Raw genomic sequence first — 57671 nt, forward strand, 5'->3', positions numbered from 1 at the left:
ATGGGATGAAACGAGCAATGAAAAATTTGATAAAGATGTATTCCGTCGTGATCTTGGGAATTTAACAGAAGCATATGAAGAAATTTTAAAACGTTTAGGGGGAGCTTCACATGTATAAAGTTAAGGTATATATAACGTTAAGAGAAAGTGTATTAGATCCACAAGGAACTGCGGTAAAGGGAGCACTTCATAGTCTTTCATTTACAGAAGTACAAGACGTTCGAATCGGAAAGTATATGGAATTAACAATTGATAAATCAGTATCTGATTTGGATAGCAAGGTAAAAGAAATGTGCGAAAAACTATTAGCAAACGTTGTAATGGAAGACTACCGTTATGAAGTTGAGGAGGTTGTCGCACAGTGAAATTTGCCGTAATAGTATTTCCAGGTTCGAACTGTGATGTTGATATGTTTCATGCAATTAAAGATGAGCTTGGCGAAGAAGTAGATTACGTTTGGCATGATACAGAGAACTTAGATGAGTATGATGCGATTCTCTTACCAGGTGGATTCTCTTACGGTGACTACTTACGCTGTGGTGCTATTTCTCGCTTTGCTAATGCAATGAAAGCAGTGCAAAAAGCTGCTGAGCAAGGAAAGCCGATTTTAGGTGTATGTAATGGATTCCAGATTCTTGTTGAATCAGGATTACTACCAGGAGCATTAATGAGAAACGAAAACTTAAAGTTTATGTGCCGTACTGTTCAGTTACGTGTTGAAAATAATGAAACGATGTTTACATCACAATATGAAAAAGATGAAGTAATTAACATTCCAATTGCACATGGCGAAGGAAATTACTATTGTGATGAAGCGACTCTTAAACAATTAGAAGAGAATAATCAAATCGCATTCCGTTACGTAGAAAATCCGAATGGAAGCGTTTCAGATATTGCAGGTATTGTAAATGAAAAAGGAAATGTTCTTGGTATGATGCCACACCCAGAGCGTGCTGTAGATGAATTACTTGGCGGTGCTGAAGGGTTAAAAGTCTTTCAATCTATCTTAAAACAGTGGAGGGAAACATATGTCGTTAATGCTTGAGCCAAATCCAACACAAATTAAAGAAGAGCGTATATATGCGGAAATGGGGCTAACAGACGAAGAGTTTGCCATGGTTGAAAAGATTTTAGGCCGTTTGCCGAATTATACAGAAACGGGACTATTCTCTGTTATGTGGTCTGAACATTGTAGTTATAAAAATTCAAAGCCAGTTCTTCGTAAGTTTCCAACGACAGGTGAGCGTGTCTTACAAGGACCTGGAGAAGGCGCTGGAATTGTAGATATCGGTGATAATCAAGCGGTTGTGTTTAAAATGGAAAGTCATAACCATCCTTCTGCAATTGAGCCATATCAAGGGGCGGCAACAGGTGTCGGCGGTATTATTCGCGATGTATTCTCTATGGGCGCACGTCCGGTAGCCCTATTAAACTCACTTCGTTTCGGTGAATTACAATCACCACGTGTGAAATATTTATTCGAAGAAGTAGTAGCAGGAATCGCAGGATACGGTAACTGCATCGGGATTCCTACTGTTGGTGGAGAAGTACAGTTTGATCCATGTTATGAAGGAAATCCACTTGTAAATGCAATGTGTGTAGGCTTAATTAATCATGAAGATATAAAAAAAGGGCAAGCGCATGGTGCTGGTAATACAGTAATGTACGTAGGAGCATCAACTGGTCGTGATGGTATTCACGGTGCAACATTCGCATCTGAAGAGCTATCTGAAAGCTCAGAAGCGAAGCGTCCGGCGGTTCAAGTAGGGGATCCATTTATGGAGAAACTTCTTATTGAAGCATGTTTAGAACTTATTCAGTCTGATGCACTTGTTGGAATTCAAGATATGGGAGCTGCTGGTTTAACATCATCTTCTGCAGAAATGGCAAGTAAAGCAGGTATGGGTATTGAAATGTACTTAGATGATGTACCGCAGCGTGAAACAGGAATGACTCCATATGAAATGATGTTATCTGAATCACAAGAGCGTATGTTAATCGTTGTGAAAAAAGGTAGAGAGCAAGAAATAGTAGATTTATTTGAGAAGTATGGTCTTGCAGCAGTTACGATGGGGAAAGTAACGGAAGATAAAATGCTTCGCTTATTCCATAAAGATGTAATGGTAGCTGAAGTACCGGCGGATGCTCTTGCAGAAGAAGCACCAATTTATTATAAACCGTCAAAAGAAGCAGCATACTTTGCTGAGTTCCAGCAGATGAAAATGGAAACACCGCAAGTAGAGGATTATAAAGAAACGTTATTATCTCTATTACAACAACCAACGATTGCAAGTAAAGAGTGGGTATATGATCAATATGATTATCAAGTGCGCACTAGCACAATCGTTACACCAGGTTCAGATGCAGCGGTTATACGTGTACGCGGTACAGAAAAAGGATTAGCAATGACGACAGATTGTAATTCTCGCTACATTTATCTAGATCCAGAAATGGGCGGGAAAATTGCAGTAGCAGAGGCGGCACGTAATATCGTATGTTCTGGCGGGGAGCCACTTGCAATTACAGATTGCTTAAACTTTGGTAATCCAGAAAAGCCAGAGATCTTCTGGCAAATTGAGAAATCAGTAGACGGTATGAGTGAAGCTTGTCGCAAGTTACAAACGCCAGTTATCGGTGGGAATGTATCAATGTATAACGAGCGTAGTGGTGAAGCTGTATATCCAACACCAACTGTTGGGATGGTTGGACTGGTACACGATTTAAAACACGTAACAACACAGGAATTTAAACAAGCTGGCGATTTAGTTTATGTAATTGGGGAGACGAAAGCTGAGTTTGGCGGAAGTGAATTACAGAAAATGATCTACGGAAAAATTTTCGGTCAATCACCAAGCATCGATCTAGATGTAGAATTAAAACGCCAAAAACAATTACTAGCAGCAATTCAAGCTGGACTTGTTCAATCTGCACATGATGTTGCAGAAGGTGGTTTAGCAGTTGCAATTACTGAAAGTGCAATTGGTGCTAACGGTTTAGGTGCTACTGTGAAATTAGATGGGGAAGCAACAGCAGTATTATTTGCAGAATCACAATCTCGCTTTGTTATAACTGTAAAACGTGAAAATAAAGAAGCATTTGAGAAAGCGGTTGAAGCAATTCAAGTTGGAGAAGTTACAAATACAAATGAAGTAACAATTCATAATGAAGAAAATGAAGTATTACTTACAGCAAATGTAGATGAAATGAGAAAGGCTTGGAAAGGGGCAATCCCATGCTTACTGAAATAAAGGGGTTAAATGAAGAATGTGGCGTTTTCGGAATTTGGGGGCATGAAAATGCAGCACAAGTTTCGTACTACGGATTGCACAGTTTGCAGCACCGTGGGCAAGAAGGCGCAGGCATTGTTGTAAATAATGGGGAAAAAATCATCGGTCACAAGGGGTTAGGTTTAATATCAGAAGTGTTTTCAAGAGGTGAGCTAGAGGGATTAAACGGAAAATCAGCAATTGGACACGTACGATATGCAACAGCTGGTGGAAGTGAAGTTGCTAACGTTCAACCATTATTATTCCGTTTTTCCGATCATAGCATGGCGTTAGCTCATAACGGAAATTTAATTAACGCAAAAATGCTTCGTCGTGAATTAGAGGCAGAGGGAAGTATTTTTCAAACAAGTTCAGATACAGAAGTACTTTTACACCTCATTAAACGTAGTACAAAAGATTCTTTAATTGATAGTGTAAAAGAGGCTCTAAATAAAGTGAAAGGTGCGTTTGCATATCTTTTACTAACTGGAAATGAAATGATCGTTGCGCTAGATCCAAATGGATTCCGTCCTCTTTCAATTGGAAAGATGGGGGATGCTTACGTTGTAGCATCGGAAACATGTGCTTTTGATGTAGTTGGTGCAACATACATTCGTGATGTAGAACCTGGTGAATTGCTTATTATCAATGATGAAGGAATTCACGTAGATCGTTTTACAAATGAAGTAGACCATGCGATTTGCAGTATGGAATACATTTACTTTGCACGTCCAGATTCTAATATCGCTGGTATTAATGTTCATGCAGCACGCAAAAACATGGGGAAACGTTTAGCGGCGGAAGCTCCTATTGAAGCTGATGTTGTTACTGGTGTACCAGACTCTAGTATTTCAGCAGCAATTGGTTATGCGGAGGCGACAGGAATTCCGTATGAGTTAGGATTAATTAAAAATCGTTACGTTGGACGTACGTTTATTCAACCTTCTCAAGAACTGCGTGAGCAAGGGGTTAAGATGAAGCTCTCAGCAGTAAGAGGTGTAGTTGAAGGAAAACGAGTTGTTATGATTGACGATTCTATCGTAAGAGGAACGACAAGTAAAAGAATTGTTCGCATGCTTCGCGAGGCTGGAGCGACAGAAGTCCATGTAAGAATTGCTTCACCACCTCTTAAGTATCCATGCTTCTATGGCATTGATATTCAAACGAGAAAAGAATTAATCGCGGCAAATAATTCAATAGAAGAAATCCGTCAAATCATCGGAGCAGATTCTTTAACATTTTTAAGTGAAGATGGATTAGTAGATGCAATTGGACGCCCATATGAAGGGAAATACGGTGGTCTATGTATGGCTTACTTCAATGGAGACTATCCAACAGCTCTTTATGATTATGAGCAAGAGCTTTTAGAAAGTATGAAATAAGAAGAAAAAAGCTTCTACTTCTTTTGATGTAGAAGCTAGCTTCTTTCTTAAAACGGCCGCCCTGGATGGGGAGAAATTAAAAGACGAGGTGTAAAAAACGATGGCGAATGCATATAAGCAAGCAGGAGTAGATATTGAAGCTGGATATGAAGCGGTATCTCGCATGAAAAAACACGTACAAACAACAATGAGAAAAGAAGTGCTAGGCGGTTTAGGCGGTTTTGGAGGTATGTTTGATCTATCAAAATTTGCATTAGAAGAACCTGTATTAGTATCTGGAACAGATGGCGTGGGAACGAAATTGATGCTCGCTTTTATGGCAGATAAACATGACACAATTGGTATTGATGCAGTAGCAATGTGTGTAAATGATATTGTTGTCCAAGGAGCAGAGCCGCTTTTCTTCCTTGATTATATTGCTTGTGGTAAAGCTGAACCTAGTAAAATTGAAAACATCGTCAAAGGTATATCAGAGGGCTGTCGCCAAGCTGGTTGTGCATTAATTGGTGGAGAAACAGCTGAAATGCCAGGAATGTATTCTACGGAAGAATACGATTTAGCTGGTTTTACAGTTGGAATTGTTGATAAAAAGAAAATTGTAACAGGTGAAAAAATTGAAGCTGGTCACGTATTAATTGGCTTAGCATCTAGCGGCATTCATAGTAACGGTTATTCTTTAGTAAGAAAAGTACTACTAGAAGATGGAGAACTATCTTTAGATCGTATTTACGGACGCTTAGAACTACCTCTTGGTGAAGAATTATTAAAACCAACGAAAATTTATGTCAAACCTATTTTAGAACTATTGAAAAAACATGAAGTATACGGTATGGCACATATTACAGGTGGTGGATTCATTGAAAATATTCCACGTATGTTGCCAGAAGGAATCGGTGCGGAAATTGAATTAGGATCTTGGCAAGTTCAACCGATTTTTAGTTTACTTCAAGAGGTTGGAAAACTAGAAGAGAAAGAAATGTTCAATATTTTTAACATGGGTATTGGTATGGTAGTAGCAGTAAAGGAAGAAGAGGCAAGAGATATTGTTCGTCTTCTTGAGGAACAAGGCGAGAAAGCTCATATTATTGGACACACTGTACAAGGATCTGGTGTTACCTTTATTGAGGGAACAGAAGTATGAGTAGATTAGCAGTTTTTGCTTCTGGGAGCGGCTCTAACTTTCAATCTCTTATTAATGCGGTAGAAGAAAAAAGATTGGATGCAGATATTAGTTTATTAGTATGTGATAAACCAGAGGCACGCGCTATTGGACGGGCACATTATCACCATATTCCGTGTTTCACCTTTTTAGCGAAAGCATATGAGTCAAAAGAAGCATTTGAAAGAGAGATATTAAAGAAGCTAGAAGAGTATGAAATTGATTATGTTATTTTAGCTGGATATATGCGTTTAATTGGACCGACTTTACTAGCAGCATACGGCGGGAAAATTATTAATATTCATCCATCACTATTACCGAGCTTTCCAGGTAAAGATGCTGTTGGTCAAGCGTTAGAAGCAGGTGTGAAAGTAACTGGAGTAACGATTCATTATGTAGATGCAGGTATGGATACAGGTCCAATTATTGCGCAAGAAGCAGTAGTTGTTTCTGAAGGAGATACGAGAGAAAGCTTACAAAAGAAAATTCAACAAGTTGAACATAAATTATACGTAAATACAGTGAATCAAATTGTTCAGTCTGTGAAAAAACCAACTGTTAACTAACATACAACCAGGGGTGAAGGATAAATGAAAAAGCGTGCATTAGTAAGTGTTTCAGATAAAACAGGAGTAGTAGAATTTGTTAAAGGTTTACTTGAACAAGGGATTGAAGTTATTTCAACAGGTGGTACGAAAAAATTATTAGAAGAAAACGGCTTGCAAGTAATTGGTATTTCTGAAGTAACTGGTTTCCCAGAAATTATGGATGGCCGTGTAAAAACATTACATCCAAATATTCATGGTGGTCTATTAGCAGTTCGTGATAATGAAACGCATGTAGCGCAAATGAATGAATTAGGTATTCAACCAATTGACTTTGTTGTTGTTAACTTATACCCATTTAAAGAAACAATCGCTAAGCCTGATGTAACATTTGCTGATGCAATTGAAAATATTGATATCGGTGGCCCAACAATGATTCGCTCTGCTGCGAAAAATCATAAATTTGTATCTGTAATTGTAGATCCGGTCGATTATGATGTTGTATTAGCAGAACTGAAAGAGAACGGTGAAGTAACAGAGGAAACGAAACGTAAATTAGCAGCGAAAGTATTCCGTCATACAGCAGCATATGATGCGTTAATTTCTAACTATTTAACAGAGCAAATGGGCGAAGAAAGCCCTGAAACAGTAACGGTGACATTTGAGAAAAAACAAGATTTACGCTATGGCGAAAATCCACATCAAAAAGCGACATTCTATAAAGCGCCATTCGCAGCAACTTCTTCTGTTGCATACGCAGAACAATTACACGGTAAAGAATTATCTTATAACAATATCAACGATGCGGATGCAGCACTTAGCATCGTGAAAGAATTTACAGAACCGGCAGTAGTAGCGGTAAAACATATGAATCCATGTGGCGTTGGGGTAGGCACGGATATTCATGAAGCATACACACGTGCTTATGAAGCGGATCCAGTATCAATCTTCGGCGGTATTATTGCAGCAAATCGTGAAATTGATAAAGCTACAGCAGAAAAGTTACACGAAATTTTCTTAGAAATTGTTATCGCTCCTTCGTTCTCGCAAGAAGCTTTAGAAGTGTTGCAAAGCAAGAAGAACTTACGCTTACTAACTGTAAATATTGAAAAAGCGACAAGTGCAAGTAAAAAACTAACTTCTGTACAAGGTGGTCTTCTTGTTCAAGAGGAAGATACGTTATCATTAGATGAGGACGCAATTTCAATTCCAACGAAACGTGAACCATCAGAGCAAGAATGGAAAGATTTAAAACTAGCTTGGAAAGTTGTAAAGCATGTGAAATCAAATGCAATTGTTTTAGCGAAAGATGATATGACAATTGGTGTTGGTGCTGGACAAATGAATCGTGTAGGTTCTGCGAAGATTGCAATCACACAAGCTGGCGAAAAAGCACAAGGTAGCGCACTTGCATCTGATGCTTTCTTCCCAATGCCAGATACAGTAGAAGAAGCAGCAAAAGCTGGAATTACAGCGATCATTCAACCAGGCGGATCGATTCGTGATGAAGATTCTATTAAAGTGGCAGATGCGTATGGGATTACTATGGTGTTCACTGGTGTACGTCATTTCAAACACTAATAGCGGTTGTTTAAAAAGTCCGGTCAAGATAACTGTCGCATGTCGTCGTTGCAATGTCAGTACGGTACTCATGTAGGAAAGCTACACTCCGTGTCCTCCTGGCAAATGCGCCTCGACCTGCTCGGTTCTCTCGATCCTCCCTTTTAAACTGTTATTGTTAGGGTTGTTTAAAAAGTCCGGTCAAGATAACTGTCGCATGTCGTCGTTGCAATGCCAGTGCGGTACTCATGTAGGAAAGCTACACTCCGTGTCCTCCTGACAAATGCGCCTCGACCTGCTCGGTTCTCTCAATCCTTCTTTTTAAACTTTTATTGATATGAAAACAAACTAGGAGCATAGCTTCTAGTTTGTACTTATTTAATTATTGGGGGATGAAATATGAATGTTTTAGTAATCGGCCGCGGTGGACGTGAGCATGCTTTAGCTTGGAAGTTTGCACAATCTGAAAAGGTAGAAAAAGTATATGTAGCGCCAGGTAATGAAGGTATGCGAGATGTTGCAACACCAGTTGATATTGATGAGAATGATTTTGATGCACTAGTCTTATTTGCAAAAGAGAATAATGTAGGCTTAACTTTCGTTGGACCAGAAATTCCACTTATGAATGGAATCGTTGATCGTTTTAAGGAAGAGGGACTTCGTGTATTTGGGCCTAATAAAGCGGCTGCTGTTATTGAAGGTAGTAAAGCTTTTACAAAAGAATTGATGAAAAAGTATGATATTCCAACTGCGGCATATGAAACTTTTACAGACTATGAAGAGGCAGTAAAGTACATTCAAAAAGTTGGTGCACCGATCGTAATTAAGGCAGATGGGTTAGCTGCTGGTAAAGGTGTAACGGTAGCAATGACGCTTGAAGAGGCATTGCAAGCTGTGAAAGAAATGCTACAAGATGTGAAATTCGGCGCAGCAAGCAAGAAGGTCGTTATTGAAGAGTTTTTAGATGGACAAGAATTTTCATTAATGGCATTTGTAAATGGAACAATTGTACATCCGATGGTAATTGCTCAAGATCATAAACGAGCTTTTGACGGCGATAAAGGTCCTAATACAGGCGGAATGGGCGCATATTCTCCAGTACCACAAATTCCGGAGTCAGCGGTTCAAGAAGCGATTCAAACAGTATTACATCCAACTGCTAAAGCGATGATCCAAGAAAATCGTTCGTTTACAGGAATTTTATATGCGGGGCTTATTTTAACGAATGATGGTCCAAAGGTAATTGAGTTCAATGCACGCTTTGGTGATCCTGAAACGGAAGTTGTATTACCACGCTTAGAAAATGATTTAGTTGATGTATGTAACGCTGTATTAGATGAAAGTGAATTAACGTTACAATGGTCAAAGGAAGCAGTTATTGGTGTCGTACTTGCTTCGAAAGGATATCCAGAAGCATATAAAAAAGGTGAAATTATTAACGGATTAGATGCACTGCAAGATGTGATTGTTTTCCATGCGGGTACAGCGATGAAACATGGTGACTTTGTAACAAACGGTGGCCGTGTATTATTTGTTGCTTGTAAGGCGAATAGTTTACAAGAAGCGAAAGATAAGGTCTATAAAGAAATCGGTAAAATTGAGAGTGATGGTTTATTTTACCGAAGTGATATAGGATATCGTGCAATTGGTCATGAGATGACGAGAAGCTAATGTATAAAAAATCCCGCTGATTTCTCAGCGGGATTTTTATGCATCTTTATCTTTTTTTAATTTCCCTTTTTGCTTTGCCATTTCTCGAAGTAAATACTCGATGTGTGCATTGACGCTACGAAACTCATCATTCGCCCATTTTTCGATGACTGCGTGTAATTCAGGATCAATACGTAATGGAAAGCTTTTCTTTTTGGCCATAATCACTTACAACCTTTAGTATAGGCTTCCTGTATTAATAACTGGTTGCGCACCTTTATCTGAAACGATGGCAACTAATAAATTGTTCACCATATTTGCTTTACGCTCGTCATCGAGTTCCAGTACGCCTTCTTCATCTAACATATGGATTGAATCTTTCGCCATCTTCACAGCACCTTCAACAATCTCTTTTCTAGCAGCTAAAACTGCTTTTGCTTGTTGACGTTGGAGCATTGCATGGGCAATTTCTGTTGCGTAAGCTAAATGTGTTAAACGAGTTTCTAATACTTCTACGCCAGCGATTTCAAGACGTGCTTCTAACTCACGCTTTAATTCTTCAGAGATTTCTTCAGTATTTCCTCGTAACGTGATACAAGTTTCATCTTGGAAATTATCATAAGGATATTTTGTAGCAACGTGGCGAATTGCTGTTTCACTTTGAATTTCTACGAATCGATCGTAATGCTCAACACCAAACATTGCTTTTGCAGAATCAACAACTTTATATACGATAACAGCTGCAATTTCAATTGGATTGCCCTCAACATCGTTTACTTTTAATTTCTTACTGTTAAAGTTTTCAACACGTAAAGATACAGTTTGACGAAACGCGAATGGAATTGTTAAAAATAAACCATTTTGACGAATTGTTCCTAAATAACTACCGAAGAACGTAATAACTTTCGCTTGATTCGGTTGAACGATACCGATACCTGTAGCTAAAACAGATGCTAATATGAGAGCTAAAATAGCTATTACAAACATTTCTTGTACCAGGCAAAATACACCGATAGCGGCTAAAACTAAAATTCCAATAACGCCGAGAAATCCATTAACATAAAATACTTGTTTTTCTTTCATATGATCGCCTCCTGATATAAAAATGATATCACTTTTATATCATTACATGCAAGGTTTTTATACCTAATTTTCTGAATCTTATTGATTGATTTATGTACGTTTTAGGGATAAAACTCCAAAAAGATAAGAATATACGTTCTGTTTTGTGATAAAATAAAGAAGACTTAGCCGCCCACTGCAGCAGCTAAGTCTCTTTGAGAGCATCTTGCATCGTGACAAATGATTCAAAGCGGTTTTGCCAGGATTAATTCTTCAATCGCTGACTCAATCTCTTTGTCAGAAGTGTCATAACTTCCATTTGACTTTGGTTTGTCATGACTGGAAGCTTGCTTAACTTCCTCTTTATTATGGCCTTTTTCAGTAAAGTTCATGCTAGGCATTTTAAATGCGCTCATATTCATATATTTTCCAAACTTACAGGCTTCAACAATAGGGCAGAAACGAACGATTCCCTCCGCAATTTTCATGGCACCAATCCATAGCAAAACTTTAGACCAAGTGCACCAAGGTTTACGTACGAGTTTAGCTGTACTACAACCGAAGAGGATGAGTCCGAGTGTAATTCGAATTAGAGCACTAATTGTGCCGATGTTTTGCTTCATTAGAAAAACACTCCTTTTTGATGAACTTCGAAATAGAAATACTATTTCATTTGTTAGTATTCCGTATAAGCTTTTTGATATGTAATCCAACATTTGACGTTGAAAAAGATGTTGGATTGGGCGTGTGTGTAGGTAGCTTTTTTTGTTATAATGAAAGAATGCGTAAAAGGAAGTTCAAAAAGTCCGGTAAAGATAGCTGTCGCATTTCATCGTTGCATACGCCAGTCCGGTACTCATGTAGGAAAAACTACATTCCGTTCCTCCTGGCGAATGCGCCTCGACCTGCTCGGCTCTCTATATCCTCCTTTTTGAACAAATATAGTAAGGAAGTTCAAAAAAACTGGTAAAGATAGCTGTCGCATTTCATCGTTGCATACGCCAGTCCGGTACTCATGTAGGAAAAACTACATTCCGTTCCTCCTGGCGAATGCGCCTCGACCTGCTCGGCTCTTTATATCCTCCTTTTTGAACAAATATAGTAAGGAAGTTCAAAAAAACCGGTAAAGATAGCTGTCGTATTTCATCGTTGCATGCGCCAGTCCGGTAAAGATATAGCAAGGAATTTAAAAACTCCTGATAAAAATTAACTGTTATTTTGAACAGAAATATAGATATAACTAGAGAAAAGAAAGGGTGTTTTCATGTACGATATTTCCAAATGGAAACATGTATTTAAGCTTGATCCAAATAAGGAGTTAAGTGACGAACATTTAGAAATGATTTGTGAATCTGGAACGGATGCTGTTATTGTAGGCGGAAGTGATGGAGTTACAATTGATAACGTATTACACATGCTAGTTAGCATTCGTAGATATGCAGTTCCTTGTGTGTTAGAGGTTTCTGATTTGGAAGCAATTACACCGGGATTTGATTTTTATTACATCCCAAGTGTTTTAAATAGCCGAAAAGTAGAATGGGTAACAGGTGTTCATCATGAGGCATTGAAAGAATTTGGGGATATTATGGACTGGGACGAGATTTTCATGGAAGGGTATTGTGTTTTAAATCCAGAAGCGAAAGTAGCCCAGCTTACAGATGCAAAATGTGATTTAACAGAAGATGATGTTATTGCATATGCACGTTTAGCAGACAAGTTATTACATTTGCCTATATTCTATTTAGAATATAGCGGGACGTATGGAGATATTGAACTTGTTAAAAATGTAAAAGCAGAATTGAAGCAAGCTAAGCTATATTATGGCGGTGGTATTTCTAATGCAGAACAAGCGAAAGAAATGGCACAGTATGCTGATACAGTAGTTGTTGGAAATGTTATTTATGATGATATAAAAGCTGCGTTAAAAACAGTTAAAGCAGTAAAAGGAGAGTAGGTGCAGGCGCATATGAGTACGACAGATAGGTTATTAAATGGTTTAAATCCGCAGCAACAAAAAGCAGTACAAACAACAAATGGACCACTTCTATTAATGGCAGGCGCAGGTAGTGGGAAAACACGTGTGTTAACACACCGTATTGCGTATTTACTTGGTGAAAAAGGTGTGGCGCCATGGAATGTACTAGCAATTACATTTACAAATAAAGCTGCTCGTGAAATGCGTGAGCGTATTGATAAACTTGTTGGACCAGAGGCAGAAGATATTTGGATTTCTACGTTCCACTCTATGTGTGTACGTATTTTACGACGTGATATTGACCGCATTGGGATTAATCGTAACTTCACGATTTTAGATGCAGGTGATCAGTTAACTGTAGTAAAGAAAATTATGAAGGAGCGCAATATTGACCCGAAGAAGTTTGAGCCGCGCTCTATTTTAGCGGGTATTAGTAATGCGAAAAATGAACTGTTATCTGCAGATAAATATGCAAAAAAAATTACAATGGCTGATCCATATGAAAAATTAACGAGCGATGTATATACAGAATATCAAAAACGTCTTTTGAAAAATAACTCATTAGATTTTGATGATTTAATTATGACGACGATTCAGCTATTTGAACGTGTTCCAGAAGTACTAGAGTTCTATCAGCGTAAGTTCCAATATATTCACGTTGATGAGTATCAAGATACGAACAAAGCCCAGTACCTTCTTGTTAAACATTTGGCATCACGTTTTAAAAACCTTTGTGTTGTTGGTGATTCGGATCAGTCTATTTACCGCTGGCGCGGGGCTGACATTTCTAACATTTTGTCATTCGAAAAAGACTATGAGAATGCACAAGTTATTCTGTTAGAACAAAACTATCGTTCATCACAAAATATTTTAAATGCAGCTAATGCTGTAATTGAAAAAAATTCAAACCGTAAACCGAAGAAATTATGGACAGACAATCAAATTGGAAGCAAAATCTCGTATTATCGTGCTGCAACCGAAAAGGACGAAGCGTATTTTGTTGCGAAAAAAATTCGTGACGATATTCAAATGGGGAACCGAAAATATACTGATTTTGCAGTGTTATATCGTACAAATGCCCAGTCTCGTATGATTGAGGAGATTTTCCTAAAATCTAATATCCCTTACAAAATTGTCGGCGGTACTAAGTTCTATGATCGTAAAGAGATTAAAGACATTTTGGCGTACTTACGTTTAATTGGGAATCCAGATGATGAGATTAGTTTCGCGCGTATTATTAACATGCCAAAGCGCGGGATTGGTGCGACTTCTATCGATAAAATTATTAATTATGGTGTGCAAAACGGAATCTCATTAACTGCTGTATTTGATGAGATTGAGCATGTTGGTGTAAGTGCAAAAATAACAAAAGCAGTAAAAGAATTCGCAAGTTTATTACACAACTGGGTAAATATGCAAGAGTATTTATCTGTTACAGAATTAGTAGAAGAAGTTATTGAAAAGACAGGCTATCGCGATATGCTGAAAAATGAGCGTTCTTTAGAAGCAGAAGGTCGTTTAGAAAACTTAGACGAGTTTTTATCTGTTACACAAACATTTGAATCTCAAAGCGAAGATAAGAGCCTTGTTGCATTCTTAACAGACTTAGCTCTTGTTGCTGATATTGATCGTGTAGATGAAGATCCAACTGCTGGTGAAGAAGTTATTTTAATGACGATGCACTCAGCAAAAGGGTTAGAGTTCCCAGTTGTCTTTATTGTTGGCTTAGAGGAAGGGATATTCCCGCATACTCGTTCTCTTATGGAAGAGGATGAAATGCAAGAAGAGCGTCGTCTTGCCTATGTAGGTATTACTCGTGCAGAGGAAGAATTATATTTATCCAATGCGCAAATGCGTACTTTATTTGGTAGAACAAGTATGAATGCAGCATCCCGATTTATTACAGAAATCCCGGCAGAACTAGTAGAACCATTAAATGAAACAGCACCGAAGCGTGAAACTTCGTTTGGTGCAAAAGGAAGAACGACAAGCGCAACGACAACACGTTCTCGCTCAGCTTTCGTGCGTCCGGCTGTTAAGACGACAGGTGGCGAGCAAATTGGATGGGCAGTAGGCGATAAAGCCTCCCACCAAAAATGGGGAGTCGGTACAGTTGTAAGTGTAAAAGGTGAAGGTGATGCAAAGGAATTAGATATTGCGTTCCCAAGCCCAATTGGTGTTAAACGTTTATTAGCAAAATTTGCACCTGTGACGAAACAATAGGAAAGGACTGAGGATATGTCAAAAGAGATAACAAAAAAACGTATAGAAGAACTGCGTGATTTGTTAAATACATTTAACTATCAATATCACGTATTAGACAATCCTTCTGTTTCTGATGCGGAATATGACCGTGATATGCAGGAGCTTATGAAATTAGAAGCAGAGAACCCTGAATTTGTAACGGAAGACTCCCCCTCTATTCGAGTTGGGGGAGCTGTACTTGATATATTTGAAAAGGTAACGCATAAATCACCGATGTTAAGTTTAGGTAACGCATTTAATGAAGGAGATTTGCGTGATTTTGACCGAAGAGTACGTCAAGGAATTGATGATACGAATGTAAGATATATATGCGAATTAAAAATTGACGGACTTGCTGTTTCACTTCATTATGAAAAAGGACGCTTTATTCAAGGTGCAACACGTGGTGATGGTGTAACGGGTGAAGATATTACCCAGAACTTGAAAACGATTAAAGCAATTCCACTTCGATTAAATGAAGAAGTAACGTTAGAAGCGCGAGGCGAGGCTTATATGCCGAAGCGTTCATTCGTTAAATTAAATGAGGAAAAAGAGCAAAATGGTGAAGATGTATTTGCGAATCCACGTAATGCGGCAGCAGGATCGATACGCCAACTTGATCCGAAAATTGCAGCGAAGCGTAACTTATCTATGTTTGTGTATGGTCTTGCTAATGTAGAAGAAAAAACAATTCCATCCCACAGTGAATCACTGGATTTCTTAGGTGAGCTTGGATTTAAGACGAATCCAAATCGTCGTACATGTGAAACAATTGAAGACGTAATAGCCTATGTAGCAGAGTGGCAAGAAAAACGTCCGCATCTTGATTATGAGATTGACGGAATCGTTATAAAAGTAGATGATGTTGCTATTCAAGAAAGCTTAGGAACTACAGCAAAGAGTCCAAGATGGGCAATAGCTTATAAATTCCCAGCTGAAGAAGTTGTGACGAGATTAACAGGGATTGAATTAAGTGTCGGCCGCACAGGGGTTGTAACACCAACTGCGGAGCTCGAGCCAGTTAGAGTGGCTGGTACTATCGTTCGTCGTGCTTCTTTACATAACGAAGATTTAATTCGTGAAAAGGATATTCGAATTGGTGACTACGTTGTTGTGAAAAAGGCTGGAGATATCATTCCTGAAGTTGTGAACGTTATTTTTGATAAGCGTACTGGTGAGGAAGAAGAATATCATATGCCAACGCATTGTCCAGCATGTGAGAGTGAACTTGTTCGTTTAGAAGAAGAAGTAGCACTTCGATGTATAAATCCGACTTGTCCAGCTCAAATTCGTGAAGGATTAATCCATTTCGTTTCAAGAAATGCAATGAATATTGATGGACTTGGAGAACGTGTAATTACACAACTCTTTGATGCGGATTATATTCGTACGTTTGCTGATTTATATTCATTGACGAAAGAGCAATTATTACAACTAGAACGTTTCGGTGAAAAATCAGCGACAAATCTAGTACAAGCAATTGAGAATTCGAAGGAAAACTCATTAGAGCGATTATTATTCGGTCTTGGTATTCGCCACGTCGGTGCGAAAGCCGCACGTACATTTGCTGAGCATTTTGAAACGATGGATGAGCTTGTGAAAGCAACGGAAGAAGAACTAAAAACAATTAACGAGATTGGTGAAAAAATGGCTCAATCCGTTGTAACGTATTTCGATAATGAAGACGTATTAGAGCTATTACAACAATTTAAAGAGTATGGCGTGAACATGGCATACAAAGGTATAAAAGTTGCTGATCTACAAAATGTTGAATCGTACTTTGCAGGAAAAACTGTCGTCTTAACAGGGAAATTAGAAGTTATGGGACGCAGTGAAGCAAAGAAGAAGATTGAGGCATTAGGTGGAAAAGTAACAGGAAGTGTTAGTAAAAGTACGGATTTAGTTGTTGCTGGTGAAGCTGCTGGTTCGAAATTAGCGCAAGCAGAGAAGCACAATGTTGAAGTTTGGAATGAAGAGAGGTTCTTACAAGAGCTGAATAAGTAAGAGGTGCAAACTTACGATGAAAAAAATAGCGTTAGCGGTATTAAGTCTTAGCCTACTTGTAAGTGGGTGTAGTATGGGTTCCAATAAAGATGAAAAAGCAGTTGAGAAATCAGGGAAAGCGAAAGAACAAGCAGTTGTCCCGAAATACTCCATTTCGGATGAATATTATAAGACAACGGTTCCATTTGATCCAGGTAAGGCACGTGGTTTAGTTGTACAAGGTTTAAATAGTCGTCTAGATATAGATGAATTTGAAACAGGACTAATGCGCATTGCCAAAGAATCATTTAGTACGAAAGATTATTTCTTTAGAGGCGGAAAGGTTCTAGATGCTCAAACTATACAAATGCTTGTAAAAAGAAAGCGTACAGATGCTGAACAAAAAGAGCTAGAGGATAAGTTGAAAAAAGATGCAGTTAAATTTCCGAATATCGGACTGAATCCAGCCTTAAGTGAAGGTTCGGAGTCACTAGAAGTGAAAAATAAAAAAAATCCAATGTATATCTCAAATATTTTAGAGCATGATTACTACGTACAAAAAGGTGGGAACGATGTTGAACCTGATGGCATTGTAATTGGATTAGCGATGAATTCTATTCAATATTATGAGGAAGAGCATGGGTATCCACGTGAAGCTGCAATCCCAGATGAAAAAATGTTAGCTGAAGGGAAAAGAATGGCACAAGAAATCTTGAAAGTCATGCATCAAAAAGACGCTGCGACAAAAAATGTTCCGATAACATTTGCAATTTATCGTCAAGGTCCAAAGTCTTCACTTGTGCCAGGGAATTTTGTTTCTTATGCTAAGGTAGAAAAAGGTAGTGAAACGGTTGAGGATTGGAAACCAATCAATGAGAAATATTATTTGTTCCCGTCTGAACAAGCAAAAGCGGATAATAAACGTGAAGACCTTGCAAGGGTGTCAAACTTTAAAGCGAAGTTAAGTGAGTATTTCCAAGGTGATTATACAGCTGTTATCGGTACTGGAATGTATAGAGATGATGAATTAAAAGAAATGAAGCTCGATATTCCTGTCCAATTCAATGGAAAAGCTGAAGTAATTGGATTTACACAATATGTAGCTGGACTTGTTATGGAATACTTCCCGAATTATATGAAAGTACAAGTAACGATTAAATCTGTAGAGCGGCCAGAAGCTATTATTATACGTGAAGCGAAGCAAGATGAACCGTTTGTGAAAATTTTAGATTAAAAGATGAGAGCTGTTCCGTAAAGGAACAGCTTTTTTTCTTGAAAAATTTTGTTATAATTTTAAAGGTTACAAATAAAGGGGTAAGGGGCAAAGTCATGGAAGAACTAAGCTTTCAAGTCATTATTTTATTAATTGCATTCGGGTTTTTAGCTGCTTTTATTGATTCGGTTGTTGGAGGGGGAGGGTTAATTTCGCTTCCTGCACTTATGTTTGTTGGTTTATCACCAGCTTCGGCAATCGCAACGAATAAATTGGCAGCAACGATGGGGACGCTTACGAGTACAATTTATTTTATTCGATCAGGCAAGGTGGATTTTCGGATTGTAGGAAAGTTAATCCCGTTAACTATTATTGGAGCAGTCGCAGGTGCTTTAGTAGTAAAGTTTATTCCGCCTGATATTTTGCGTCCACTAGTACTCGTAATGTTGGTTTTTATTGCTATTTTTATTATTGCAAAAAAAGATTGGGGAAGTGCATCTACCTATAAAAAGATGACAAAAGGAAAAACATTAATATTTTTCTTAGTTATTTTAATGATAGGGTTTTATGATGGTTTTTTTGGACCGGGGACAGGATCCTTTTTAATTTTTGCATTTTTATTAATTGGTTTGGATTTTATTCAAGCGGCAGCATCTGGAAAACTTTTGAACTTCGTTAGTAATATCGTATCTTTAATTACTTTTTTATTTTTAGATGTGATTCATTTTGAATACGGTATTATTATGGGGTTATCAATGATTTTAGGTGCTTATTTTGGATCGAAGTTTGCGGTTCAAAAAGGTGTTGGATATGTAAGGACTTTATTTTTATTAGTTACTATTTTATTAATCGGGAAAAATGTTTTGGAATATACTCATATTTTGTAGATTCATACGTATGTATGAATCTCTTTTTTTTATTATATTTTAAAAATTTATTAATTTTTAAAATATAAGTCTAGGAATATTTGAATAAATCTAAATTATCGTGTAGAATAATGTTGTAAAATGTAAACGTTTTTCTAAGGGGAGGCTAAAAAGATGGTAGTAGCATACAAACATGAGCCATTTACAGATTTTTCAGTAGAGGCTAACAAATTAGCGTTTGAAGAGGGTTTAAAGAAAGTAGAATCTTATCTTGGACAAGACTATCCATTAATTATCGGGGGAGAAAAAATCACTACAGAAGACAAAATTGTTTCTGTAAACCCTGCAAATAAAGAGGAACTTGTTGGTCGCGTTTCAAAAGCAAGCCGTGAATTAGCTGAAAAAGCAATGCAAGTAGCGGATGCAACATTCCAAACTTGGAGAAAGTCAAAACCAGAAATGCGTGCAGACATTTTATTCCGTGCTGCAGCAATCGTTCGTCGTAGAAAACATGAGTTCTCTGCTATTCTTGTAAAAGAAGCAGGTAAACCATGGAATGAGGCAGATGCTGATACAGCAGAAGCAATCGACTTTATGGAATATTATGCTCGTCAAATGTTGAAATTAAAAGACGGTATGCCAGTAGAAAGCCGTCCAATTGAATATAATCGTTTCTCTTACATTCCATTAGGAGTAGGTGTTATCATTTCTCCTTGGAACTTCCCATTCGCAATTATGGCAGGTATGACAACAGCTGCTTTAGTTTCTGGTAACACAGTATTACTAAAACCAGCTAGTACAACTCCTGTAGTAGCAGCGAAATTTATGGAAGTATTAGAAGAAGCTGGTTTACCAGCTGGCGTAGTAAACTTCGTTCCAGGTAATGGTTCTGAAGTTGGTGACTACTTAGTAGATCACCCTCGTACACGTTTCGTTAGCTTCACTGGATCTCGCGATGTAGGTATTCGTATTTACGAACGTGCAGCAAAAGTAAATCCAGGACAAATTTGGTTAAAACGTGTTATCGCTGAAATGGGCGGTAAAGATACAATCGTTGTTGATAAAGAGGCAGATCTTGAATTAGCAGCTAAATCTATCGTTGCATCAGCATTCGGATTCTCAGGACAAAAATGTTCTGCATGTTCTCGTGCAGTAATCCATGAAGATGTATACGATCATGTATTAAATCGTGCTGTTGAATTAACAAAAGAATTAACAGTAGGTAACCCAGATGCAAAAGATATCAACATGGGACCTGTTAATGACCAAGCTGCATTCGATAAAGTAATGAGCTATGTTGCAATTGGTAAAGAAGAAGGTAAAATCGTATCAGGTGGCGAAGGAGACGATTCTAAAGGCTGGTTCATCCAACCAACAATCGTTGCTGACGTTGCAGAAGATGCTCGTTTAATGAAAGAAGAAATCTTCGGACCAGTAGTAGCATTCTGTAAAGCAAAAGACTTTGATCATGCACTTGCAATTGCAAACAATACAGAATACGGTTTAACAGGAGCAGTTGTTACTAACAACCGTGACCATATTGAAAAAGCACGCGAAGACTTCCACGTTGGTAACTTATACTTCAACCGTGGATGTACTGGTGCAATCGTAGGTTACCAACCATTCGGTGGCTTTAACATGTCTGGTACAGACTCTAAAGCTGGTGGCCCTGACTACTTAGCACTTCACATGCAAGCAAAAACTACTTCTGAAACTTTATAAGAAATAGTAGAAGAGATCTTCACATACTGTGAAGATCTCTTCTTTTTGAGAAAATCTTTATAATAGAAGCTAGTTAATTTGAATCGAGAAATAATTACTAAATATTACCATTTATTCTTTGGAACTAGCTAAACCCTATTAATATCGGGATAAACATGAAAATAGAAACAAAACAACGAGAAAAATTGACTTATTAGTCATATTTTTTAGTATTCATTTTGAGGATTTCCTGTATAATACAATTTGAAAGAAAATCTATGGTTTGACAAGAGAACACTCCTTTCGGTTTTGCTCACTGAAAGGAGTGTTTTTTTTTAGGTCGCTAAAAACTCTTCTGTACTCATTATATTAGCGTATACTCCATTTAAACTTGCCAAAATTGTATTATGAATATAAACAGCTGGTATAGTAGCATTCTTAAATGAAAGATCTTTTGTAGCACAAGCATCGTGTATTACGGTACAGTGAAGGCCAAAATCAAAAGCAGCCCTTACCGTAGCATCAATACACATATGGGTCATCATCCCGCAGATTACGACGTGCTCAATTCCTGAACGTTGTAATCGTTCTAGAAGATCAGTTTCTCGGAAGCTATTTGGATAATGTTTAAGGATAACGGATTCCTCTCTAAGTGGACGGACATTTTCGTGAATATGGACACCTTCTGTATTGGGTAGGAAAAAAGTAGCGCTATCTTTTATAGCTACATGTTGGATATGAAAAATAGGTTCGTTTCTAATTCTAAAATGTTGTAGTAGCTGATCAGCATATTCACTTGCTTCTACTGGATTACGTAATTCCATCTTGCCATTTGGAAAATAATCATTTTGAATATCGACGAGCAAAAGAGCTGTTTTCATATATTTATCTTTCTCCGAATTCATATTGAAATACTGTTATTCAATTAGTAGAGAAGATTCTCCTCTTTAAAAGTATGAGTGAGGAGGATTTTACATAACTATAAAAATTACTATTGTATTGTGATTTTTTATTTGAAAATTTTAATAGAGGAATAATTAATTTTTTTCTGAAAAATGTATTGACTCTTATTATTCTGAGTTCTATAATGAGAATTAATTAAATGACAATTAAATCGATACACTCTTATCCAGAGAGGTGGAGGGACTGGCCCTACGATACCTCAGCAACGGGTTTTTTAATACCGTGCTAATTCCAGCAAGCTTAAAGTAGGCTTGGAAGATGAGAAGATGTGAACGAGTACATAAAAGTGCTCTCCTTCTTATCTTTTACAAGTGATAAGAAGGAGAGCACTTTTTATTTTACCTCGAAAGCTCTACTTCAAGTTTTACAGCATATAGGAGGGAAGAAAATGATTTCTTTTAATAATGTAAGTAAAGTATATGAATCAGGTGGACAATCTGTTCATGCGGTTGAGGATGTAACGCTGTCAGTTGAAAAGGGCGAAATTTTTGGCATTATCGGATTTAGTGGTGCTGGAAAGAGTACGTTATTACGCTTAGTAAATATGTTAGAAAGACCAACTGCAGGAACAATTTCAATAGATGATAAAGAAATTACATCATTATCGGCGAAAGAATTACGGAAACTAAGACAAAGTATTGGAATGATTTTCCAAAGCTTTAATCTATTTAATTCAAGAACAGTGTTTGGGAACATTGCTTATCCATTAAGGTTAGCGAAATTGCCGAAGAATGGGATCAAAGAAAGAGTGAATGAACTACTAAAATTTGTTGGTTTAGAAGATAAAGCGAACTATTATCCAGAACAGTTATCAGGTGGGCAAAAGCAACGTGTTGGGATTGCAAGAGCGCTTGCGACATCACCAGATATTCTCATATGTGATGAGGCAACATCGGCTTTAGATCCGGAAACAACAACAGAAATTTTAAATTTATTAAAGAAAGTAAATAGAGAGTACAATTTAACGATTCTACTTATTACACATGAAATGCACGTTGTGAAAGAAATTTGTCACCGTGTAGCTGTTATGGAAAAAGGAAAAGTAATTGAAGAAGGAAAACTGTTTGATGTTTTCACACAACCAAAAACAAAGACAACTCAAAATTTTGTACGCTCTGTTATTAATGATCACTTACCAGAAAGTGTTCTAGCGAAAATTCAAAACGGAGGTCAGATTTATCGCCTGACTTTTACTGGGGAAGAGACAGGGCAGCCTGTACTATCATATATTGCGAAAAACTATAACGTGGATGTAAATGTTCTTTACGGAAATATTATTGAACTCCAAAATGTGCTATTTGGAAATCTTCTTGTAGAGCTACAAGGTGAACAGAAGGAAATTCAAAAAGCATTACAACATCTAAGACTGCAAGTGCAGCTGAAGGAGGTAGAAGCTCATGCGAGTTGATTGGAGTATATTTTGGCCTCGCATATTAGATGCGACAGGGGATACCCTCTTAATGGTAATTGTAACCCTTATATTCGCTACAATTCTCGGTATACCTCTAGGTTTACTTTTATACGTAACGAGAAAAGGAAACTTTTTAGAAAATAAATGGGTCTTTTCTATTCTTAATATCGTAATTAATACAATTCGTCCAGTTCCATTCATTATCTTTTTAGTAGCTTTAAGTCCGATAACAAGAAGTGTTATCGGAACGACGATTGGAACGGCAGCAGCAATCTTCCCAATGACGTTAGTTGCATCAATTGGTATTGCTAGAATGGTTGAAACAAATCTTGTTTCTGTTCCGAAAGGGGTAATTGAAGCAGCACAAGCAATGGGCGCTTCGCCACTTAGAATTGTTTTTGAAATCCTAGTGCCAGAAGCTTTAGCACCATTAATCTTAGGTGTCACGTTTATGACAGTTGGTTTAATTGAATTTTCTGCAGTTGCTGGGCTTGTCGGTGGTGGCGGTCTTGGTGACTTAGCAATGACATATGGTTATCAACGCTTTGATACATCAGTTATGTTCGTAACGGTCGTTTTACTTATTATTCTTGTACAGGTAGCTCAAAATTTAGGAAACTACTTTGCGAAAGTCTTTTTACGCAGATCATAAAAAGGAAGAGGGGAAAAGAAAATGAAGAAAATTTTAGCATTTGCATTATCAGCGATTGTAGGAATTACAGCCTTAAGCGGCTGCTCAGGTGGAGACACAGGTGCAGGAGCGAAAGAGAAAGTAGTTCGCGTAGGTGTAACTGGAACAGATGGAGACGCTTGGGAAATCTTAAAGAAAAAAGCTGAAAAAGAAGGGATCAAAATTAAACTGGTTGAGTTCTCTGATTACACAACGCCCAACAAAGCGTTAGCTGATGGAGATATTGAACTAAACTCATTCCAGCACAATGCTTTCTTAGAGCAATTTAAAAAGGAGCATAAGTTAGATATTACAGCTGTTGGTACAACGCAAATTGCACCGATGGGTTTATACTCTGAAAAATATAAGAAAGCAAATGAAATCCCAGATGGTTCAGAAATTGCTATTCCAAATGATCCAACGAACCAAGCGCGTGCATTAAAACTTCTTGATGCAGCTGGATTATTAAAGCTTAAGAAAGATTTCGGTCTATTTGGAGATCCAAGCGGCATTGCTGAAAATCCGAAGAAGCTAAAGATTACACCGGTTATCGCACAGCAAACACCTCGTGTGTTAAAAGATGTAGCGGCTTCAGTTATTAATAACGGTGTTGCTGGTCAAGCTGGATTAGATCCAGCAAAGGATCCTATTTTCTTAGAAGATCCAAAGAATGAAAATGCAAAGGCCTATATTAATATTTTCGCAGCTCGTACGAAAGACAAAGATGATCCAACACTGAAAAAAGTAATTGAATTATACCATTCAAAAGAAGTAACAGATGCAGTTAAGAAAGAAACAAATGGTGGTTCCATTTCAGTAGATCTTTCACTAGATGAGCTTGCAAAAATCGTAAAATAATTATTGGGTTTAACGACTAACAGTAGGAACCCCTCCGCTGTTAGCTCGTTCAACATATAATCTACTTAACAAACAAAACCCTAATTCTGTACCTTCCAATTTTGTATAACATAGAATCCAATGTTTGTTAAGTAGAGTGATGGACCAGGAGTTTTCCTGGTCTTTTTTTATGATTATTCAATCATGATACTTTTTAAATTATCTTCGTGATGCTCTTGTTCTTTCGGATAAGCAGCTAGCTCCTCTTGTAAAATATTTAGTGCTTGCTTAGCTGATTGCTGAATCGGATTCGGTAACTCTTCTAATATAAGCATACCGAATTTTATTTTTGTACGAATTACCTTTCTTAGTAGTTCATCATGCATGTACTACACCTCCAAACCGAATATTTAGTACATCATCTTCAAACTTAGCTCCTTGAATAGAAAGGTGCGTTAATGTTTTTGGCAAGGTGATATTTCGCTTCGCAGAACCGGCTCGAATAATAAGTTCATCACCTTTTTGATTTAATGAAAGTTCACTTTTGTTTGAGAAGGGAATGGACAGAACGAAAATATACTCATCGCCATCTTTTTTTACATATTGTGTGCGACCGTTAAATTTCACTTCCGTAGGAGAAGAGTCAGATTTAAATAAAGCGTCTCCTACACGTTCTAACATAGACAAACCAACAACTTCTTGTTCAAACATCGGAGCTTCGTAAATAGGAAGTGGCTGAAAACTATCTTGAATTAATGTTTTATATTTCTTTTGTGTATCTTTCCATGCCTGAAAATAAGGATCGGTGACAGTGTTAGGGATGATGCGGTTAATCATAATGGCATCAACGTTATAATCGTATAAGTTTAAATACGTAAAGCTGCGCTGAGCTTCTTTAATGACCATTTTTTCAGGATTTACAACAACGCGAATGCTGGTTACCTCTCGGTTTGATAAAATATCTCTCATTTCTCCAAGCTGTTCAAGTGTATTTGTTAATTCGTCCATAATATCATCGGTTGGAAGGGGGACACCAAGGAGTGGTTGAGCTACAGGACGAACGACTTTTAAAATTTTTCTTTTAATAGGAAAGAGTTTTTCCATCCACCAGCCGAGCATGTCTGGAAAGCTGAGCATTGCTAAAGTTTCTCCAGTCGGTGCGCAATCAATAATGATGACGTCGTAAGTGTTGTGTTTATAGTAATCGAGTACTCGAAGTAAGCTAATTAAATCTTCCATACCAGGGAACATCGTTAATTCTTCTGTTGTAATATCATCGGCTGCTTTGGAAGTGAAGAGTAGTGTAATATATTTCTGCAATTTCCCCCAGCCTTTTTCCATTTCATAAATCGTATTAATCTCTTGTGCCCATAAGTTTTCGCGAATTTCTAATGGTTCAGAAGATAGCTTTATACCAAATGAATCTCCTAAACTATGAGCAGGATCTGTGCTCATTACTAATGTTTTTAATCCTTGTTTTGCACTTTGAAGTGCTGTTGCTGCTGAAATGCTAGTTTTTCCTACGCCGCCTTTACCTGTATACAAAATAATTCTCATCATTTTATCCCCTTTGTTTCGAATGTCGAATATTACGAGTATCGAAGTAAATGGTTGAATAAAAACCCAGTTAGGGCTTTATTCAATCGGAATGTTTTTCATTTTAGGTGTAGAAACCTTTTCTTCTGTTTTTTGCTGTGACGTAGCAATGTGATTCATGATCTTTTGGAAGATTTGTAGTAAGAATGCTTTTTCTTCTTCTGACAATGCTTCCGTCACTAGGCTAAAGTAATGGGCCGCATTTTGTTTCACTTCTTGAACGAGCATTACGCCGTTTTCTGTTAAACGAATTAATACAATGCGTCGATCTCTTTCATCACGGTAGCGTTCAATATAGCCCTTTTTTACAAGGCGATTTACAACGCCTGTCGTTGTACTCATCGGTATATCAAGAAGGTCAGCAATTTTTGTCATTGTAATATCTGTATTTCGCTCCATCCAAAGTAAACAAAATACTTCTGTCTTGGAAAGTGTTAAATCAAGGCTTACCCATTCTTCAGGATAGAAAAGTTTCTTGGCGTTATCTAGCAGTAAGTCTAAAAAATGTTCATATTGCAACAATTATTTCCACTCCCGTATATTTCGAGGTTCGTAATATTTGTTTTTATTTTATGTGGAATTGAAATAAATGTCAATGTTTTTGATTGTTTTTTCAGATTAGAAAGAAAATTATCTTCAAAATAGCAATTTTTTGTGATAGATTAATAAATAGAAAAAAGAAAATTTACATAAAAATCCATTGTGATAAATATATTTATCTATAATGGGTGTACAGCTAACGAGGGGGAGAACGATGAGAAGACGAAATACGCAAGCGTTCACGTTTTTAGCATGGACTTCATTTGTTTGTGCGCTGTCAGGAATGCTAATTGGGATTTACACGTTAGATGAAACGCTTAGTGTAAAAGGGTACTATTTAATAGGAACATTATTTTTAACGATGTCTTGTTTTGTATTACAAAAAACAATTCGTGATAATGAGGAAGATAATGAAAGATTTCCGAAAAATAAATCGTTAGATAAAGAGTAAATTGTAAAGAAAGGCACTTGCCTTTCTTTTTTTATGTAAAAATGCCGTAAGTGCCGTGTGTTGACTTGCTTGAAGTACTGGAAATTTGGTATCATCAATAGTATTGTAGATTGAACGATATATTATGGAGGTGGCCTAGCCGTGTCAAGAATTTCCGTTGAGAATGTAAAGCACGTAGCACATTTAGCACGTCTTGCAATTACTGATCAAGAAGCAGAAAAATTTCAAAAACAACTAGATGCAATTGTTACATTTGCAGAACAGTTAAATGAATTAGATACAACTGATGTAAAACCAACAACTCATGTATTAACTATGAAAAATGTTATGCGTGAAGATGTGCCAGAAAAAGGTTTACCAGTAGAAGAAGTATTAAAAAATGCACCGGATCACAAAGATAATCAAATCCGTGTTCCAGCAGTATTAGAATAGAGGAGGGAATTTCGATGTCATTATTTGATCATTCTGTATCAGAGTTACATAAGAAGTTAAACAACAAAGAAATTTCCGTTACGGATTTAGTAGAAGAATCTTACAAACGTATTTCGGATGTTGAAGATAACGTAAAAGCTTTTCTTACATTAGATGAAGAAAATGCACGCGCGAAAGCGAAAGAATTAGATGCAAAGATTGGTGCTGAGGATAATGGTTTATTATTCGGTATGCCAATCGGTGTAAAAGATAACATTGTAACTAACGGCCTTCGTACAACTTGTGCGAGCAAAATGTTAGCAAACTTCGATCCAATTTACGATGCGACAGTTGTACAAAAGCTAAAAGCTGCTGACACAGTTACAATCGGTAAATTAAATATGGACGAGTTCGCAATGGGTTCTTCAAATGAAAACTCAGGCTTCTACGCTACAAAAAATCCATGGAACTTAGATTACGTTCCAGGCGGATCTAGTGGTGGTTCTGCAGCAGCAGTAGCAGCAGGAGAAGTATTATTCTCTCTAGGTTCTGATACGGGTGGTTCTATCCGTCAGCCAGCTGCATATTGCGGCGTTGTAGGTTTAAAACCAACTTACGGACGCGTATCTCGTTACGGATTAGTAGCATTCGCATCTTCACTTGACCAAATCGGACCGATTACACGTACAGTAGAAGACAATGCATACTTATTACAAGCTATTTCAGGTATTGACCGTATGGATGCAACTTCTGCAAACGTTGAAGTAGGAAACTACTTAGCTGGTTTAACAGGCGATGTTAAAGGTTTACGTATTGCTGTACCGAAAGAATACTTAGGCGAAGGTGTTGGCGAAGAAGCTCGTGAGTCAGTACTAGCTGCTTTAAAAGTATTAGAAGGTATGGGCGCAACTTGGGAGGAAGTATCTCTTCCGCACTCTAAATACGCTCTAGCAACGTATTACTTATTATCTTCTTCTGAAGCATCTGCTAACCTTTCACGCTTTGATGGCGTACGTTACGGTGTTCGTTCTGATAATGTAAATAATTTATTAGATCTTTACAAAAACACACGTAGCGAAGGTTTCGGTGATGAAGTAAAACGTCGTATTATGCTTGGTACATTTGCTCTTAGCTCTGGTTACTATGATGCATATTACAAAAAAGCACAACAAGTACGTACATTAATTAAAAATGACTTTGAAAATGTATTTGCTAACTACGATGTTATTATTGGACCAACAACGCCAACTCCAGCATTTAAAGTGGGCGAAAAAGTGGACGATCCAATGACAATGTATGCAAATGACATTTTAACAATTCCAGTAAACTTAGCGGGTGTTCCAGCGATTTCTGTTCCATGTGGATTCGGTGCTAACAACATGCCACTTGGTTTACAAATCATTGGTAAACACTTCGATGAAGCGACAATTTACCGCGTTGCACATGCGTTTGAGCAAGCAACAGACTATCATACAAAAAAAGCAAGTCTGTAAGGAGGCGAGCATAGATGAATTTAGAAACAATTATTGGTTTAGAGGTTCACGTTGAGTTAAAAACAAATTCGAAAATTTTCTCTGCGAGTCCAACAGAATTCGGAGCGGAGCCAAATACACAAACAAGTGTAATTGACTTAGGATACCCAGGGGTACTTCCTACTTTAAATAAGGAAGCAGTTAACTTTGCAATGAAAGCTGCAATGGCATTAAACTGTGAAATCGCAACGGAAACGAAGTTCGACCGTAAAAACTATTTCTACCCAGATAATCCGAAAGCTTACCAAATCTCTCAATTTGATAAGCCAATTGGTGAAAATGGTTGGATTGAAATCGAAGTAGACGGTAAAAAGAAACGTATCGGTATTACACGTCTTCATTTAGAAGAAGATGCTGGTAAATCAACGCATACAGCTGAAGGTTCATTAGTAGACTACAACCGTCAAGGTATGCCTTTAATCGAGATCGTATCTGAGCCAGATATGCGTACTCCAGAAGAAGCATATGCGTACTTAGAGAAGTTAAAATCAATCATTCAATATACAGGTGTATCTGATTGTAAGATGGAAGAAGGTTCTCTTCGTTGTGATGCGAATATTTCACTTCGTCCAGTTGGACAAGAGAAGTTCGGTACAAAAGCGGAACTGAAAAACTTAAACTCTTTCACTTACGTGCAAAAAGGTCTTGAGCATGAGCAAGTGCGCCAAGAGAAAGAATTATTATCTGGCGGTATCATCCAACAAGAAACACGTCGTTATGATGAAGCAACGAAGAAAACAATCTTAATGCGTATAAAAGAAGGATCTGACGATTACCGTTACTTCCCAGAGCCAGACTTAGTTGAGCTTTACATCGACGATGAGTGGAAAGAAGAAATTCGTGCTTCTATTCCAGAACTTCCAGATGTACGTAAAGCTCGCTATGTTGAAGAAATTGGCTTACCGGTTTATGATGCACACGTATTGACATTAACGAAAGAGATGTCTGATTTCTTTGAAGCAACAATTGTAGATGGTGCTGATGCGAAATTAACATCGAACTGGTTAATGGGTGAAGTACTTGCATACTTAAACAAACAACAAAAAGAATTAAAAGACGTTGCGTTAACGCCTGCTGGTTTATCTAAAATGGTTCAATTAATTGAAAAAGGTACAATTTCTTCTAAAATCGCGAAGAAAGTATTTAACGAATTAATTGAAAAAGGTGGAGACCCAGAAGAAATCGTTAAAGCGAAAGGGCTTGTTCAAATTTCTGACGAAGGAACACTTCGTAAGGTTGTAACAGAAATTCTTGATAATAATGAGCAATCTATTGAAGACTTTAAAAACGGTAAAGACCGTGCAATTGGCTTCTTAGTTGGTCAAATTATGAAAGCTACAAAAGGACAAGCAAATCCACCGCTTGTTAATAAAATCTTACTTGAAGAGATTAATAAGCGCTAAAATAGTATAGATTCTTAAAGATTAAACAGAAAAAACACCCGTATTTGGGTGTTTTTTCTGAGTTAATCAAACGTTTGTTTAAATGGTGAAAAATAATTTAAACAAACGTTTGATTAACTGTCAAAAGTGAAAAAATGTTTCTATAGCAACTATGGTATGATAGTTGCAAAAAGGTGGGAATAATGATAAATCTAGACATAGAGGTTTTTTTTCATCTCATGAAATAATAGATAATTATTATTCATTATATGTAAATTGATGTGAGAGAATGGATAGACATAAAGTGAAACTTTAATCAGTGGGGGTTTTGTTCATCCCCCACTGATTATTAGCCTTCACCAATCGGGCATTTACGGACAGTTGATCTCCAACCTAACTTCTTTGCCCCAGCCGAATTTTGAGGTGGGAGTTTTACTGCCCGTTAATGCGGGATAAATTTCTTGGTTAAATAAAACAAAACTATCAGGAGTGAACAGTTACTTTTGATGGGCTACACGAATCGGGTTCTTACTGCCTGTTTGAGCGGGATTAAAGAAGGATAGGAAGATGAGAGGAGGTAGGCATAGGGATACTGAATAAGGGTTCGGTGTATTCGTTTTTCAATGAATAAGGAATTTCCTGTGCTAATAAATATGAAGCGAGCAAGAATTATTTATAATCCTACTTCTGGGCGCGAGCTATTTAAGAAGAGCTTACCAGAAGTATTACAAAAATTAGAACAAGCTGGATATGAAGCGTCTTGTCATGCGACAACTGGTCCTGGAGATGCGACTGTGGCAGCGAGGCAAGCTGCTGATCGTAAGTTTGATGTTGTTATCGCAGCTGGTGGTGATGGTACATTAAATGAAGTAGTGAACGGTTTAGTAGGACATGAGCATCGTCCAAAGTTTGGTATTATTCCAGTTGGAACGACAAATGATTTTGCGCGTGCGATCGGTGTACCTCGTGCTATTGAAGAGGCTGCGGATATTATTTGTGAAGGAACAACGGTACCGTTAGATCTTGGTAGAGCGAATGATACATATTTCATTAATATCGCTGGTGGCGGCCGTATTACAGAATTAACATATGAAGTACCAAGCAAGCTAAAAACGGTATTAGGCCAACTTGCTTACTATTTAAAAGGAATCGAAATGTTACCATCATTACATCCAACATATGTTGAAATTGAGTATGATGGGAAACTGCTACAAGAAGAAATTACGATGTTTTTAATTACGAATACTCGTTCAGTTGGTGGATTCGAAAAAGTAGCACCATATGCATCTATTAACGATGGATTATTTGATTTATTAGTACTGAAAAAAGGTTCTATCGCTGATTTAATTAAAGCAGCAACACAAGCGCAGCGTGGGGAACATATTAACAATCCGAAAGTGCTATATACACAAGCAAATCGTATTAAAGTTCATTCCCCTGATAAATTAATGATCAACTTAGATGGTGAATATGGCGGAGACGCACCAATGGAATTTGAAAATATATATCATTGTCTGGAACTATTTGTTCCTGAACATCAAGAGGATGCCCTGTAAAGGCATCCTTTTTTGCTTTTCCCCAGCTATTTGCGAGTAATAAGACTCCCACTTAAAATTCGGCCCAAGCAAAGAAGTTAGGCGGAAGTGGGCTAATGATCAGCGGGGATGGACAACCCCCGCTGATCAAATTCTCTCTTTATACAGCTGAATTGTAAATTGGAAGTTAGTTTGATTTTTATGGTATTTTTACAATTTGTTTATTTTATGTACATACTTTATTGATACACTGGAGGAGATAAGAAATGAGAGGTAGGGTGCTATGGAGAAGGTAAAAGCAATACTATTTGATAAAGATGGGACATTAATGGATTTTCATTCGATTTGGATAAAAGTAGCTGAAGAGCTCGTTGCAGAATGTATAAATTTATATCAATTACCAGAATCAATGCAGCAGGCTTTATTAAAAGAGATTGGCGTAGACGGAGCATTTGTTCATCCTCGTAGTGCGATCGCTGCTGGAACGAGTCTTGATGTGGCAAAGGGGCTTTGTAAGTATATTGCATCATCTAGAGAAGAAGAGATGCATCAATGGGTGAGTGAAAAGTTGTTTGCTCTTATGTACGAGCATCGTTCACATATGAGAATGACGGCAGATTTACCGAAAGTTTTACAAGCGTTAAAGGATAGAGGATTTATTCTAGGTGTCGTTACAGCTGATGATTTCGCGCCGACAGAATTATTTTTAAAGCAATATCAATTGGAAGATTTTTTTGATTGTGTTATAGCTTCAGATACATTTCCAGCACAGAAGCCAGATAAAAAAATTGTAGAATCGTTTTGTGAGAGATTTAATTTAGAGACATGTGAAGTAGCGGTCGTCGGGGATACACCGACGGATTTACATTTAGCGAAAAATGGTGGCGACTGCTATGCAATTGGCGTACTATCTGGTACGGGTGATCGTCAAACGTTAGAACCACTTGCAGATTTAGTATTACAATCTGTGGAAGATTTAATTTCTCATACAGGTGAGTTTATTTGGAAACAAGGAAAGTCTAACGTATGAATTGATAAGTCTATAAGGACTCTATACGAGTCTTTATAGACTTATTTTTTATGCCGAGATATTTAGAGAATGGGATGAATACTAGAAATGGGGAGTTGGCACACATCTTGCAATATAAAGAGAAAACATTGTATAAAAAAGGATGGGGTACACAATGAACACAAAAAAATTTGCTAAAGTAAATGAACAAATTCCAGGGCCGAAAGCAGCGTCTTTATTAGAACGCCGCCAAAATATAGTACCAAAAGGAGTAAGTAATGGTATTCCAACATTTGTACAGTCTGCAAATGGTGCACTCGTAACAGATGTGGATGGAAACCAGTATATTGATTTCGCAGGAGCAATCGGGACAATTAATGTAGGACATTGTCATCCTACTGTTAAAGAAGCGCTTCATAAACAAGTAGATCAATATATTCACACTGGTTTTAATGTGATGATGTATGAGCCATATATTGAATTGGCAGAAAAACTGGCAGCATTAGCGCCAGGTAATTTCGATAAACAAGTGCTGTTTTTAAACAGTGGGGCAGAAGCGGTTGAAAATGCAGTGAAGATTGCTCGTAAATATACGAAGAGACCTGGAATTATCGCATTTTCTAAAGGATTTCATGGGCGTACATTAATGACAATGACGATGACAAGTAAAGTAAAACCATATAAATTTGGATTTGGCCCATTTGCTCCTGAAGTATATAAAGCGCCATTCCCATATGAATACCGTCGCCCAGAAGGGTTAACAGAAGAGCAGTATGATGATTTTATCATTGAAGAGTTTAAGAACTTCTTCATATCAGAAGTAGCGCCAGAAACAATTGCAGCTGTTGTAATGGAGCCTGTTCAAGGGGAAGGCGGATTTATCGTTCCAAGTAAGAAATTTGTTCAAGAAGTACGCAGTATTTGTTCAGAGCACGGTATTTTATTTGTAGCTGATGAAATTCAAACAGGCTTTAGTCGTACCGGAAAATACTTTGCAATTGATCATTATGATGTCGTTCCAGATTTAATTACGGTATCTAAATCATTAGGTGCTGGTGTACCGATAAGCGGCGTGATTGGGCGTAAAGAAATTATGAATGAGTCTGCACCGGGGGAACTTGGCGGAACGTATGCAGGAAGCCCACTAGGATGTGCGGCTGCATTAGCTGTGCTTGATGTAATAGAAAAAGAGAAATTAAATGATAGAGCGATAGAATTAGGGAAAGTCGTAATGAACCGATTCCAAGAGATGAAAAACAAATATAATTGCATCGGTGATGTGCGCGGCTTAGGGGCAATGTGTGCATTCGAGCTCGTTCAAGATCGCAAGACGAAAGCGCCTGATAAAACATTAGCGTCTAATTTATGTGCAGAAGCAAATAAACGCGGATTACTTCTACTATCAGCAGGAACATATGGAAATGTTATTCGTGTGTTAATGCCATTAGTTATTACAGATGAGCAACTTGAGGAAGGTTTAACAATAATTGAAGAATCATTGCTAGCTTGTTATGAGCAAGCAAATATCGCTCGTGTATAAAGAATTGGGATAAGGGCATAAAGCTTTTCTTTTTAGGCGGAAGAGAGCATCTGGCCATGCATAGAATCGGCCAGGCCCTTTTCCTGCCCCATGCCAAGCTAAAACAAAGTGAGGGTGTGGTTGCGATGGCATTCTGTATTTTTCAAGGCAGCGAATTATGTCTTGAAAAATATAAATAGATTCGTATAAATAACAAATTGAAAACATTCTAGCTGACTCTATATAAAATGCAGAAAATTCATTTTATAATAAAGGTAGTAAAGTGAATCGATGGATTTGAAGTAGGGAGTGGCTAGAATGGTTGCAGAAAAGGAACGAATGTTGATGGATTTACAAGATGTATTTGAATATGCATTTGATGAAATTTTTGTTACGGATGATAAGGGAATCGTTGTACGTGTAAATAGTATGTGTGAAAGACATTACCAGCTCTCTGCTAAGGAATTAGTAGGAAAGCATGTACAAGAACTACAGAAAGAAGGAATTTTTTATCCGTCTGCAACGTTAGAAGTAATTGAAAAGAAAAGGCCAGTTGAACTTGTTCAAACAACGAAATCAGGAGAGTATTTGCATGTTCGTACAAGGCCTGTTTTTGATGATGAGGGAAATTTAAGAAGAGTGATTAGTTATTCTCGTGATCTTACTGAACTCTATCAATTACGTCAAAAGGTAGAGGAAATGGATAATCAGCTAAAGACATATAAGAAAGAATTAAGAGAAACATATGAGCATGAAGGGCTTATTTTTAAAAGCATCGCTATGCAAAAAATAATCGAAACAATAAAAAAAGTATCTGTGGTAGATAGTACTGTTCTCGTATTAGGTGAGACTGGAGTGGGGAAAAGCCGATTAGTACGCCATTTGCATGAAGTGAGTCACCGGAAGAATGAAAGTTTCTATGAAATTAATTGTGCGGCATTGCCAACGAATTTAATCGAATCTGAGCTTTTTGGATATTCAGGTGGGTCTTTTACAGGTGCAAATCGTGAAGGGAAAAAGGGGCTATTAGAATCAGCACATAAAGGGACCCTTTTCTTAGATGAAATTGGTGAAATGCCGCTTGAAATTCAAGCGAAGCTTTTGCAAGTATTGCAAGAAAAAACGTTTCGCCCTATAGGCGGAAGAGAATTAAAAAAGGTGGATGTTAGAATTGTAGCGGCAACAAATAGAGATTTAAGTATGATGGTGAAACAAGGAACATTTCGGAAAGATTTATACTATCGTCTGAATGTCATTCCAATTTCAATTCCGCCACTTCGGGATAGAACAGAAGACATTTTGCCGCTCATCTATCATTATTTACAGCATTTTAATAAAAAGTACGGACGTGATGTGAAGTTAGCTCCTAGTACGTTACAAATGTTTGTAGGGTACCCTTGGGAAGGAAATAATAGAGAGATTGAAAATGTAATTGAACGAATTGTTATCACTGCTGATGATTTTGTAACGGTAGAAGATTTGCCACTATCTATGCAAGAGACAACGGTTGAACAATCCGGACAAAGTCTTTATAGAATGTTGGAAGAGGTAGAGAGAAATATTATTCTTAAAGCGTATAAAACGTATGGATCAAGTTATAAAGTGGCTGAGTTTTTGCAAATAAGTCAATCTGCTGCCACTAGGAAGATTAAGAAGTTCATAGAGGAGGAAGAAAACATTGGATAAAAAAGCGACGTTCGTAAACTTAGAGAAAAAGGCGATGTATATAAATGGTGAGTGGATTACACTGCAAGAACAAATCGAAGTGAATAATCCAGCGACAAAGGAAGTATTTGCAACTGTACCAAAGGGCGGGATTACAGAGGCAAAGCAAGCAGTTGATGCTGCACATGAAGCTTTTAAATCATGGTCAAAATTAACGGCAGCGGATCGTGCAGTAAAGTTAAAAAAGTGGTTCACACTCATTGATGAAAATAAAGAAGAAATTGCAGCAATCATGACGAGAGAACAAGGAAAGCCGTTTGCAGAAGCGCTTGGTGAAGTGAACTATGCAAATAGTTTTGTTGAATGGTACGCAGAAGAAGGAAAGAGAATATACGGTGAAATGATTCCTGCTTCTCACCCGAATAAGCGTATTTTAGTTATGAAGCAACCAGTTGGGGTTATGGCAGCTATTACACCGTGGAACTTCCCAGCTGCTATGATTACGAGAAAGGTAGCTCCAGCACTTGCAGCAGGCTGTACAGCAGTTGTGAAACCAGCGAGTCAAACGCCATTAACTGCATTGAAGTTAGTTGAATTAGCACATGAAGCAGACATTCCAAAAGGTGTAATAAATATTGTAACAGGTAGTGCAAAAGCAATTGCTGATACGTGGATGGAAGATGAGCGCGTTCGAAAAGTTTCCTTTACAGGATCAACTGAAATTGGAAAAGAATTAATGGCTAGCGCTGCGCAAACGATGAAAAAGGTTTCGCTTGAATTAGGTGGTCACGCTCCATTTATTGTTATGAATGATGCTGATTTAGATAAGGCGGTAGAAGCGGTAATTGGTTCGAAATTCCGTAACGCAGGACAAACGTGTATATGTACAAACCGCGTCTTTGTTCAAGAAGAAGTGTACGAAGAATTTGCAGGAAAGTTCACAAAAGCTGTAGAGCAGCTTAAAGTTGGAGATGGATTCGGCGAAGGAACAACTGTAGGTCCACTTATTGATGCGAATGCAGTTTCGAAAGTACAAGAACATATTGAAGATGCAATTCAAAAGGGCGGAGAAGTTTTATACGGTGGCCATAAATTTGCAGAGTTAGATGGTTATTTCATTCAGCCAACAGTAATTGGATTGGCAAATGACACGATGCTCTGTATGAATGAAGAAACATTTGGACCGGTTGCACCAGTTGCTAAATTTAAAACAGTTGAAGAAGTAATCGAGCGAGCAAATAATACACCATATGGCTTGGCTGCTTATATTTTCACAAAAGATATTAGCCAAGCATTCCAAATTAGTGAAGCGTTAGAGTACGGTATTATCGGTTTAAATGATGGCCTTCCATCAGTTGCACAAGCACCATTTGGTGGCTTTAAAGAAAGTGGTATCGGCCGTGAAGGAGGCCATTTCGGCATCGAGGAATATTTAGAAATTAAATATATTTCGTTAGGACTATAAGTAGTATACTAGAATCTCTATAAGGTAACAGAGAAGGAGATTCTAGTATGGTATATTGGCTATTATTACTCGTAACAATTATTTTTGAAGTAGCTGGAACGATAGCGATGAAACTATCGAACGGTTTAACAAAGCTCGTTCCAAGTGTACTTATTTTTGTCTTTTACGGTATTTGTTTCAGTATATTTGCTATCGTCGTAAAGAAGATTAACTTAAGTATTGCTTATGCGATTTGGTCGGGCTTAGGGACACTTCTTATTACGATTATTAGTGTGTACTTTTTTAAAGAGCATATTAATTTATTCCAAGCATTTTGCATTTTATTTATTGTTTTAGGAGTAATTGGACTGAAAGTGTCATCGGCATCATGAAAGCTATCTTTTGTAGAAGATAGCTTTTTTCTATTTGTGCAGTTAGCAATTACTACGACAAAATATGACAAGAAAACGTAAAGAGTTTTGCTATGATAAAGTGAAACTTTAAGCAGTGGGGGTTTTGTTCATTCCCCACTGATTATCAGCCCGCACCAATCGGGCGTTTACGGGCAGTTGATCTCCCACCTAACTTCTTTGCTCCAACTGAATTTTGAGGTGGGAGTTTTACTGCCCGTTAATGCGGGATAAATATAAAAATCTTGTCTCATATGGGGGGAAGAGTATGTTAAAGAAGGTGAGCCGAATTGTTTTAATTTGTGGCATGGCTTTTAGTTTAAGTGCTTGCACAGAAACTAAAAATAGCGATGAAAGTAAACAAGAGGACGTTCAAGATAAAGTTTATAAAATAGGAGAGACGGTGGACGTGGATGGTTTGCAAGTAACTCTCGATTCAGTTCAATTAGGGTATCCAGATTACACTACAGATAAAAAGAAAGATGATATTTTAGGGATTGTTTTCACGGTGAAAAATAATAGTAAAAAGGACATACTTTTTGCATTTTACGAATTTGAGATTACAGATAAGAAAGGTGCAAAGTTTAAAGAATATCAATATGATAGCTTTACGAGTAAAAAGGTAGCGCCGGATGGGAAAATTCAAGATGTAATGCTATTTGATGTAACGAAAGAAAATACATACATCGCTACATACAGGCCTGAGTTTACGCATGAGAATAGAACGATAAAATTTGAATTGAAGCCGAATAAATAAAAACACATTGGGTAATCCAATGTGTTTTTATAATGGTTAACTTAAAACGCCCAGTTACCTTTACGGAAAATCGGCTCATGTCTTCCATCAGCTGTAATACCGTCGATATCAAGCTCAGCTGATCCAATCATGAAGTCTTCGTGTGTAATACTAGCGTTTGCACCATTTTCAGCAAGTTCTTCTTTAGACATTGTTTTCCCGCCATCTAAGTTAAATGCATAAGCATTTCCAATTGCAAGGTGGCAAGATGCATTTTCGTCAAATAGCGTATTGTAGAATAAAATATTTGTGTTTGAAATTGGTGAATCATGAGGTACTAAAGCTACTTCGCCTAAGAAGTGAGAACCTTCATCTGTTTCTACTAAATGTTTTAAAGCTTCCTCACCAGATTCAGCTTTATAGTCTACGATACGTCCGTTTTCAAATGTTAACGTAAAGTTATCGATAATGTTACCTGCAAATGCTAACGGTTTTGTACTAGACACTTGGCCGTTTACACCTGTTTTAAGTGGCATTGTAAATACTTCTTCAGTTGGAATGTTAGCCATAAATGGTACGTTCTTTTCATTTAAGCTACCAGCACCAGCCCATACATGCTTCTCTGGAAGTTCAATTGTTAAGTCTGTTCCAGGACCAGTATAATGAAGAGCTGTATAATGTTTTTCGTTTAAGTAATCAACTTTTGTATGTAGCGTTTCATCATGTTCTTTCCATGCTTCCACAGGATTTTCTAAATCAGCACGAGTAGCTTTGAAGATAGCATCCCATAGTTTTGTTTCTTGTTCTTCTGGCGCTACATCAGGGAATACTTTTGCAGCCCATTCTTTCGTAGGAACAGAAATTACGCACCAGCTTACTTTATCTGCTTGTACATAATCACGGTATACTTTCATCGCTTCTCCAGCTACTTTATGAGCTGTTGCAATTTTCTTTGGTTCTACACCTTTTAATAGATCAGGATTCTCTGCATAGATGGACATAAATGCAGCGCCTTCTTTTGCTAATTCTTCACGAGCATGTGCTTTCCAAGAAGGGAATTCAGAGAAAGCTTCTTCAGGAGCTAGATCGAATTTTAAGCGTGTTAACGTCTCATCATTCCAATCAACATATACGTGTTTTGCACCAGATTGATATGCTTTCTCTGTAACGAGGCGTACAAACTGTACAGCCTCAAGAGGTGCACTAATTGATAAAGTTTGTCCGGGCTGAATATTAACACCAACATTGACTGCAAGGGCAGCATACTTCTCTAACGTTTGTTCAAATGACATATGTATAATCTCCTTTAGTTTGAAAGATTTCTTACTATATATAATACAAGAAAATTCTAAAAATATATATAAATATAACGTAAAAAGAGAGCTCAAAATGTATTGAGCTCTCACATTTATTTAATGGAAGAGGCGAATTGCTCCACAGTAGTTGTATGGTGTATGCGAACACGCTTCATTTTTAACAACTCATCAGGTTCACCCTTCGTAATGAATTGTCCAGGCTTCGTTGTTGTTGCAAATTGATAGTATTTCTTTGTTTCTGCGACAACTTTATCGTCTACATGACCGAATGGATAAGCAATTGCGATAACAGGCTTACCTGTTATTTTCTCTAGCTTTTCTTTTGATCCTTTTAACTCTTCGTCATAGTTTGTAATTTTCGGCAAGTCTGCATGTGTCGCTGTATGAGATTGTACAGAAAAAATACCTGAATCAACCATTTCTTTTATTTCAGATGTAGAAAGGGCGCCTTCTACATCAACGTTATCAACAATCATATATTCCGTTGCCGCTGGCTTAAAAGTATCATCTTTTAGTTTTTGTAAAATGCGAAATGCATTCATATTATTTTTCATACCGTCATCAAATGTAACGAAAACCGGCTTGTTTACTTTATTAATATCGCCCCAGCGTTCAAATGTTAATAATGTATAACCATTGTCTTTTAAATACTTCATTTGTGCTTCAAAGTTAGCGGGTGATACGAATAAATCTTTAATACCTTGTCCATGATAATCATCAATTGCGTGGTACATAAGAACAGGAACTTTTTGCTCGAAAGTAATAGTAGATTTCGTAAGTGGAATAGCTTTTCCGCCCTCTGTTGTTCCTGTTGCTTCAATTTGATATTCACCGCGTTTTCCTTCAAATTCTTTTATATCAAAGGGAAGTGTAAATTGTTGATCTTTCTCTTTAGAAGAAAAAGATTTAGCACTTTCCTTTCCATCAGCAGTGCGCCAAATTTTATATTGTACTTCGGTTAAAGAATCCTTTATGTCTGTAATATGAATATTTGCGTTTGTAGATTCGTGCATAATGGGATTATAAGAAATTTTACCTTGTTCCCGCACCGTCTCTTCTTGCTTTTTGACCTCTTGTACCTTTTTCTCTTTTTTAGGTTCTTGGCTTACATTGCTAGTATTACAGCCTACTAGAATAGCAGATGTACATAAAGCAATCGCTGCGTATTTTCTCATAAAATCACCTTCTATTGTGTATTATGTTGCATACTTACATTAAAATCCCCACCGCTATAAGAGAGGTGGGGATATACCCTTGTTCATCATATCATTTTTAGATATGGGATAGGTTAGTGACTTTGAATAGCGGTAGTCTTTCGTTTCTTATTTGATTTGATAATGATATAACCTACTACAAAAATAAGAGGGATAATGAATACATAGATTGGCATTCCCCATACATAATAGCTTTTCATGCTTAAAACTAGTAAGTGTAAGAAATCGAAAAGGGCGTGGGCTTTCATAATATCCTCCAATGTATTTTTTTACAAATTATAACATTGTTCATTTGTAATTTGTATATTTTGGTAAATGATTTAAGTTAATTTTAAAGTAAGAGAAAGGTTTATTAATATGCAATTTTGCATATGTAGAGTAGTTTCTATTAAAATATAAGGGTTTTGGACTATAATAAAACCGCTATAAATTTAAGTAAGAATGATGTATGGAGTGGAGAATAGAAATGAAATATAAAAAAATAGTATATATCCTTCTCATATCGCTATTCATAGTCGGTTGTCAAAGTGAAACGAGTAAAGCGAATAGTGTGGAAGAGTATATTCCGCCGCATCTTATGAATGCGGAAGTTACAGCGGATATTATGACATTAGAGATGGATCCAGATGCTCTTAAAAAGGTAGGGAATATTGGTCAAAGAATGAGAGAGCATCTAGTGAATAATATGGAATGGTATTTAAAATACGTAGAAGAGCATGCAGAGAAAAAAAGTTTCCCATATCATCCTAATTTCGGTGTTACAAAAGAAGAGTATGAGTTTGTACTAAATGTAATTGATCAAAGTAAATTGGTTAATACAAAGGATGGAAAGCTGAAATTCAAGAAAAAAAGTGACCATGAAGTAGAGATTTTTTCAAGTGAAAGTATAAAACTTCTTAAATATATAGTTATTGATACGGAGAAGAATACAGTAAAAACATCTCTAGGCGAATGTGAATATTTTGGAGAAATACTAGCATCGCCAGAACAAAAGTTAACTGGTCCTTGGCACGGAAAACAATGGATGTTAAAAAAAGATGACTTAATATATATGTTTTCTTTAGGGAAAATGGAAACAGGAAATAAATCAATTATTGATATTTCGGTGAAAGGTGAATATAAGGGAGAAATTATTAATAAGGAAGAGGCATTAGAGTTTTCTTCAGTTTCTTAAATGATGATAATAAAAAAATCACCTTGCTGTCTAAGCGAAGGTGATTTTTTATTAAATAAACAATCCAGCGATTGTTGCAGATAAAATAGAAGCAAGTGTTGATGCAAATAGCATTTTCCAACCAAATTTAGATACGATGCTTCCTTGTTTTTCAGAAAGGGCACGGATTGTACCAACAATCGCACCAATTTGGCTAATACTTGCGAAGCTAATTAAGAATACTGTAACGATTCCAACTGTACGTGGAGATAATGTTGCAGCAGCGCCTTTTAAATCAAGGATTGCTACGAATTCATTTAAGACAATCTTCGTACCCATAATACCACCAGCTGGGATGATATCTTGAGTTGGAATACCCATTAAGAATGCGAATGGAGAAAGTATATAACCGAAGATTTGTTGTAAAGTAACAGCATATCCCATTGCACCTGAAGCGGCGCTAATTACGTAGTTTACAACTTCCATAACACCAATGAAGGCAATCATTAATGCGGCAACGATACCAGCTACTTTTAACCCATCAAGCGCACCGTTAATCATAGCGCCGATAAAGCTATCTCCGAATAAGCTTCTATCAAATTTTTGAATCACTTCGTCTTCTTTTTTCGTATCAACTGGTGTTAATAACGAACAAACGATTAAGCTTGAGAATAAGTTTAGCGGAAGAGCTGCTAATACATATTTCGCATCTAACATCATAACGTATGATGCTGTAACAGAAGCAGAAACGGAGCTCATTGCTGAACAACAAATGATAAACATACGGTTTTTATTAAAATGCTGTAAATCGTTTTTAATAACGATTAACGCTTCACTTGAACCGAAGAATACAGAATTTACTGCGTGGAATGATTCAACGCGTGGTAAACCAGTAATTTTTGAAAGTGCACCGCCGACAATACGAACGATGAATGGTAAAACACCTAAATAACTAAAGATAGAAAGTAGTGCTGAGAAAAATACGATAATTAGTAATACGTTTAAGAAAAAGACAAAATCTCTTTGAATTCCATTAAAGAGAAAATCGACACCTGTCGTACCAAGTTTAATTAGTTTGTTGAAAACTTTACTAATGAAGATGATAATTTGCTGTCCGATCTTTGTGCCAAACATAAACCAACCGATTAAAATTTGGAAACCAATCATAATAGCAATTGCACGGAAGTTGATTTTACTTCTATTGTTTGACAAAGCAAAGCATAAACCTAAAACGACAAGAATACCGATAATGCTCATTACATATTGCATGTAGTTGCCCCTTTCAGAAGTTCGTATAAAGTTTTTACATAAAACGCTCGTTATATTACTAAAAATAAAGTAATGGAAGTTTCATGTCATACGTAAGATGTCTGACCTTTTTGAAAAATAAAAAAAAGACCCCTATGGATTCACTTTCATCTATGAGAGAAAGCTAATCAATAGGAGTCTTTTTTATACATAGGCTAATATTCATTAGTTTTCCCCATAGTCCAGCAATTTAAGGTTGCCGGGTAGAAACTCTCGATCCATATTATCGACTATATATGAGGTAACATCGTCCGTATTAAATTAGTAGTAGCGTAACATTACTAGAGAACTATCGTCAATAGCTTTTTTTCTTCCAATAGAAATAGACCATATAAGTATGATAAAATGTAACGCAGTGTTATGAAAAAGAGAGGTCGGAAAATGAGTACAAAAATGACGCCACCAGTTGAAAAAAACGAGTTTATAGATGTAGTGTTTGAAGATTTAACACATGATGGTGCCGGTGTTGCGAAAGTGAAGGGATATCCTATTTTCGTAAAAAACGGATTACCAGGTGAGGAAGCGCAAATTAAAATTATTAAAGTGAAGAAAAACTTCGCGTTTGGTCGTTTAATGAAGCTTCATCAAGAAAGTCCATATCGTAAAGATGCAGAATGCCCCGTGTACAACGAGTGCGGCGGTTGTCAACTTCAGCACTTAACATATGAAGGACAATTAAAAGCGAAAGAGAAACAAGTACGTGACGTTATGCAGCGTATCGGCGGACTAAGCGATGTTCCTGTTCATCCTGTACTTGGCATGAAAACCCCGTGGGTATACCGTAATAAAGCACAAGTGCCAATTGGAGAACGCGAAGGTGGACTTGTAGCTGGTTTCTATCGTCAAGGAACGCATGACATCATTAATATGGAATCATGTTTAATTCAGGCGGAAGAAAACGATACATTAATTCAAGAAGTAAAACGTATTTGTGAAAAGAACGGTATCTCGGCGTATAACGAAGAGCGTAACAAAGGAACACTTCGCCACGTAATGGCCCGCTACGGACAAGTAACAGGGGAAATTATGCTTGTCTTTATTACACGTACAGCTGAACTGCCAAATAAAGAAGCAATCATTGAAGAAATCGCAGCGAAATTCCCAGAAGTAAAATCAATCGTTCAAAACGTAAACACGAAACGTACAAACGTTATTTTCGGAGATAAGACGACAGTACTGTACGGATCAGAATATATTTATGACTTTATCGGTGACATTAAATTTGCGATTTCAGCACGTTCATTCTATCAAGTAAACCCAGAACAAACGAAAGTGCTATACGATAAAACGTTAGAATACGCAAAATTAAATGGTAACGAAACAGTAATCGATGCATATTGCGGAATCGGATCAATCTCTTTATTCCTAGCGCAAAAAGCGAAAAAAGTATACGGTGTTGAAATCGTTCCAGAAGCAATCGAAGACGCAAACCGAAACGCAGCACTAAACAACATGACAAATGCTGAATTTGGTGTAGGAGAAGCAGAAGTAGTCATTCCGAAATGGTACAAAGAAGGCGTAATTGCCGACACAATGGTCGTAGACCCACCGCGTAAAGGCTGTGATGAAGCATTACTAAACACAATCATCGATATGAAGCCAAAACGCGTCGTATACGTATCATGTAACCCAGCAACATTAGCACGCGACTTAAAAGTACTAGAAGAAGGCGGATATAAAACACAGGAAGTACAGCCTGTTGATATGTTCCCGCATACGACTCATGTAGAGTGTGTGGCTTGGCTTAAGTTGGTATAATAAAAAAGCAGTTGATATAGAAAAAATCTATACCATCTGCTTTTTGGTTTATAAAAATACCATTCATAAGCGATTTTAGTTAAAATAAATATTGCTGATTTTCACAAATTATAAATTGAGAGTTTGAAGATGTATTCATAGTGAGAGGATTTGAATTTGAAATGATAGATAATTTTTGGCGTGATTTACCACGACCATTTTTCGTACTTGCACCAATGGAAGATGTGACAGACGTTGTTTTCCGTCACGTAGTAAGTGAAGCTGGTCGCCCAGATGTATTTTTCACAGAGTTTACAAACTCGGATAGCTATTGTCATCCAGAAGGTATGAAAAGTGTACGTGGTCGTTTAATTTTTACAGAAGATGAACAGCCGATAGTCGCGCATATTTGGGGAGATAATCCTGAATATTTCCGTCAAATGAGTATTGGTATGGCAGAGCTAGGATTTAAAGGTATCGATATTAATATGGGCTGCCCTGTACCGAATGTGGCATCAAGAGGAAAAGGTAGTGGCCTTATTCTACGTCCAGACGTTGCAGCAGAACTAATTCAAGCAGCAAAAGCAGGCGGACTACCTGTCAGCGTAAAAACACGACTTGGCTTTAAAGAGTTAAGTGAGTGGGAGGATTGGTTAACGCACATTTTTAAACAAGATATTGCGAACCTTTCTATTCATTTACGTACAAGAGAAGAAATGAGCCAAGTAGATGCGCACTGGGAACTAATTCCGGAAATTAAAAAATTACGTGACCGCATTGCACCAAATACGCTAATAACAATCAATGGAGACATTCCTGACCGTCAAACTGGAATGGAACTTGCTGAAAAATATGGTATTGATGGCGTTATGATCGGACGAGGTATCTTTAAAAATCCGTTTGCCTTTGAAAAAGAACCAAGAGAGCATAGCAGTAAAGAACACCTTGATCTTCTAAGACTGCAGCTTGATCTTCAAGATCAATATGCAGAAGTACTACCACGCTCAATCACAGGGCTTCATCGCTTTTTCAAAATTTATGTAAAAGGATTCCCTGGAGCTGCTGAATTAAGAAATCAATTGATGAACACGAAATCAACAGATGAAGTGCGTGGGTTGTTGGATAGGTTTGAGGGTAGTGTTGACGAGGCAGGGAATAGTGAACTGGTGTAACTCTTAAAGAGTTAGAAGGAAATGAATTGCATCAATTTAGGGGTACGTATTTTATTTAGTTTTGGTAAGGTCTGTTTTCTGAAAGAAAAAGTTTAAGGAATATAAGAAATCCATCAGCACCCTTGTGTTGCCATATATACTCCGCAGATGTGGAGTGTGTGGCTTGAGAAATAGTTTGAATGAGCAACTGGAAATCCCAACCATGATGAAGGGTGTTTGGATTTCCAGCTGCTCGTATTTTAGTAGGATTAACTGATTTGAGATTTTCGGTGTGAACTTTTTGGGAATTATAAAAGCAGTGAGTTTTCTTATATTGAAAATCATTAATTCTTTATATACAATTATAAAAGGGGGATAAATAGTAATCCCGCTAATTTTACAAGTACAGAAAAGCCTGTTAACTATGTAATATTAATTAAGGAGACAAGTACTATGACAAATAGCACAAAAAATAGACTGCTGCTTGTTCCACAATATATGCAACAATTCTCTTGTATAGGGTCAGAATGTGAAGATTCTTGTTGTATTGGATGGAGAGTAAACGTTGATGAAGATACTTATAAAAAATATCAAAAATCCCGTGATTTAGAATTAAAGTCACTTTTCAAGAAGAAGGTAACAAGAGAACGTTCAAACCCCACGTCTAGTTCTTATGCTAAAATTAAAATGGATAAAGAAGGAAGATGTTCCTTCCTATCTGAAGAGAATCTTTGTAAGGTACAATTAAAGTTAGGGGAAGACTATTTATGTAATACTTGTACGTCCTACCCGCGCTCTATTAATAGTATTAACGGTGTCATTGAGAAATCAGCGACTATTTCATGTCCTGAAGTCGCACGTTTAGCTCTGTTGAATCCAAATGGAATTGATTTTGATGAGATTGAGGAACCTGTCAGTGATCGTGAATTGATTGGGAAAAATTTAAGAACACATGAATTGAAAATCCAAAATACGCCGCAAAAATATTTTTGGGAATTACGTATTTTTTCCATTCAAGTTATACAAGATCGATCTTATACTTTAGCGGAGCGTCTGATTATTTTAGGAATGTTCTATCAAAAGATACAAAAACAAATTGATCAAGGTGATGTTGATGAAATTCCAAATAGCATTTCTCAGTTTACTAAAGGGATGGCTAATCAAGGAATGAAAGAACAAATTGTCAATATACCTACTCAGTTAGCATTGCAAATGAAATTATGTAAAGAATTAGTGGAGCAGCGTGTTAGCCAATCTATTACAAGCCAACGATACATTGATTGTTTAAAAGAGATGTTAGAAGGTATTCAATATACAGAAGAAGCACCTATCGAAGAAATTACAGAGTACTATAAAAAGGCGTATGAACAATTTTATGAACCATTTATGACAGAACATGAGTACATTTTAGAAAACTATTTAGTCAATTATATATTTAAAAATTTGTTCCCACTTGGACATAAAACGCTTTTCGATGATTATGTTATGCTAATTATTCACTATTCAATGATAAAACTCCATTTAATCGGTATGGCAAGTTTCCATAAAGGATTAACGACTGATTTAGTAATTAAGCTCATTCAATCCTTTGCTAAAACGGTTGAACATAACACGGTTTATCTAAAAAGAATATTCACTTTATTGAAAGAAAATGAATTAACAACAATGGCTTATATGGCAATTTTAGTGAAAAATTAGGTGAGAAATCCGAAAAAATACCGAAGAAAAAAGTTTGATTCATGTCAGTAATATCTAAATGAGATTAGTTGAATTGAAGAAGTAATGTTCTAGAGTAGCCAATTAAGGCTACTTTTTTTATTAATTAACGCTGCGGTAGGATTTATGAGGAAATGTTTAAATTTATAGTGCCGAAGAGGCAGTGAAATCGATAAAAATGGATTAGAAGCCAATCATAATTCCCTTCAAAATATAGATATTAATGGAGACATTCCTGACCGTCAAACTGGAATGGAACTTGCTGAAAAATATGGTATTGATGGCGTTATGATCGGACGAGGTATCTTTAAAAATCCGTTTGCCTTTGAAAAAGAACCAAGAGAGCATAGCAGTAAAGAACACCTTGATCTTCTAAGACTGCAGCTTGATCTTCAAGATCAATATGCAGAAGTACTACCACGCTCAATCACAGGGCTTCATCGCTTTTTCAAAATTTATGTAAAAGGATTCCCTGGAGCTGCTGAACTAAGAAATCAATTGATGAACACGAAATCAACTGATGAAGTGCGTGGGTTGTTGGATAAGTTTGAGGCTAGTGTTGATAGGGATGGAGATAGTGAAACAGTGTAACTTTTGAAAGTTAGAGAGGATGGGCTGTAGCAATTTTATGAGTGTTTGTTTTATTTTAATTAAGGTGAACCGTATCATAAGTAAGTGAGGTATTCTATGTAAAACAAGGGTAAGAAAAGAATACAGGAGAAAATCGAAAATGGCAGGTTGGTCTTGATTTTCACTGATATTATCATGTTTATTTTATTATGCCTATAATTGGAGGCCATGTGAATGTTAAGTGATCAGGCGAGATATTCTAGGCTCGCGAATATAACAAAAATAATAAATACAAAATTAGAACTACGTGAAGTATTGCAGCGTGTAACAATGGCGATATCAGAGGAGATTGTTAGGTGCAACGCTGTTGGAATTTATTTACCCCAGGAAGATGGAACATTTAGAGGGTTTGCAGGAAAACCAGAGACCATAAATGGCGTAACGCTTGATACTCAGGTAATTGATCCTGAAATAGACTTACTGGCAAAAGAAGTTATTGAAACCAAAAAAACCATCTATATCCCTGATACCTCAAAGGATCATCGGCCGGATCCGAGACCAGTTGATGCGTTCAAAATTAAGTCCTTATTAGCTCTGCCTATCTCATTTGGGCAAGAGTTATTTGGTCTGGTTTTTTTATTTGATTATGGAGTTCCAATGAACTTAACAGATTCAGAAATTCAAAGTGTTGAAGCTTATGTAAATATGGCTGCGGTCGCAATTCAAAACGCAAATAATTTAAAACAAAAGGAAAACCTTATTGCCGAGAAGCAACTGTTACTAAATGTTACCCGTGATTTATCAATGTGTTCCTCGATACAGGAGAGTTTTGATAAATGTTTTTTTTACTTAGGACAGATTTTAGAGAGTAAAAACATGGCTGCCCACCTTTTAGACCCGCTAGACAAAACAACGATTAAAGCAACGAAGTTAAGCAAGGACTGTTATTGGACAGAAGCGGATTGGATGGAGAAAAGCTATGAAGTCAAGATCCAAGAGGTTATTCAAACAAAAAATATAGATAGTAAGGGTCTACTGATGATTCCATTGGTTTCAATGGGAGAAGTATTAGGGGTAATCGTCGTTGGCAAAGAGGGAAAAGCTCACAATTACGATAATTCCCAAATTCAACTGGCAAAATCTATCGTTGATGCCACAGCTCCTACGTTTTCAAACTTGTTATATATGGATCAACTTGAAAGCATGGTGGAAGAGCGGACGAGAGAACTAGCTGCTGCTAATGAAAAAGTTACAAGTGTGATTGAAAGTATTACGGATGGATTCTTTACTTTGAATAATAAATGGGAATTTACGTACGTAAATAAGCATCAATATTTTCCACAAAGAAAAACAGCAAAAGATGTATTAGGTAAGAATATATGGGAGGTTTTCCCGAGTAGCGTCGACGCAGTTATGTATAAGGAATTTCATCGTGCAATGTCAGAGCGAACTACAGTTCATTTTGAATTTTTTTCTATCTCTGATGAATATTGGCACGAAGTTATTGCATACCCGTATGATGATGGTATTTGTTGTATTTTTAAAAACATAACGGAAAAAAAGCAATATGAGCAGGAATTGAAAAGGTTATCCAACATAGATTTAATAGGGCAAATGGCAGCAGGTATCAGCCATGAGATTAGAAATCCAATGACAACAGTACGAGGATTTTTGCAGTTATTAAAAGAAGAGCCCACCTATGAGAAACATAATAAGTACTTTAATTTAATGATTGAAGAACTTGACCGTGCCAATTCTATTATTACTGAATTTCTCTCAATGGGTAATACAAAGAAATCGGATTTGCAGATGTTAGATTTAAATTTAATTATCCACGATATTATTCCTTTAATAAAGATTGATACGTATAATCAAAATAAATATATTCAAGTCGATACAAATGACATTCCGGAATTACTTTTAAATCGTAATGAGATACGACAATTATTAATAAACCTATACCGTAATGGCTTAGAAGCGATGAGCACAGGGAAAGTTCTAACCATTAGCACCTACAAGGAAGGTCAAAATTGTGTGGTGCTTGCAGTGCGGGATCAAGGAAAAGGTATCAGGCCTGAAGTATTTGAGAAACTGGGTACTCCATTTTACACGACCAAAGATAATGGAACTGGATTGGGGTTAGGCATATGTTATGCCATTGCTGCCCGTCATAATGCAAAAATAGAAATTCAAACAGGATCGGAAGGCACTACCTTTTTTGTTAAATTTAATTATGAAAATAATGAACAATAACCTCATTTAGATTAGTTACGGTGAACCGAACCACAAATAAAAAGTAAAACATAAGTAAACATAATCAATATATTTCACATGAATTTTGCGTAACATTCATGTTTGAGTTGCCCACTAAATTAGAGTTGCATAAAAAGAAATGGACTAACCTATATCAGGTTAGTCCATTTTCAAGTGTGTTAATTAATAGTAAATTCCCATCCGTAATTTCGCACGATTATCCCATCTTTTTTGTGCTTTTTGGAGCTTTTTGGTATTAAATCCTGACTCTCCATATGTATATTCTGTTAGCATTGGGTCCTCGTGTCCGAAGTTTCGTTCAGCATCTTTATAACCAATTAGATAATTCAATATTGATTCCCTCCCATATTAACTCTAGTATTAGTATAATTTAATTGGGTTAAAATGGATAATTTTAAGTGCCCAAATAACATATGTTGCTGTTTTAAAATCATCCCCAAAAGCATTAATCCACCTAAGACTACAAAACCAACCTCTAAAATGTTAAAGTAGTAACTTAACGACATTCATTTACACATGCTAAAAGCATTACTATAATCAACATTTCAGGAGGACAAACAATGGCTATAAGCAATAATGATATTTTAATTAGAGTAAGATATGCTCTGGATATAAAAGATATAGATATGGTGGAGATATTTAAACTTGGTGGCGTTGAAGTAACAAAAGAAGAAGTGCGAAAGATGCTGACAAAATTAAAAAACAGTTACTATGATGAAGTTAACGATGATAGTGATGTAGTTGAATATGATTACGAAATAAAATGCAATAATGTTATGTTAGAGTCATTTTTGAATGGTTTTATTACTTTTAAAAGAGGAAAACAAGATCCAAAACCAGGGCAATCGGATAGACAAGCGATGTCTTTAAAGAGTAATGGAAGTGTTAATAATCTCGTTCTAAAAAAATTGAAGATAGCACTATCATTAACAAGTGAAGATATGCTTGATATATTAGAAGACGTAGGAGTCATCGTAACAAAAGGGGAATTAAGCGCTCTACTAAGAAAAGAAGGCCATAAGAATTACAAAGAGTGCGGTGATAGATACGCAAGGAATTTCTTAAAGGGATTAGCTGTAAGCTATAGAGGATAAGAAATAAGCATTGTAACATTTATGTTAAAACAGTAAATGGTATAATAGCTAGAGTAGGTCGTTTGTAGCCTACTCTTTTTTATTTATAAAAATAACATAAACAAATATGCTAGGTGATGAAATGATACATACATATTCAGGTGAGACAATTAATTTTCATATAACTTATAAGAAGAAAAAATCAGTACGTCTTTATGTGGATTCGTACGGAAATGTGGAAGTGCAAGCCCCGAAAGGTACACCTGTTGAATACTTAATCCAATTGTTAGAGGAGAAATGGGATTGGATTCAGAAAACACGTAAGGAAATGCAGGAGCGAGCGCTTGGACCACAGGAAAAGGGTTATGATCAAGGCGAGGGCTTTCTGTATTTAGGGAATACGTATCCGATACAGATTTCTCAAGATGCAACTATTACGCAAGACAATGCAGTTTTTGAAGGGGAGAAGCTACACATTTATGTGAATGAGCTTAAGGATGAGAAAATCCAGCAAGCTTTAAAACGATTTTACTATAAGCAGTGCAAGGCATTAGTAGAGAAGAGTATTAAAGCGCATCAAAGTAATTTTAAAACAAAACCGCGTTCTATTCGTATTACGGATAGTAGTCGTACGTGGGGAACTTGTGATTCAAATTTACAACTAACATTCAATTGGAAGTTAGCGATGGCACCGCAGCGAGTAATTGACTATGTAGTTGTTCATGAAATGTGTCATATGGTTCATTTAAATCATGATCGATCTTTTTGGCGTCTTGTTGGGAAGATAATGCCTGATTATAAGGAAATGGAAAACTGGTTAGCGTTATCGAGTTGGAAGATGACGGTTTAGTAATGCGCTTTATATAGGTTGCGATTATTGTCAATACTTGTCGGTAAGTCGATATATTTCAAAAATCGCTGATAAATTTGGAGTTGCGGTCGATATATTTCAAAAATCGCCGATAAATTTGGAGTTGCGGTCGATATATTTCAAAAATCGCTGATAAATTTGGAGTTGCGGTCGATATATTTCAAAAATCGCTGATAAATTTGGAGTTGCGGTCGATATATTTCAAAAATCGCTGATATATTTGGAGTTGCGGTCAATATATTCAAAAAATCGCTCATATAATCTCATTTACCAGGTAATTATTGAATGAGGAGAAAGTAAAAGGAGATGTCACAGTGGACATCTCCTTTTACGGGTGTAGGAATTATCGTCCAAACTTCACAACGAAATTCCCATCTATTTTCTCCATCTCATATCCACGATACCCCTCCGAAAGTAACGCTTGCTTTTCACTAACATCACTCATCGGAATATCTTTAACATCCGTCCAATCTCTTTCTATATCCCCACGCAATTCCTTCACAAAAACATACCGCATGCTCCCGCCATACTTCTCCTTCAATGCAGCAATTTCCATTCCTTGCGCGAACTTATCTTTTAAACTAGGAATGTTAAAAGGTGCAACGGTGCAGCAAACGTAATCGTATTTGCTGTCTTCTTTTTGTAATTCGTCCATAATGACTGTGGCTAATATTTTTTGCATACCATTTCCTCGGCAGCTTGGATGAACGTTTGAGATTTCTTGATAGATGACGCAGTGTAGCTCGCTTTCTGGTAGGCCAATATCAAGTCCTAAATGTTCATCGTCGATAGGAGGGACTAGTAGGGCACGAAATGCGATGAGTTCGTTTTGTATAAAGGCACCGATCATCATTCCGTTTCCTTCTAGAATGTATTGAAATTCTTCTAGCGAGAGTGGTTGTAAACGACCTTTATCTTCTAGCGCTTCAACTACAACGTTTTGTAATGATAAAATTTGTTCCATATGTTCTAAAGATAGTAATGTAACGTGAAATGGATCGTTGTTTTGTTTTAATTTTCCTTCGTAAAGAATCGTCATGTGTTAGTCCTCCTTTAGCGTACAACGTCTTGAAAGACGGTTAGTTCTTGTAATGTACTTTCGTTTATTTCAATTCCGAGTCCCGGCTTTTCGTTTAAGCGAATAAATGGTACGTCGTAATGTAAGTTTCCGATGTCTTTCGTGAATTTTAATGGTCCTGTCAGCTCGACGCTAGTAATGATTTTTTTTGAGAAAGCGACATGGAATCCTGCGGAAGAGGCAACAGATGATTCGACCATGGATCCAACTTGGCATTCAATGCCTGCCATTTCAGCTTGATGAGCGAGTTTTACAGCTGGATATATGCCGCCGCATTTCATTAGTTTTATATTCACTTTATCAGCTGCGTCTAATTTAATAATTTGGCGCATTTCACGAGAGCCTTTTAATCCTTCATCAATCATAAGAGGAAGATCTGTTTTAGAACGAATGTGAGCCATTGCGTCAATATCATCGGCTACAACAGGCTGTTCAATCCAGTCGATGTTTAAATGTCCTAATGAACGAAGTGCTGTTAATGTGTTTGCGCTATTTTTCCAGCCTTGGTTTACATCAACGCGAATCGCGATATCATTTCCTACACGTTCACGTACAGCTTCAATTCGTTTTACATCTTCTTGTACATTCGTGCCGACTTTCATTTTGAAAGATTGGTAACCTTTCTTAATCATAGAGGCAGCTTCTTCAGCCATATTTTCGGGACCTGCAATACTTAAGACGTGAGTGACAGGAAATTCTTCATGGTAGCGTCCGCCAATTAATTGATATACAGGTTGATTTAATTTTTTACCCAGTATATCAAAACAAGCGATATCAATCGCAGCTTTCGCAGTAGGAATACCGTAAATTGTATTGTCCATCATATCGTGTATTTTCTCGATATTCATTGGGTTTTGTCCGATAAGAGCAGGAGCTAGTGTATGTTTTAAAACATGGAAAGTACTTTCCCATGATTCACCTGTAACGTGATCATCGGCAACGCCTTCGCCGTAACCGATAATACCTTCATCTGTTTCCATTTTGACGATAATAGAAGGCATATCAGAATAAGAACCATAACTAATAACAAACGGATCGCGAAGCGGTAAACGAATTGCGTAAAGGTGAATAGCTGTAATTTTCATTGAATAAAGACCCCTTCCTGTTTACAATGGTTTTGTACATTTGATATAGTTGACGTTAAATAGTCGTTAATTAATGATAAGGAGTTAGAGAAAATGATGATAAAAATTGCAGTTGTCGGTTCAAAAGAGTTTATGGAGAATCTTTTACCTATTGCTCATAAACTAGAAGAGATAGAGATTGATCCATATATTTACCTTCACCCGGCAGAATCTTCTGAAATATTAAAGCGTTTAAAACCTTGTGATGTTATCTTTTTCTCAGGTGCTTTACCTTATTATATGGCAAAAGAAATAAGAGAACAATTACGAATTCCAAGTACGTACTTACAGCAAGACGAGACAACTGTCGCATCTTCACTCCTTTCTATAATATATCATCAAAGTATCCAACCTCATAAAATTTCAATTGATTTAGTAGATCGTTCGTTTATTACAAATGTGTTCCATGATATCGGTCTGAAAGAAACGCCGCAAGTGATGGATTATGAAAATATGTTATGGAGTAATGATGAAATTAAGAGCATCATTGATTTTCATTTAGCTAAATATCAATCTGGAGAGGTCGATTTAGCTTTAACTAGTATTCACGCTGTCTACGACGAACTTCAAAAAATAGGTATTCCTTCAGAGCGTATGATAGACCCGACGCAATCAATTATACACGGGTTAAAAGATGCAAAAATAAAAGCTGAGTTAGCAAAAAGCCATTCAGCTACTGTTGGTGCTTGTATTATATCCTTTATAGAGTTACAAGAAAGCTCGCTTGAAAAATTAAATGTAATTTCAAAAGAATTACGTGGTTCATTTAAACAAGTTGATGAAATGACTTTTATTTTGTATACAACTCGTGGTGATATCGAATCGAGTACAAAAACAAATACAATAGATCGTTTATTTACGAATATAGAAGGAGCGGTATCTATTGGATTTGGTTACGGAAAAACAGTAAATGAAGCGGAACAAAATGCAAAAATCGCTCAAGGTTTCGCAAAAAATAATCCGATAGAGCGCCGCTTTTATATACTAACAAGTGATAAAGAATTATTTGGTCCGTTCCCGAAAGAACAGAGAGTACAAAGTTTAAAAAACGATAATCCTGAATTAATGAAAATAGCGAAGGAAACGAAGCTTAGTCCTGCAAACCTGTCAAAAATTATTCAATTTAGTCAGTCGCATCCATCATTGAAATTTACAGCGGCCGATCTTTCTGAATACTTACAAGTGACTCGGCGATCGACGGAAAGGCTGTTAAAGAAATTAGTTGATTACAGGTATGCCAATATTTGCGGCGAGGAAATGCCCTATCAACAAGGGCGCCCTCGTGCAATATATGAGCTGAATTTACCATTGTATTCGTTTCAAAAATTTTAAGCTTCTAGTTGCGCTTTTTGTTTTTTCAATAGGTCTGCTTTTTCAATATCCGATAGCTTCGTAATTGTGAAGCCAGTTATACCATAAATGATTGAAATAATAGGTACGATGAAATTCAATATAGCATAAGGAGCATATTCGAATGCGCCTACTCCAAGTGTTGCGAGTATAAATACACCACATGTATTCCAAGGTACGAAAACAGAAGTTAATGTTCCACCATCTTCTAATGCTCTGGATAAGTTTTTAGAATGTAGTCCTTTTTCTGTGTACGCATTTGCATACATTCTTGAAGGAACAACAATCGAAATATATTGTTCAGAGCAAGTAAGATTCGTTGCAAAGCAAGATGCGATAGTAGAAGCGATAAGTCCTTTTGATGATGTCGCTAATTTTAAAATTTGATTTACAATTGAGCGAAGAATGCCAGTATGTTCTAGTACTCCTCCGAAAGTCATAGCGACAATTGTCATAGAGACTGTATTCATCATCGAATCTAAGCCACCGCGGTTAAATAGTTCGTCTACTAGCTTGTTTCCAGTGTCTATGACAAATCCAGTTTGGAGTGCACCGACAGATGCTGAGACAGAACCACCTTGAATAAAGACTTGTGATAAAAATCCTAAAATAATACCTACGAGAATAGCTGGTATAGCTGGTACTTTTTTAGCGACCAATACCATAACGACTACGGGTATGATTAATAGGAAAGGCGAGATAACAAAGTTTTGTTGCAATACTTGTAACGTTTGATCGATGCTTTTTGCATCAATATTGTTATCACCGAAGCTTCTTCCTAATAAAGCATAGACGATAAGAGTAATAATTAAACCTGGAATTGTAGTAAATAACATATGACGAATATGTACGAATAAATCTGTATTTGTTAATCCTGCGGCTAAGTTTGTTGTGTCTGAAAGCGGTGACATTTTATCGCCAAAATAAGAGCCTGAAATAATGGCACCAGCAACCATTGGAGCTGGGATTCCCATACTTAGGCCAATTCCCATTCCAGCAACACCAATTGTTCCCATTGT

General features: G+C 36.9%; 52 protein-coding genes, 1 pseudogene and 2 riboswitches (2 of these 55 running past the window's edge). Of the genes and pseudogenes, 38 read left to right on the forward strand and 15 right to left on the reverse strand.

Annotated features, from left to right (window positions below; genetic code table 11):
- The 9 genes from purC to purD form a co-directional block, all read left to right on the forward strand.
- Positions 1 to 118, forward strand: partial view of a phosphoribosylaminoimidazolesuccinocarboxamide synthase gene (gene purC / locus NSQ47_RS22370; RefSeq protein WP_002159505.1) — the end only. It extends 602 nt beyond the left edge of the window; 118 of the gene's 720 nt are visible here — the last part of the coding sequence; the start codon falls outside the window, past its left edge; it ends in the stop codon at positions 116 to 118.
- Positions 111 to 365, forward strand: coding sequence for a phosphoribosylformylglycinamidine synthase subunit PurS (gene purS, locus NSQ47_RS22375; protein ID WP_002159504.1), 255 nt, complete (start codon positions 111 to 113; stop codon positions 363 to 365). Before purC ends, purS begins: the two co-directional genes overlap by 8 nt.
- Complete coding sequence (purQ, locus tag NSQ47_RS22380) at positions 362 to 1045, forward strand: phosphoribosylformylglycinamidine synthase subunit PurQ (RefSeq protein WP_002159503.1); 684 nt, start codon at positions 362 to 364, stop codon at positions 1043 to 1045. Before purS ends, purQ begins: the two co-directional genes overlap by 4 nt.
- Positions 1029 to 3248 carry a phosphoribosylformylglycinamidine synthase II gene (gene purL / locus NSQ47_RS22385; protein WP_341038009.1) on the forward strand — a complete coding sequence of 740 codons (2220 nt, stop codon included), beginning with the start codon at positions 1029 to 1031 and terminating at the stop codon, positions 3246 to 3248. Before purQ ends, purL begins: the two co-directional genes overlap by 17 nt.
- Positions 3233 to 4648: an amidophosphoribosyltransferase gene (gene purF / locus NSQ47_RS22390; RefSeq protein ID WP_002091359.1), complete on the forward strand. Its 1416-nt coding sequence runs from the start codon at positions 3233 to 3235 to the stop codon at positions 4646 to 4648. The genes purL and purF overlap by 16 nt, the downstream gene beginning before the upstream one ends.
- Before the next feature lie 100 nt (positions 4649 to 4748).
- Entirely contained in the window at positions 4749 to 5789 is a 1041-nt protein-coding gene (gene purM, locus NSQ47_RS22395; protein ID WP_341038010.1) for a phosphoribosylformylglycinamidine cyclo-ligase, read from the forward strand.
- Complete coding sequence (gene purN / locus NSQ47_RS22400) at positions 5786 to 6373, forward strand: phosphoribosylglycinamide formyltransferase (protein WP_016103383.1); 588 nt, start codon at positions 5786 to 5788, stop codon at positions 6371 to 6373. The genes purM and purN overlap by 4 nt, the downstream gene beginning before the upstream one ends.
- A 24-nt stretch (positions 6374 to 6397) precedes the next feature.
- The gene (gene purH / locus NSQ47_RS22405; RefSeq protein ID WP_078179982.1) at positions 6398 to 7933 is read left to right on the forward strand and encodes a bifunctional phosphoribosylaminoimidazolecarboxamide formyltransferase/IMP cyclohydrolase; all 1536 of its coding nucleotides are present in this window, start codon (positions 6398 to 6400) and stop codon (positions 7931 to 7933) included.
- A gap of 378 nt (positions 7934 to 8311) precedes the next feature.
- Positions 8312 to 9583, forward strand: a complete 1272-nt coding sequence (purD, locus tag NSQ47_RS22410; RefSeq protein ID WP_078173560.1) for a phosphoribosylamine--glycine ligase — start codon at positions 8312 to 8314, stop codon at positions 9581 to 9583.
- Between the two features lie 36 nt (positions 9584 to 9619).
- Here the strand turns inward: purD and NSQ47_RS22415 are convergent, their stop codons facing one another.
- From NSQ47_RS22415 to NSQ47_RS22425, 3 genes are all read right to left on the reverse strand, one after another.
- The gene (locus NSQ47_RS22415; RefSeq protein ID WP_001085171.1) at positions 9620 to 9784 is read right to left on the reverse strand and encodes a toxin-antitoxin system HicB family antitoxin; all 165 of its coding nucleotides are present in this window, start codon (positions 9782 to 9784) and stop codon (positions 9620 to 9622) included.
- A gap of 15 nt (positions 9785 to 9799) precedes the next feature.
- On the reverse strand, positions 9800 to 10645 hold the full coding sequence (locus NSQ47_RS22420) for an SPFH domain-containing protein (protein WP_002063557.1): 846 nt from the start codon (positions 10643 to 10645) through the stop codon (positions 9800 to 9802).
- Between the two features lie 224 nt (positions 10646 to 10869).
- Positions 10870 to 11247, reverse strand: a complete 378-nt coding sequence (locus NSQ47_RS22425) for a YgaP family membrane protein (protein ID WP_002159494.1) — start codon at positions 11245 to 11247, stop codon at positions 10870 to 10872.
- Between the two features lie 641 nt (positions 11248 to 11888).
- Here NSQ47_RS22425 and NSQ47_RS22430 point away from each other — a divergent pair.
- The 6 genes from NSQ47_RS22430 (at position 11889) to pruA (ending at position 20627) form a co-directional block, all read left to right on the forward strand.
- Entirely contained in the window at positions 11889 to 12578 is a 690-nt protein-coding gene (locus NSQ47_RS22430; protein ID WP_002113485.1) for a heptaprenylglyceryl phosphate synthase, read from the forward strand.
- A 12-nt stretch (positions 12579 to 12590) separates the two neighbouring features.
- Complete coding sequence (gene pcrA / locus NSQ47_RS22435; protein ID WP_002113486.1) at positions 12591 to 14822, forward strand: DNA helicase PcrA; 2232 nt, start codon at positions 12591 to 12593, stop codon at positions 14820 to 14822.
- Between the two features lie 15 nt (positions 14823 to 14837).
- Complete coding sequence (ligA, locus tag NSQ47_RS22440; protein WP_016103387.1) at positions 14838 to 16847, forward strand: NAD-dependent DNA ligase LigA; 2010 nt, start codon at positions 14838 to 14840, stop codon at positions 16845 to 16847.
- A gap of 16 nt (positions 16848 to 16863) precedes the next feature.
- Positions 16864 to 18060, forward strand: coding sequence for a CamS family sex pheromone protein (locus NSQ47_RS22445; RefSeq protein ID WP_002159491.1), 1197 nt, complete (start codon positions 16864 to 16866; stop codon positions 18058 to 18060).
- 95 nt (positions 18061 to 18155) lie between these two features.
- Positions 18156 to 18926 carry a TSUP family transporter gene (locus NSQ47_RS22450; RefSeq protein WP_002159490.1) on the forward strand — a complete coding sequence of 257 codons (771 nt, stop codon included), beginning with the start codon at positions 18156 to 18158 and terminating at the stop codon, positions 18924 to 18926.
- 153 nt (positions 18927 to 19079) lie between these two features.
- Complete coding sequence (gene pruA / locus NSQ47_RS22455; protein WP_002159489.1) at positions 19080 to 20627, forward strand: L-glutamate gamma-semialdehyde dehydrogenase; 1548 nt, start codon at positions 19080 to 19082, stop codon at positions 20625 to 20627.
- Between the two features lie 314 nt (positions 20628 to 20941).
- Here pruA and NSQ47_RS22460 read toward each other — a convergent pair whose 3' ends face one another.
- The gene (locus NSQ47_RS22460) at positions 20942 to 21487 is read right to left on the reverse strand and encodes a cysteine hydrolase family protein (protein WP_002159488.1); all 546 of its coding nucleotides are present in this window, start codon (positions 21485 to 21487) and stop codon (positions 20942 to 20944) included.
- Positions 21488 to 21728: 241 nt separating this feature from the next.
- A riboswitch (SAM riboswitch) is annotated at positions 21729 to 21834 on the forward strand.
- A 123-nt stretch (positions 21835 to 21957) separates the two neighbouring features.
- Here NSQ47_RS22460 and NSQ47_RS22465 point away from each other — a divergent pair.
- From NSQ47_RS22465 to NSQ47_RS22475, 3 genes are read left to right on the forward strand one after another with little or no spacing between them, the layout of a single operon-like run.
- The gene (locus tag NSQ47_RS22465) at positions 21958 to 22977 is read left to right on the forward strand and encodes a methionine ABC transporter ATP-binding protein (protein WP_341038011.1); all 1020 of its coding nucleotides are present in this window, start codon (positions 21958 to 21960) and stop codon (positions 22975 to 22977) included.
- Positions 22967 to 23632 (forward strand): methionine ABC transporter permease, encoded by a 666-nt coding sequence (locus NSQ47_RS22470; RefSeq protein ID WP_002159487.1) that lies wholly within the window; start codon positions 22967 to 22969, stop codon positions 23630 to 23632. Before NSQ47_RS22465 ends, NSQ47_RS22470 begins: the two co-directional genes overlap by 11 nt.
- 21 nt (positions 23633 to 23653) lie before the next feature.
- Complete coding sequence (locus NSQ47_RS22475) at positions 23654 to 24508, forward strand: MetQ/NlpA family ABC transporter substrate-binding protein (protein ID WP_341038012.1); 855 nt, start codon at positions 23654 to 23656, stop codon at positions 24506 to 24508.
- A 173-nt stretch (positions 24509 to 24681) separates the two neighbouring features.
- Here the strand turns inward: NSQ47_RS22475 and NSQ47_RS22480 are convergent, their stop codons facing one another.
- From NSQ47_RS22480 to NSQ47_RS22490, 3 genes are all read right to left on the reverse strand, one after another.
- Positions 24682 to 24873 carry a DUF3926 domain-containing protein gene (locus NSQ47_RS22480; RefSeq protein ID WP_078179980.1) on the reverse strand — a complete coding sequence of 64 codons (192 nt, stop codon included), beginning with the start codon at positions 24871 to 24873 and terminating at the stop codon, positions 24682 to 24684.
- Entirely contained in the window at positions 24866 to 26047 is a 1182-nt protein-coding gene (locus tag NSQ47_RS22485; protein ID WP_016103394.1) for an ArsA family ATPase, read from the reverse strand. Before NSQ47_RS22485 ends, NSQ47_RS22480 begins: the two co-directional genes overlap by 8 nt.
- Positions 26048 to 26122: 75 nt before the next feature.
- Positions 26123 to 26605, reverse strand: a complete 483-nt coding sequence (locus tag NSQ47_RS22490; protein WP_341038013.1) for a MarR family winged helix-turn-helix transcriptional regulator — start codon at positions 26603 to 26605, stop codon at positions 26123 to 26125.
- Positions 26606 to 26837: 232 nt separating this feature from the next.
- On the opposite strand from NSQ47_RS22490, the gene NSQ47_RS22495 reads away from it, so the two are divergent.
- The 11 genes from NSQ47_RS22495 to NSQ47_RS22545 all read left to right on the forward strand — a co-directional run bounded on the left by NSQ47_RS22495 (position 26838) and on the right by NSQ47_RS22545 (position 38738).
- Positions 26838 to 27074, forward strand: coding sequence for a YiaA/YiaB family inner membrane protein (locus NSQ47_RS22495; protein WP_002029490.1), 237 nt, complete (start codon positions 26838 to 26840; stop codon positions 27072 to 27074).
- Between the two features lie 141 nt (positions 27075 to 27215).
- A complete protein-coding gene (gene gatC / locus NSQ47_RS22500; protein ID WP_000086999.1) occupies positions 27216 to 27506 on the forward strand; it encodes an Asp-tRNA(Asn)/Glu-tRNA(Gln) amidotransferase subunit GatC in 291 nt (96 codons plus the stop codon).
- 14 nt (positions 27507 to 27520) lie between these two features.
- Positions 27521 to 28978 (forward strand): Asp-tRNA(Asn)/Glu-tRNA(Gln) amidotransferase subunit GatA, encoded by a 1458-nt coding sequence (gatA, locus tag NSQ47_RS22505; protein WP_002113505.1) that lies wholly within the window; start codon positions 27521 to 27523, stop codon positions 28976 to 28978.
- Positions 28979 to 28992: 14 nt separating this feature from the next.
- Positions 28993 to 30420 (forward strand): Asp-tRNA(Asn)/Glu-tRNA(Gln) amidotransferase subunit GatB, encoded by a 1428-nt coding sequence (gene gatB / locus NSQ47_RS22510; RefSeq protein ID WP_002113506.1) that lies wholly within the window; start codon positions 28993 to 28995, stop codon positions 30418 to 30420.
- A gap of 632 nt (positions 30421 to 31052) precedes the next feature.
- Positions 31053 to 31955, forward strand: coding sequence for a diacylglycerol kinase (locus NSQ47_RS22515; RefSeq protein WP_078179993.1), 903 nt, complete (start codon positions 31053 to 31055; stop codon positions 31953 to 31955).
- Between the two features lie 262 nt (positions 31956 to 32217).
- Entirely contained in the window at positions 32218 to 32964 is a 747-nt protein-coding gene (locus tag NSQ47_RS22520) for an HAD family hydrolase (RefSeq protein WP_002159482.1), read from the forward strand.
- A 154-nt stretch (positions 32965 to 33118) separates the two neighbouring features.
- Positions 33119 to 34483 (forward strand): 4-aminobutyrate--2-oxoglutarate transaminase, encoded by a 1365-nt coding sequence (gene gabT / locus NSQ47_RS22525; RefSeq protein WP_002113513.1) that lies wholly within the window; start codon positions 33119 to 33121, stop codon positions 34481 to 34483.
- Between the two features lie 297 nt (positions 34484 to 34780).
- Positions 34781 to 36148, forward strand: a complete 1368-nt coding sequence (locus NSQ47_RS22530; RefSeq protein ID WP_070146154.1) for a sigma-54 interaction domain-containing protein — start codon at positions 34781 to 34783, stop codon at positions 36146 to 36148.
- Positions 36141 to 37592 (forward strand): NADP-dependent succinate-semialdehyde dehydrogenase, encoded by a 1452-nt coding sequence (gabD, locus tag NSQ47_RS22535; protein WP_002159479.1) that lies wholly within the window; start codon positions 36141 to 36143, stop codon positions 37590 to 37592. The genes NSQ47_RS22530 and gabD overlap by 8 nt, the downstream gene beginning before the upstream one ends.
- Before the next feature lie 47 nt (positions 37593 to 37639).
- Entirely contained in the window at positions 37640 to 37963 is a 324-nt protein-coding gene (locus tag NSQ47_RS22540) for a DMT family transporter (RefSeq protein ID WP_002113527.1), read from the forward strand.
- A gap of 286 nt (positions 37964 to 38249) precedes the next feature.
- Positions 38250 to 38738: a DUF4352 domain-containing protein gene (locus tag NSQ47_RS22545; RefSeq protein ID WP_002159478.1), complete on the forward strand. Its 489-nt coding sequence runs from the start codon at positions 38250 to 38252 to the stop codon at positions 38736 to 38738.
- Between the two features lie 41 nt (positions 38739 to 38779).
- On the opposite strand, the gene NSQ47_RS22550 is transcribed toward NSQ47_RS22545, so the two are convergent.
- The 3 genes from NSQ47_RS22550 to NSQ47_RS22560 form a co-directional block, all read right to left on the reverse strand.
- Positions 38780 to 40009, reverse strand: a complete 1230-nt coding sequence (locus NSQ47_RS22550; RefSeq protein WP_016103400.1) for an aminopeptidase — start codon at positions 40007 to 40009, stop codon at positions 38780 to 38782.
- A 116-nt stretch (positions 40010 to 40125) separates the two neighbouring features.
- On the reverse strand, positions 40126 to 41208 hold the full coding sequence (locus NSQ47_RS22555) for a polysaccharide deacetylase family protein (protein ID WP_341038014.1): 1083 nt from the start codon (positions 41206 to 41208) through the stop codon (positions 40126 to 40128).
- 113 nt (positions 41209 to 41321) lie between these two features.
- The gene (locus NSQ47_RS22560) at positions 41322 to 41495 is read right to left on the reverse strand and encodes a hypothetical protein (RefSeq protein ID WP_002115663.1); all 174 of its coding nucleotides are present in this window, start codon (positions 41493 to 41495) and stop codon (positions 41322 to 41324) included.
- Between the two features lie 218 nt (positions 41496 to 41713).
- On the opposite strand from NSQ47_RS22560, the gene NSQ47_RS22565 reads away from it, so the two are divergent.
- Positions 41714 to 42421 (forward strand): hypothetical protein, encoded by a 708-nt coding sequence (locus NSQ47_RS22565; protein ID WP_341038015.1) that lies wholly within the window; start codon positions 41714 to 41716, stop codon positions 42419 to 42421.
- Positions 42422 to 42472: 51 nt separating this feature from the next.
- Here the strand turns inward: NSQ47_RS22565 and NSQ47_RS22570 are convergent, their stop codons facing one another.
- Positions 42473 to 43669 (reverse strand): NupC/NupG family nucleoside CNT transporter, encoded by a 1197-nt coding sequence (locus NSQ47_RS22570; RefSeq protein ID WP_070138669.1) that lies wholly within the window; start codon positions 43667 to 43669, stop codon positions 42473 to 42475.
- A gap of 197 nt (positions 43670 to 43866) precedes the next feature.
- Positions 43867 to 43968: riboswitch (purine riboswitch) on the reverse strand.
- A 121-nt stretch (positions 43969 to 44089) separates the two neighbouring features.
- Here NSQ47_RS22570 and rlmD point away from each other — a divergent pair.
- The 5 genes and pseudogenes from rlmD (at position 44090) to NSQ47_RS22595 (ending at position 51135) form a co-directional block, all read left to right on the forward strand.
- Positions 44090 to 45466: a 23S rRNA (uracil(1939)-C(5))-methyltransferase RlmD gene (gene rlmD / locus NSQ47_RS22575; protein WP_341038016.1), complete on the forward strand. Its 1377-nt coding sequence runs from the start codon at positions 44090 to 44092 to the stop codon at positions 45464 to 45466.
- Positions 45467 to 45627: 161 nt separating this feature from the next.
- Positions 45628 to 46617: a tRNA dihydrouridine synthase gene (locus NSQ47_RS22580; protein WP_341038017.1), complete on the forward strand. Its 990-nt coding sequence runs from the start codon at positions 45628 to 45630 to the stop codon at positions 46615 to 46617.
- A gap of 432 nt (positions 46618 to 47049) precedes the next feature.
- Positions 47050 to 48294 (forward strand): flagellin lysine-N-methylase, encoded by a 1245-nt coding sequence (gene fliB, locus NSQ47_RS22585; protein ID WP_341038018.1) that lies wholly within the window; start codon positions 47050 to 47052, stop codon positions 48292 to 48294.
- Positions 48295 to 48525: 231 nt separating this feature from the next.
- A pseudogene (locus NSQ47_RS22590) lies at positions 48526 to 48903 on the forward strand (tRNA-dihydrouridine synthase); the annotation flags it as partial.
- A 213-nt stretch (positions 48904 to 49116) separates the two neighbouring features.
- Positions 49117 to 51135: a GAF domain-containing sensor histidine kinase gene (locus tag NSQ47_RS22595; protein WP_341038019.1), complete on the forward strand. Its 2019-nt coding sequence runs from the start codon at positions 49117 to 49119 to the stop codon at positions 51133 to 51135.
- 183 nt (positions 51136 to 51318) lie between these two features.
- On the opposite strand, the gene NSQ47_RS22600 is transcribed toward NSQ47_RS22595, so the two are convergent.
- Positions 51319 to 51486: a hypothetical protein gene (locus NSQ47_RS22600; protein WP_002113551.1), complete on the reverse strand. Its 168-nt coding sequence runs from the start codon at positions 51484 to 51486 to the stop codon at positions 51319 to 51321.
- A gap of 230 nt (positions 51487 to 51716) precedes the next feature.
- On the opposite strand from NSQ47_RS22600, the gene NSQ47_RS22605 reads away from it, so the two are divergent.
- The gene (locus tag NSQ47_RS22605) at positions 51717 to 52250 is read left to right on the forward strand and encodes a YehS family protein (protein WP_002159471.1); all 534 of its coding nucleotides are present in this window, start codon (positions 51717 to 51719) and stop codon (positions 52248 to 52250) included.
- A gap of 121 nt (positions 52251 to 52371) precedes the next feature.
- The gene (locus tag NSQ47_RS22610; protein WP_341038021.1) at positions 52372 to 53079 is read left to right on the forward strand and encodes a M48 family metallopeptidase; all 708 of its coding nucleotides are present in this window, start codon (positions 52372 to 52374) and stop codon (positions 53077 to 53079) included.
- A gap of 364 nt (positions 53080 to 53443) precedes the next feature.
- Here the strand turns inward: NSQ47_RS22610 and NSQ47_RS22615 are convergent, their stop codons facing one another.
- Positions 53444 to 54139: a GNAT family N-acetyltransferase gene (locus NSQ47_RS22615; RefSeq protein ID WP_341038022.1), complete on the reverse strand. Its 696-nt coding sequence runs from the start codon at positions 54137 to 54139 to the stop codon at positions 53444 to 53446.
- Between the two features lie 14 nt (positions 54140 to 54153).
- Positions 54154 to 55263, reverse strand: a complete 1110-nt coding sequence (locus NSQ47_RS22620) for a mandelate racemase/muconate lactonizing enzyme family protein (RefSeq protein ID WP_215580445.1) — start codon at positions 55261 to 55263, stop codon at positions 54154 to 54156.
- 93 nt (positions 55264 to 55356) lie between these two features.
- Between NSQ47_RS22620 and NSQ47_RS22625 the strand changes: the two genes are divergently transcribed.
- Positions 55357 to 56634, forward strand: coding sequence for a transcriptional regulator (locus tag NSQ47_RS22625; RefSeq protein WP_341038023.1), 1278 nt, complete (start codon positions 55357 to 55359; stop codon positions 56632 to 56634).
- Here the strand turns inward: NSQ47_RS22625 and nhaC are convergent.
- A protein-coding gene (gene nhaC / locus NSQ47_RS22630; protein WP_002063594.1) for a Na+/H+ antiporter NhaC crosses the window boundary here: on the reverse strand, positions 56631 to 57671 show its 3' portion. The gene runs 381 nt beyond the window's last position; 1041 of the gene's 1422 nt are visible here — the last part of the coding sequence; the start codon falls outside the window, past its right edge; its stop codon occupies positions 56631 to 56633. The genes NSQ47_RS22625 and nhaC overlap by 4 nt on opposite strands.

Origin of the sequence: Bacillus sp. FSL R10-2780, assembly GCF_038006125.1 — a bacterium.
GTDB classification, from domain to species: Bacteria; Bacillota; Bacilli; order Bacillales; family Bacillaceae_G; genus Bacillus_A; species Bacillus_A cereus_U.

What these genes read in the sequence shown, in the direction of transcription:
- purS (WP_002159504.1), top strand. Translation starts at nt 111, where the DNA reads ATGTATAAAGTTAAGGTATATATAACGTTAAGAGAAAGTGTATTAGAT.
- purL (WP_341038009.1), top strand. Translation starts at nt 1,029, where the DNA reads ATGTCGTTAATGCTTGAGCCAAATCCAACACAAATTAAAGAAGAGCGT.
- purF (WP_002091359.1), top strand. Translation starts at nt 3,233, where the DNA reads ATGCTTACTGAAATAAAGGGGTTAAATGAAGAATGTGGCGTTTTCGGA.
- purM (WP_341038010.1), top strand. Translation starts at nt 4,749, where the DNA reads ATGGCGAATGCATATAAGCAAGCAGGAGTAGATATTGAAGCTGGATAT.
- purN (WP_016103383.1), top strand. Translation starts at nt 5,786, where the DNA reads ATGAGTAGATTAGCAGTTTTTGCTTCTGGGAGCGGCTCTAACTTTCAA.
- purH (WP_078179982.1), top strand. Translation starts at nt 6,398, where the DNA reads ATGAAAAAGCGTGCATTAGTAAGTGTTTCAGATAAAACAGGAGTAGTA.
- purD (WP_078173560.1), top strand. Translation starts at nt 8,312, where the DNA reads ATGAATGTTTTAGTAATCGGCCGCGGTGGACGTGAGCATGCTTTAGCT.
- NSQ47_RS22415 (WP_001085171.1), bottom strand. Translation starts at nt 9,784, where the DNA reads ATGGCCAAAAAGAAAAGCTTTCCATTACGTATTGATCCTGAATTACAC.
- NSQ47_RS22420 (WP_002063557.1), bottom strand. Translation starts at nt 10,645, where the DNA reads ATGAAAGAAAAACAAGTATTTTATGTTAATGGATTTCTCGGCGTTATT.
- NSQ47_RS22425 (WP_002159494.1), bottom strand. Translation starts at nt 11,247, where the DNA reads ATGAAGCAAAACATCGGCACAATTAGTGCTCTAATTCGAATTACACTC.
- NSQ47_RS22430 (WP_002113485.1), top strand. Translation starts at nt 11,889, where the DNA reads ATGTACGATATTTCCAAATGGAAACATGTATTTAAGCTTGATCCAAAT.
- pcrA (WP_002113486.1), top strand. Translation starts at nt 12,591, where the DNA reads ATGAGTACGACAGATAGGTTATTAAATGGTTTAAATCCGCAGCAACAA.
- ligA (WP_016103387.1), top strand. Translation starts at nt 14,838, where the DNA reads ATGTCAAAAGAGATAACAAAAAAACGTATAGAAGAACTGCGTGATTTG.
- NSQ47_RS22445 (WP_002159491.1), top strand. Translation starts at nt 16,864, where the DNA reads ATGAAAAAAATAGCGTTAGCGGTATTAAGTCTTAGCCTACTTGTAAGT.
- NSQ47_RS22450 (WP_002159490.1), top strand. Translation starts at nt 18,156, where the DNA reads ATGGAAGAACTAAGCTTTCAAGTCATTATTTTATTAATTGCATTCGGG.
- pruA (WP_002159489.1), top strand. Translation starts at nt 19,080, where the DNA reads ATGGTAGTAGCATACAAACATGAGCCATTTACAGATTTTTCAGTAGAG.
- NSQ47_RS22460 (WP_002159488.1), bottom strand. Translation starts at nt 21,487, where the DNA reads ATGAAAACAGCTCTTTTGCTCGTCGATATTCAAAATGATTATTTTCCA.
- NSQ47_RS22465 (WP_341038011.1), top strand. Translation starts at nt 21,958, where the DNA reads ATGATTTCTTTTAATAATGTAAGTAAAGTATATGAATCAGGTGGACAA.
- NSQ47_RS22470 (WP_002159487.1), top strand. Translation starts at nt 22,967, where the DNA reads ATGCGAGTTGATTGGAGTATATTTTGGCCTCGCATATTAGATGCGACA.
- NSQ47_RS22475 (WP_341038012.1), top strand. Translation starts at nt 23,654, where the DNA reads ATGAAGAAAATTTTAGCATTTGCATTATCAGCGATTGTAGGAATTACA.
- NSQ47_RS22480 (WP_078179980.1), bottom strand. Translation starts at nt 24,873, where the DNA reads ATGCATGATGAACTACTAAGAAAGGTAATTCGTACAAAAATAAAATTC.
- NSQ47_RS22485 (WP_016103394.1), bottom strand. Translation starts at nt 26,047, where the DNA reads ATGATGAGAATTATTTTGTATACAGGTAAAGGCGGCGTAGGAAAAACT.
- NSQ47_RS22495 (WP_002029490.1), top strand. Translation starts at nt 26,838, where the DNA reads ATGAGAAGACGAAATACGCAAGCGTTCACGTTTTTAGCATGGACTTCA.
- gatA (WP_002113505.1), top strand. Translation starts at nt 27,521, where the DNA reads ATGTCATTATTTGATCATTCTGTATCAGAGTTACATAAGAAGTTAAAC.
- gatB (WP_002113506.1), top strand. Translation starts at nt 28,993, where the DNA reads ATGAATTTAGAAACAATTATTGGTTTAGAGGTTCACGTTGAGTTAAAA.
- NSQ47_RS22515 (WP_078179993.1), top strand. Translation starts at nt 31,053, where the DNA reads ATGAAGCGAGCAAGAATTATTTATAATCCTACTTCTGGGCGCGAGCTA.
- NSQ47_RS22520 (WP_002159482.1), top strand. Translation starts at nt 32,218, where the DNA reads ATGGAGAAGGTAAAAGCAATACTATTTGATAAAGATGGGACATTAATG.
- gabT (WP_002113513.1), top strand. Translation starts at nt 33,119, where the DNA reads ATGAACACAAAAAAATTTGCTAAAGTAAATGAACAAATTCCAGGGCCG.
- NSQ47_RS22530 (WP_070146154.1), top strand. Translation starts at nt 34,781, where the DNA reads ATGGTTGCAGAAAAGGAACGAATGTTGATGGATTTACAAGATGTATTT.
- NSQ47_RS22540 (WP_002113527.1), top strand. Translation starts at nt 37,640, where the DNA reads ATGGTATATTGGCTATTATTACTCGTAACAATTATTTTTGAAGTAGCT.
- NSQ47_RS22545 (WP_002159478.1), top strand. Translation starts at nt 38,250, where the DNA reads ATGTTAAAGAAGGTGAGCCGAATTGTTTTAATTTGTGGCATGGCTTTT.
- NSQ47_RS22550 (WP_016103400.1), bottom strand. Translation starts at nt 40,009, where the DNA reads ATGTCATTTGAACAAACGTTAGAGAAGTATGCTGCCCTTGCAGTCAAT.
- NSQ47_RS22555 (WP_341038014.1), bottom strand. Translation starts at nt 41,208, where the DNA reads ATGAGAAAATACGCAGCGATTGCTTTATGTACATCTGCTATTCTAGTA.
- NSQ47_RS22560 (WP_002115663.1), bottom strand. Translation starts at nt 41,495, where the DNA reads ATGAAAGCCCACGCCCTTTTCGATTTCTTACACTTACTAGTTTTAAGC.
- NSQ47_RS22565 (WP_341038015.1), top strand. Translation starts at nt 41,714, where the DNA reads ATGAAATATAAAAAAATAGTATATATCCTTCTCATATCGCTATTCATA.
- NSQ47_RS22570 (WP_070138669.1), bottom strand. Translation starts at nt 43,669, where the DNA reads ATGCAATATGTAATGAGCATTATCGGTATTCTTGTCGTTTTAGGTTTA.
- rlmD (WP_341038016.1), top strand. Translation starts at nt 44,090, where the DNA reads ATGAGTACAAAAATGACGCCACCAGTTGAAAAAAACGAGTTTATAGAT.
- NSQ47_RS22580 (WP_341038017.1), top strand. Translation starts at nt 45,628, where the DNA reads ATGATAGATAATTTTTGGCGTGATTTACCACGACCATTTTTCGTACTT.
- fliB (WP_341038018.1), top strand. Translation starts at nt 47,050, where the DNA reads ATGACAAATAGCACAAAAAATAGACTGCTGCTTGTTCCACAATATATG.
- NSQ47_RS22595 (WP_341038019.1), top strand. Translation starts at nt 49,117, where the DNA reads ATGTTAAGTGATCAGGCGAGATATTCTAGGCTCGCGAATATAACAAAA.
- NSQ47_RS22605 (WP_002159471.1), top strand. Translation starts at nt 51,717, where the DNA reads ATGGCTATAAGCAATAATGATATTTTAATTAGAGTAAGATATGCTCTG.
- NSQ47_RS22610 (WP_341038021.1), top strand. Translation starts at nt 52,372, where the DNA reads ATGATACATACATATTCAGGTGAGACAATTAATTTTCATATAACTTAT.
- NSQ47_RS22615 (WP_341038022.1), bottom strand. Translation starts at nt 54,139, where the DNA reads ATGACGATTCTTTACGAAGGAAAATTAAAACAAAACAACGATCCATTT.
- NSQ47_RS22620 (WP_215580445.1), bottom strand. Translation starts at nt 55,263, where the DNA reads ATGAAAATTACAGCTATTCACCTTTACGCAATTCGTTTACCGCTTCGC.
- NSQ47_RS22625 (WP_341038023.1), top strand. Translation starts at nt 55,357, where the DNA reads ATGATGATAAAAATTGCAGTTGTCGGTTCAAAAGAGTTTATGGAGAAT.